The following is a 57,671-nucleotide window of genomic DNA, read 5'->3' as shown; positions in this document are numbered from 1 at the left end:
GGCTGTCCCCCGGGGATCACTCCGGTGGTCATGGTGTCCGGCCGCCCCTCCGATGCCCGCTTCTACTCGTGCCACCGCCCAGACCGGTCGGACCGGTGCGGCTGGACAGCCGCATGCAAGGTTACTTACCTTCGCCGTCCGAGCGGATGCCGGTCGCGGGTGTTTACGCCCCCAGGGTGTGCGGACGATGTGCGAAGCTGCCGAACTGTTATGGCCTGGTTCGGCCGGGGTGAAACACTGGGCAGGCTTCTGATGAAGGTCGGGCCGGGTGGCGTGTGTTCCGTGAACGGCGGGCAGCAGCCCTGGCGTGGCCGGATGTCGTCTGGCAGAGATACGCAGAAGTAGCAGAAGTAACCGGTACGCGGAAGTAACCGGTATGCCGATGAGCGGCACGCCGGGCCGAAGCGGCCGAGCACAGCAGTGACGGTCTACCCCTCCGGGAGGGACACAGTGGAGTCTGGCGCGGCGACGCGAGGCACGAAGACGCGCGCGAAGGGCGGACCGTCCCTGGGCAGGAACGGTGGTACCACCGAGGTGGACTCCGCTGCCCTGCACCGGCTGCTGGCGGCGCTCGTCTCGATGCGCGACGGCAACTTCCGCAAGCGGCTGACGGTGTCCGGTGACGGCGTGATGTCCGAGATCGCGGCGGTCTTCAACGAGGTGGCCGACCGGAATCTGTACCTGACCGGTGAGCTGTCCCGGGTGCGGCGCATGGTGGGGCGTGAGGGAAAACTCACGGAGCGGCTGGAGACGGGCGCCTGCGAGGGCTCCTGGGCGACGGCCATCGACAACTCCAACGCGCTGGTGGACGATCTCGTCTGGCCCGTCTCGGAGGTCGGCCGGGTGCTCACGGCGGTCGCCGAGGGCGATCTGTCGCCGCGGATGGAGCTGCGGACGCAGGCGCCGGACGGGGGTTCGGGGCATCCGCTGCGCGGTGAGTTCCTGAAGGTCGGCCGTACCGTCAACAATCTGGTCGACCAGCTGTCGACGTTCACGGACGAGGTCACGCGCGTGGCCAGCGAGGTCGGCACCGAGGGCAAGCTCGGTGGTCAGGCCCGGGTGCGCGGGATGTCGGGTTCGTGGAAGGACCTGACCGAGTCCGTCAACACGATGGCGTACCGGTTGACCGCACAGGTGAGGGACATCGCGCTGGTGACCACGGCGGTCGCCAAGGGTGATCTGTCACGCAAGGTGACCGTTCATGTGGCCGGCGAGATGCTGGAGCTGAAGAACACCGTCAACACGATGGTGGACCAGCTGTCGTCCTTCTCCTCCGAGGTGACGCGGGTGGCCCGGGAGGTGGGCACCGAGGGCATCCTGGGCGGCCAGGCCCAGGTGCCCGGGGTGGCCGGTGTGTGGAAGGAGCTGACCGATTCCGTCAACACGATGGCGGGCAACCTGACGGCGCAGGTGCGTGGGATCTCGCAGGTCACCACCGCCGTCGCCAATGGTGACCTGTCGCAGAAGGTGACGGTCCCGGCGCGGGGCGAGGTGGCGCAGCTCGCCGAGACGATCAACCAGATGACCGAGACGCTGCGGATCTTCGCGGACGAGGTCACGCGGGTGGCGAACGAGGTCGGCGCGGAGGGGCGGCTCGGCGGGCAGGCGAACGTGCCGGGCGCGGCCGGTACGTGGAAGGACCTGACGGACTCCGTCAACACGGTGTTCCGGAACCTGACCACGCAGGTGCGGGACATCGCGGCGGTGACGACCGCGGTGGCCAGCGGTGACCTGTCGCAGAAGGTCACCGTGGACGTGGCCGGCGAGATGCTGGAGCTGAAGAACACCGTCAACGGCATGGTGGACCAGCTGTCGGCGTTCGGTGCCGAGGTCACCCGGGTCGCGCGGGAGATCGGTGTCGAGGGTGAGCTGGGCGGTCAGGCGCAGGTGCCGGGCGCGGCCGGTACGTGGAAGGACTTGACGGACTCCGTCAACACGGCGTTCCGCAACCTCACCGGGCAGGTGCGCAACATCGCCCAGGTGACGACGGCGGTGGCGAACGGTGATCTGTCGCAGAAGGTCACCGTGGACGTGTCCGGCGAGATGCTCCAGCTGAAGAACACCGTCAACACGATGGTGGACCAGCTGTCGTCGTTCGCCGACCAGGTGACGCGGATGGCGCGTGACGTGGGTACGGAGGGCCGGCTGGGCGGTCAGGCCCGGGTGGACGGCGTCTCGGGGACGTGGAAGGAGTTGACGGACTCCGTCAACTTCATGGCCGGCAACCTGACCTCGCAGGTGCGGCAGATCGCCCAGGTGACGACGGCGGTGGCGCGCGGCGACCTGTCGCAGAAGATCGACGTTGACGCGCGGGGCGAGATTCTTGAGCTGAAGAACACGATCAACACGATGGTTGATCAGCTGTCCGCCTTCGCCGACCAGGTGACCCGGGTCGCGCGCGACGTGGGTACCGAGGGGCGCCTCGGCGGGCAGGCGCAGGTGCCCGGGGTCGCCGGTGTGTGGCGGGACCTGACCGACTCGGTGAACGGCATGGCCGGCAACCTGACGGCCCAGGTGCGCAACATCGCGCAGGTCGCCACCGCGGTGGCGCGCGGTGACCTCTCCCAGAAGATCACCGTGGACGCGCGCGGGGAGATCCTGGAGCTGAAGAACACGCTGAACACGATGGTGGACCAGCTGTCGTCGTTCGCCGACCAGGTGACGCGTGTGGCGCGCGAGGTGGGCACGGAGGGCATCCTCGGTGGTCAGGCCGAGGTGCAGGGCGTCTCCGGCACCTGGAAGGACCTCACGCAGTCCGTGAACTTCATGGCGAACAACCTGACCATCCAGGTGCGCAACATCGCCGAGGTCACGACGGCGGTCGCCAAGGGCGATCTGTCGAAGAAGATCACTGTTGACGCGAAGGGCGAGATCCTTGAGCTCGTCACGACGGTCAACACGATGGTTGATCAGCTGTCCAGCTTCGCCGAGCAGGTGACCCGGGTGGCCCGTGAGGTGGGCACCGAGGGCATCCTGGGCGGCCAGGCGCACGTACCGGGTGTCACGGGCATCTGGAAGGACCTCAGCAACAACGTCAACCTGATGGCCAACAACCTGACCATGCAGGTGCGGAACATCTCGCAGGTGTCGGCGGCCGTCGCCAACGGTGACCTGACCCGGCAGGTGACGATCGAGGCGCGCGGTGAGGTGGCGCAGCTCGCCGACACGATCAACACCATGGTGAAGACGCTGAGTTCGTTCGCCGACCAGGTCACCAAGGTGGCCCGTGAGGTGGGCACGGACGGCATCCTGGGCGGCCAGGCGCACGTACCGGGTGTGGCCGGCACGTGGAAGGACCTCACCGAGTCCGTGAACGGCATGGCGTCCAACCTGACCGGTCAGGTGCGCAACATCGCCATGGTGACCACGGCCATCGCCAAGGGTGACCTGACCAAGAAGATCGACATCGACGCCCGCGGTGAGATCCTCGAGCTGAAGACGACGATCAACACGATGGTCGACCAGCTGTCCAGCTTCGCCGAGGAGGTCACGCGTGTGGCCCGCGAGGTGGGTACGGAGGGCCAGCTGGGCGGTCAGGCACGCGTGCGTGACGTCGACGGCACCTGGCGCGACCTGACCGAGTCCGTGAACGAGATGGCCGGGAACCTGACCCGCCAGGTGCGTGCCATCGCGCGCGTGGCGACCGCGGTGACCCGTGGCGACCTGAACCTGAAGATCGACGTCGATGCGTCCGGCGAGATCCAGGAGCTGCAGGACTACATCAACAAGATGATCGCGAACCTGCGCGACACCACGATCGCCAACAAGGAGCAGGACTGGCTCAAGGGCAATCTGGCCCGTATCTCCGCGCTCATGCAGGGCCGGCGGGACCTGGAGGACGTCGCCTCGCTGATCATGAGCGAGCTGACGCCGGTGGTGTCCGCCCAGCACGGGGCGTTCTTCCTGGCGATGCCGCTGATGGAGGGCAAGGGCATCGGCAACGGGGAGGACGACTACGAGCTGCGGATGCTGGGCTCGTACGGCTACTCGATGGGCTCCATGCCGGCGTCGTTCCGGCCCGGTGAGGCGCTGATCGGCACGGCCGCCGAGGAGAAGCGCACGGTCCTGGTGGACAACGCGCCCAGCGGCTATCTGAAGATCTCCTCCGGGCTCGGCGAGGCGCCGCCCGCACAGGTGATCGTGCTGCCGGTGCTGTTCGAGGGCAAGGTGCTCGGTGTGATCGAGCTGGCTTCCTTCACGCCGTTCACGCAGATCCAGAGGGACTTCCTCAACCAGATCGCCGAGATGATCGCGACGAGCGTCAACACCATCTCGGTCAACACCAAGACCGAACAGCTGCTCAAGCAGTCGCAGGAGCTGACCGAGCAGCTGCGGGAGCGGTCGGCCGAGCTGGAGAACCGGCAGAAGGCGCTGCAGGCCTCCAACGCCGAACTGGAGGAGAAGGCCGAGCTGCTGGCCCGGCAGAACCGCGACATCGAGGTGAAGAACACCGAGATCGAGGAGGCCCGGCAGGTCCTGGAGGAGCGTGCCGAGCAGCTCGCGGTGTCGATGCGCTACAAGAGCGAGTTCCTCGCGAACATGTCGCACGAGCTGCGCACGCCGCTCAACTCGCTGCTGATCCTGGCGAAGCTGCTCGCGGACAACGCCGAGGGCAACCTGTCGCCGAAGCAGGTGGAGTTCGCCGAGACCATTCACGGGGCCGGCTCCGACCTGCTCCAGCTGATCAACGACATCCTCGACCTGTCGAAGGTCGAGGCGGGCAAGATGGACGTCTCACCGACTCGTATCGCGCTCGTCCAGCTCGTGGACTACGTGGAGGCCACCTTCCGGCCGCTGACCGCGGAGAAGGGCCTGGACCTGTCCGTGCGGGTGTCCCCGGAGCTGCCCGCGACCCTGCACACCGACGAGCAGCGGCTGCTGCAGGTGCTGCGCAACCTGCTGTCCAACGCCGTGAAGTTCACCGACTCCGGGTCGGTGGAGCTGGTGATCCGGCCGGCCGGCGCGAATGTGCCGCAGCGGATCCGGGAACAGCTGCTGGAGACCGGTTCGCTCACCGACCCGGACGGCGAGCTGATCGCGTTCTCGGTGACGGACACCGGCATCGGGATCGCGGCCAGCAAGATGCGGGTCATCTTCGAGGCGTTCAAGCAGGCGGACGGCACGACCAGCCGCAAGTACGGCGGTACCGGCCTCGGTCTGTCGATCTCGCGGGAGATCGCGCAGCTGCTGGGCGGTGAGATCCAGGCGCAGAGCGAGCCGGGCCGTGGCTCGACGTTCACGCTCTACCTGCCGCTGCACCCGAGCGAACTGCCGCCGCAGGGCTACCAGCAGTCGGTGCCCGCCCTGGAGGCCGGCGACCTGGTCGCCTCCGAGGCGGCGCTGTCCTCGGAGCTGTCCGAGGTGGAGATCGAGACGCCGGCCGAGGTGAAGTCGTACCGGGAGACGCAGAACGGTCCCGCCGCGCTCTTCCGCCGCCGGCGGCGCAGCCTGCCGGCGGAGGTGCACCGGCCCGAGCGGTGGTCGGTCGCCCCCGAGCAGGAGCAGGCGCCGCAGCAGGGCCGCGCGGTGCGGTTCGGCGGTGAGAAGGTGCTGATCGTCGACGACGACATCCGCAATGTGTTCGCACTCACCAGCGTCCTGGAGCAGCACGGGCTTTCGGTGCTGTACGCCGAGAACGGCCGCGAGGGCATCGAGGTGCTGGAGCAGCACGACGATGTGGCGGTGGTCCTGATGGACATCATGATGCCCGAGATGGACGGGTACGCGACGACCACGGCGATCCGTCGGATGCCGCAGTTCGCGGGGCTGCCGATCATCGCGCTCACCGCGAAGGCGATGAAGGGTGACCGGGAGAAGGCGATCGAGTCGGGTGCTTCCGACTATGTCACCAAGCCGGTCGATCCCGATCACCTTCTGTCGGTGATGAGCCATTGGATGACCGCGGAGTGATCGGGACCGGTGTGGTGCCGGTCGTGGCCGGGCAGGACGTGAACGCCGGGGGAACCTCCGGTGTGCGTCGGGAGTTGCTGGATGATGAAGACCGGGAACTCGTAGGAATCCCGGATTCCGGGAACCATCCGGGGTCCTGCCACGTTTCTCTTCTGTGCACAGTGACATCGCGGTGACAGGGTGTGGCGACAGGCGGGGTGCGGCTACGATGACCGGCACAAGGACGGGCGGCGAAAGGGAGTCGTCCCCTGGGGCGGCGCCCGGTGTACCGCCGGGGCGAGGAGGGCGGGCCATGGTGCAGAAGGCCAAGATCCTCCTGGTCGATGACCGGCCGGAGAATCTGCTGGCGCTGGAGGCCATCCTCTCTGCGCTCGATCAGACGCTGGTGCGGGCATCGAGCGGGGAGGAAGCGCTCAAAGCACTGCTCACGGACGATTTCGCGGTCATTCTGCTGGACGTCCAGATGCCGGGCATGGACGGGTTCGAGACCGCCGCGCACATCAAGCGGCGCGAGCGGACCCGGGACATCCCGATCATCTTCCTCACCGCGATCAACCACGGCCCCCACCACACCTTCCGGGGCTACGCGGCGGGCGCGGTGGACTACATCTCCAAGCCGTTCGACCCGTGGGTGCTGCGGGCGAAGGTCTCGGTGTTCGTCGAGCTGTACATGAAGAACTGCCAGCTGCGTGAGCAGGCGGCACTGCTGCGGCTGCAGTTGGAGGGCGGCGGCAAGGGCGGAGCCGCCGGCAAGGAGTCGGCCGGGCTGCTCGCCGAGCTGTCCGCGCGGCTCGCGGCCGTCGAGGAGCAGGCCGAGGCGCTGTCCAAGCAGCTGGACGACGACTCCGCGGACGCGGCGGCGGTGGCCACGGCGGCCCATCTGGAGCGCAAACTCACCGGATTGCGCCGTGCGCTCGACGCCCTGGAGCCGGGCGCTGGTGGCGGCGCCGCCTCGGTGCCGGCGCCGAACTGACGTAGCCGCGGGGCGCGGTTGCGGATGAGTGTGCGTCAGTTCCGGTCCTCGGCAGGCACGACACGAACGGGTGAAGCCGTGGGCACGCGTGTCCACTGTCGTCTCCCCCGGTAACCTCACACCCATGGCCTCACGTCCCTCCGCAGCCAAGAAGCAGCCCGCCAAGAAGGCGGCGGCTCCCGCGAAGGCTCCGGCGAAGAAGGCCGCCGCGAAGAAGGCCCCGGCCAAGAAGGCGCCCGCCAGAAAGGCCGCGGCGAAGAAGTCCGCGCCGCCGAAGCCGGCACCCAGCCCCACCGGGGGCGTGTACCGGCTCGTGCGCGCCCTCTGGCTCGGCCTCGCGCACGCCGTCGGCGCCGTCTTCCGCGGCATAGGGCAGGGCGCGAAGAACCTCGACCCCGCCCACCGCAAGGACGGCGTCGCGCTGCTGCTGTTCGGCATCGCGCTGATCGTCGCCGCGGGCACCTGGGCGGATCTGCGGGGGCCCGTCGGTGACCTGGTGGAGATCCTGGTCACCGGCGCCTTCGGCCGGCTCGACCTGCTGGTGCCGATACTGCTCGCGGTGATCGCCGTACGGTTCGTGCGGCACCCGGAGAAGCCGGAGGCCAACGGACGGATCGTGATCGGCCTGTCCGCGCTCGTCGTCGGCGTGCTCGGCCAGGTCCACATCGCCTGCGGCGCGCCCGCGCGCAGCGACGGCATGCAGGGCATAAGAGACGCCGGCGGTCTCATCGGCTGGGCGGCGGCCACCCCGCTGACGTACACCATGACCGCGGTCCTCGCCGTACCTCTGCTGGTACTGCTGACGATCTTCGGTCTGCTCGTGGTGACCGCCACCCCGGTCAACGCCATCCCGCAGCGGCTGCGGAAACTCGGCGTCCACCTGGGCGTGCTGCACGACCACGAGGCCGACCGGTTCGACGGCGACCCCGAGTACTACGACGAGCCGTGGCGCGAGGCCACGCCCGCCCGCCCGCGCAGGCGCTCCGGCGCCCCGCAGGCGTACGACCACGACAGCGCGGAGGAGGAGGCCCTCTCGCAGCGTCGCGGGCGCCCCAGGCGCTCCGCGGTGCCCCAGCCGGATCCGCAGCGCCAGATGGACGCCGTGGACGTCGCCGCGGCGGCCGCCGCCGCGCTCGACGGCGCCGTGATGCACGGCATGCCGCCGTCCCCGCTGGTCGCCGACCTCACGCAAGGGGTCGGGGCGGGCGAGCGGGAGGACACCACCCCGGTGCCCTCGCCGGCCCCCGAGCGCCCACCGGTCCCGGCGCCGGCGGCCCGCCCCAAGCAGGAGAGGCTCTCGTCCGGGCCCGTCCCCGACCTGACCAAGAAGGCCCCCGAGGAGCCCCGCGACCTGCCCGCGCGCGCGGAACAACTCCAGCTCTCCGGGGACATCACCTACGCCCTGCCGTCCCTGGACCTGCTCACGCGCGGCGGCCCCGGCAAGGCGCGCAGTGCCGCCAACGACGCGGTCGTCGCCTCGCTCACCCAGGTCTTCACCGAGTTCAAGGTCGACGCGGCCGTCACCGGCTTCACCCGCGGCCCGACGGTCACCCGCTACGAGGTAGAGCTCGGTCCCGCCGTGAAGGTCGAGCGGATCACCGCGCTGACCAAGAACATCGCCTACGCCGTCGCCAGCCCGGACGTGCGGATCATCAGCCCCATCCCCGGCAAGTCCGCGGTCGGCATCGAGATCCCGAACACCGACCGGGAGATGGTCAACCTCGGCGACGTGCTGCGCCTCGCGGAGTCCGCCGAGGACGACGACCCGATGCTGGTCGCCTTCGGCAAGGACGTCGAGGGCGGGTACGTCATGCACTCGCTCGCGAAGATGCCGCACATGCTGGTCGCCGGTGCGACGGGCTCCGGCAAGTCCTCCTGCATCAACTGTCTGATCACCTCGGTGATGATGCGGGCGACCCCGGAGGACGTCCGGATGATCCTCGTCGACCCCAAGCGGGTCGAGCTGACCGCCTACGAGGGCATCCCGCACCTGATCACGCCGATCATCACCAACCCCAAGCGGGCCGCCGAGGCGCTGCAGTGGGTGGTCCGCGAGATGGACCTGCGCTACGACGACCTCGCCGCGTACGGCTACCGGCACATCGACGACTTCAACCGTGCCGTGCGCGAGGGCAAGGTCAAGCCGCCGGAGGGCAGCGAGCGGGAGCTGCAGCCCTACCCCTACCTGCTGGTGATCGTCGACGAGCTCGCCGACCTGATGATGGTCGCCCCGCGGGACGTCGAGGACGCGATCGTGCGCATCACGCAGCTCGCGCGCGCGGCCGGCATCCACCTGGTGCTCGCCACCCAGCGCCCGTCGGTCGACGTGGTCACCGGTCTGATCAAGGCCAACGTGCCCTCCCGGCTGGCCTTCGCCACCTCCTCGCTGGCGGACTCCCGGGTCATCCTCGACCAGCCCGGCGCCGAGAAGCTGATCGGCAAGGGCGACGGCCTCTTTCTCCCGATGGGCGCGAACAAGCCGACCCGTATGCAGGGCGCGTTCGTGACCGAGGAGGAGGTCGCGGTCGTCGTCCAGCACTGCAAGGACCAGATGGCGCCCGTCTTCCGGGACGACGTCACCGTGGGCACCAAGCAGAAGAAGGAGATCGACGAGGACATCGGCGACGACCTCGACCTGCTGTGCCAGGCGGCCGAGCTGGTCGTCTCCACCCAGTTCGGTTCGACGTCCATGCTCCAGCGCAAGCTGCGCGTCGGCTTCGCCAAGGCCGGGCGGCTCATGGACCTCATGGAGTCCCGCAACATCGTGGGGCCGAGCGAGGGCTCCAAGGCCCGTGACGTTCTTGTGAAGGCTGATGAGCTGGACGGCGTGCTCGCGGTGATTCGTGGGGAGTCTGAGGGGTGACGCACACGGCCGTCCGGCGGAGCCGTTACGCCGGGTGGCCGCACCGTCGTGACACACCCGTTAGAGAGCGTCGGGCAACCGTTTCCCTTTGTCGTACGTCCAGTTGAGCGAAAGGACAGGTAAGGGTCCCACCCTGGGGTACCTGCTTGTCCGACCATCGGCATGTCAGGCCATACCCATGGCGTAGAAAGTCATACCGTCCGGTTGCCCCACCCTTTCGTCACCCCCCTAGACTGAGCTTCCAGCACAGGTGGCTACACGCTCGAAAGGCGCCCCCGTGTCCATCGGCAACTCCCCTGAAGACGAGCGTCCGTTCCGAGACGAGTCCCAGGAAGCCCGACCCTCCGTCGGTCGCGTCCTTCAGCAGGCGCGGATCGCGGCCGGGCTCACCGTGGACGACGTCAGCAGTGCCACTCGTGTCCGTATCGCCATCGTGCACGCCATCGAGGCGGACGACTTCGCCCCCTGCGGCGGCGACGTCTACGCCCGTGGGCACATCCGCACCCTGGCCAGGGCCGTCCACCTCGATCCCGAGCCGCTGATCACCCAGTACGACACCGAGCACGGTGGCCGTCCCGCGCCCACTCCTGCCGCACCTCTGTTCGAGGCGGAGCGGATCCGGCCCGAGCGTCGTGGCCCGAACTGGACCGCGGCGATGGTGGCCGCGATCGTCGTCGTGATCGGATTCGTCGGATTCACCGCGTTCAAGGGCGGGGACAGCTCCGGCGACTCCAAGTCGCAGGTCGCCGAGGGCACCACGCCCACCGTCGGCAAGTCCGCCTCGCCCACGCCGAAGAAGGACAAGTCGGTCGTGCCGACCGGCGAGCCCTCCGACAGCGCCATCGCCGCCGCACCCCAGGACAAGGTGACCGTCCAGGTCAGCGCGCCCAACGGACGCAGCTGGATCTCGGCCAAGGACCACAACGGCCGGATGCTCTTCGACGGGCTGCTGAAGAAGGGCCAGTCCAAAACCTTCCAGGACAGCGCGAAGATCAACCTGATCCTCGGCGACGCGGGCGCGATCGAGCTGTACGTCAACGGCAAGAAGATCGAGGACACCTTCCGGCCCGGCGCGGTGGAGCGCCTCACCTACACCAAGGGCGACCCCGTGGCCGGCTGACGGGCCACACCCGGCGGACCGGGATGTGACGGAGTCGGCCACAATCGGCCAACCCCGTCGACGTGGGCTGTCAGCGAGACAAAGTAGTCTTGAGCCCATGCCTGAACGCCGTACCGTCGCACTCGTCACTCTCGGCTGCGCTCGTAACGAGGTGGATTCCGAGGAGCTCGCAGGCCGTTTGGAGGCGGACGGCTGGCAGCTCGTCGAGGACGCCGCGGACGCCGACGTCGCCGTGGTCAACACCTGTGGCTTCGTGGAGGCCGCGAAGAAGGACTCCGTCGACGCCCTCCTGGAGGCCAACGACCTCAAGGATCATGGCAGAACCCAGGCCGTCGTGGCGGTGGGCTGCATGGCCGAGCGGTACGGCAAGGAGCTGGCGGAGGCGCTGCCCGAGGCCGACGGCGTGCTCGGCTTCGACGACTACGCGGACATCTCCGACCGCCTGCAGACCATCCTGTCCGGCGGCATCCACGCCGCCCACACCCCTCGTGACCGCCGCAAGCTGCTGCCGATCAGCCCGGCCGAGCGGCAGGAGACGGCCGCCTCGGTCGCGCTGCCCGGCCACGGCCCGGTTGACCTCCCCGAGGGCGTCGCGCCCGCCTCCGGCCCGCGCGCGCCCCTGCGCCGCCGGCTGGACGGCTCCCCGGTCGCCTCGGTCAAGCTGGCCTCGGGCTGCGACCGGCGCTGCTCCTTCTGCGCCATCCCCTCCTTCCGCGGCTCCTTCATCTCCCGCCGCCCCAGCGACGTTCTCAACGAGACCCGCTGGCTGGCCGAGCAGGGCGTGCGGGAGGTCATGCTCGTCTCCGAGAACAACACCTCCTACGGCAAGGACCTCGGCGACATCCGCCTGCTGGAGTCCCTGCTGCCGGAGCTGGCCGAGGTCGACGGCATCGAGCGGGTGCGGGTGAGCTACCTGCAGCCGGCCGAGATGCGCCCCGGCCTCATCGACGTACTGACCTCGACGCCCAAGGTCGTCCCGTACTTCGACCTGTCCTTCCAGCACTCCGCCCCCGGCGTGCTGCGCGCCATGCGCCGCTTCGGTGACACCGACCGGTTCCTGGAACTGCTCGACACCATCCGGAGCAAGGCCCCCGAGGCCGGGGTCCGCTCCAACTTCATCGTCGGCTTCCCCGGCGAGACCGAGTCCGACCTGGCCGAACTGGAGCGCTTCCTGAACGGCGCCCGGCTCGACGCCATCGGCGTCTTCGGCTACTCCGACGAGGAGGGCACGGAAGCGGCGACGTACGACGACAAGCTGGACGAGGACGTCGTCGCCGAGCGCCTGGCCCACATCTCCCGGCTGGCCGAGGAACTCGTCTCGCAGCGCGCGGAGGAGCGCATGGGCGAGACCGTGCGGGTCCTGGTGGAGTCCGTGGACGAGGAGGAAGGCGTCTGCGGCCGCGCGGCCCACCAGGCGCCGGAGACCGATGGCCAGGTGCGGCTCACGAGCGGCGAGGGCCTGAGCGTCGGACGTATGGTCGAGGCGAAGGTGGTCGGCACGGAAGGCGTCGACCTGGTGGCCGAGCCGCTGACCGGCTCGCTCGCGTGTAGTGAGGAGGCGGGCAGATGACCGGAGTCCCGGCATCCGCCGCGGGCGGCTCCTCCGGCGCGCAGGGCGCCCGGAGCTCCGCCGCCGCTTCCGACGGCGCCCGGTCCGAGGTCTCCGGTTCTGCGTCGGGCCCCGAGAGCGCCGGCAGGGCACCGCGCGGCGCCAAGATCGCGGCCGCGGCCGTCAACCAGGCAAGCGTCTGGAACGTAGCCAATCTGCTGACGATGCTCCGGCTGCTCCTGGTGCCCGGCTTCGTCGCGCTGATGCTGGCGGACGGCGGGTACGACCCGGCCTGGCGCTCGCTGGCCTGGGCGGCCTTCGCCGTCGCCATGATCACCGACCTGTTCGACGGGCATCTGGCGCGCACCTACAACCTGGTCACCGACTTCGGGAAGATCGCCGACCCCATCGCCGACAAGGCGATCATGGGGGCGGCGCTCGTCTGTCTGTCGGGCCTGGGCGATCTGCCGTGGTGGGTGACGGCCGTGATCCTCGGCCGGGAACTCGGCATCACCCTGTTGCGTTTCCTGGTCATCCGCTACGGCGTGATCCCCGCCAGCCGGGGCGGCAAGCTGAAGACGCTCACCCAGGGCGTGGCCGTCGGGATGTACGTCCTGGCACTGACGGGATGGCTGGCCACCCTGAGGTTCTGGGTGATGGCCGCGGCGGTCGTCCTCACGGTCGCGACGGGCCTCGACTACGTAAGACAAGCCATTGTGCTGCGCCGGCGGGGAATCGCCGAGCGCGCTGCGGCGTTGGAGGAGAAGGAAGCGTGAATTCCGTGGCCACCGAACTGGTGCGACTACTGACCGTGAGGGGCGAGACCCTCGCCGTCGCCGAGTCGCTCACCGGTGGCCTGGTAGCGGCGGAGATCACCGGGGTACCCGGAGCGTCCCGGGTGTTCCGGGGCTCGGTCACCGCCTACGCCACCGAGCTGAAGCACGAGCTGCTGGGTGTCGACGCCACCCTGCTGGCCCAGCGCGGAGCGGTGGATCCGCAGGTCGCGGGCCAGATGGCAGCCGGAGTCCGCAAGGCCCTGGGTGCCGACTGGGGCATCGCGACCACCGGGGTCGCCGGCCCCGATCCCCAGGACGGCCAGCCCGTCGGGACGGTCTACGTGGCCGTGGACGGCCCCCTCACCGCCCGGGCAGGTTCTGCCGGTGGCGGAAAAGTCGAGGCTCTGCGGTTGAACGGCAGCCGTGCGGAAATTCGTATGGAGAGTGTACGGAGCGTACTCGCAGTGCTCCTTCAGCAGCTTGCGGGCGAACAGACCGGGAATGAGCGGGCACAGGATACGGAACGGAACGGGGGGTTTTGATGTTTGCAGCCCTGAGTGAACACGACATCGCTCCCCGCACGGCCGCGGCGCGAGGCGGTACGGTGGGGCGAGAAGGATGCGGCTACGCGGTCCGAGGAGGGAGCCACCGATGATTCTGCTCCGTCGCCTGCTGGGTGACGTGCTGCGTCGGCAGCGCCAACGCCAGGGCCGTACTCTGCGCGAAGTCTCCTCGTCCGCCCGAGTCTCACTCGGCTATCTCTCCGAGGTGGAGCGGGGGCAGAAGGAGGCTTCCTCCGAGCTGCTCTCCGCCATCTGCGACGCGCTGGACGTACGGATGTCGGAACTCATGCGAGAGGTGAGCGACGAGCTGGCGCTCGCCGAACTGGCCCAGTCCGCCGCGGCCACCGAGCCCGTACCCACGCCGGTCCGACCGATGCTGGGTGCCGTGTCGGTGGCGGGAGTGCCTCCGGAACGGGTGACCATCAAGGCGCCCGCGGAGGCCGTGGACGTGGTCGCCGCGTGAGGTTCGCGCGAGCGGCCTGACGACCCCAGACGAATGAGGCCCCGGCCGGCTTCCCAGGGAGACCTGGAAGGCCCGGCCGGGGCTTTCGTCTTTCCGCCGCCACCTCATGTCCGCCTACCGCCCATTTGCCGGTGTGGTGCGGTGCGGTCATCGTGGGAGGGACGTGACGGCGCCGAAGTACCGGAGGAAGCGGATGTACATCGTGAAGAGCTCGTTGGCCGACGCGGATCTGAAGACGGTGGCCGAGGCGCTCCAGGGCGCCCTCGTCGACCTGGTGGACCTCTCGCTGGCCGCCAAGCAGATCCACTGGAACATAGTCGGCCCCCGCTTCCGCTCCATCCACCTCCAGCTCGACGAGGTCGTCGCCTCCGCCCGCGCCCACTCGGACACGGTGGCCGAGCGGGCCTCGGCGCTGGGCGTACCGCCCGACGGGCGCGCCGCCACGGTGGCCTCCGGCAGCGGCATCAAGCCCACTCCGGCGGGCTGGATCAAGGACACGGACGCGGTCTCGACCATGGTGGACGCGCTCGGTTCGGTGATCGTCCGGATGCGGGAGCGGGTGGACGCGACCGCGGAGCCGGACCCCGTGTCCCAGGACATCTTCATCCAGATCACCGCCGAGCTGGAGAAGCACCACTGGATGTTCCAGGCGGAGAACGCGTAGCGGGCCCGGCGGGCGGCCGAGGGTGAACCGCTGTTCCCGGGGGTGAGTGGTCCGGCGTTGCATCCGTGAGCCCGTGGTGCGCCTCCCGTGCGGGACAGGCGACGGTCTAGCGTCCGGCTGGAGGTGGTGGCGGGCATGGTGGGGCGGATAGTGCGTCGGGGGCTAGCCCTCGGTCTCGGGGCGGCGTGGTGGTGGGTCGTGCTGCGGCTCGCCGCCGGGCAGGGCCCGGGCGTACTGGAGGGGGCCGTCGCGGCCGGTGGCTGGGGGCTGAGCCTGCTGCCCGTGCACTGCGTGCCCAAGAGGAGTGCGACCGGAGCCGTTCCGGCGGGACGCTGGGGCGACGCCTGGCGGGCCGACGGCGTCACCAGGGCATCGCCACACCCCCGTTCGGGCGAAGTATCTGACCCGTCGTGAACCCCGAGGCGTCCGACGCCAGATGGAGCACCGCGTGCGCGACGTCGTCCGGTTCGCCGACCCGGCCCAGCGGTGTCATCCGGGTCATCGCGGCCTCGGTGTGCGCCTGTGCCTCGCGGTCGTGACGGTCGGTCATGGGCGTGCGGATCCAGCCCGGCGCGATCGCGTTGACCCGGATGCCCCGCGGGCCCACCTCGGTGGCGAGCGTCTTGGTCAGCTGCACCACGGCCGCCTTGGCCGCGCCGTAGCAGAGCAGCCCGGCGCCGCCTGTGTCGACCGCGCCGGAGGCCATGGTGACGATGCTGCCGCGGGTCCCCCGGGCGAGCATCAGCCGGGCCGCCTCCTGGCAGGCGTACAGCACACCCTTGAAGTTGATGTTCAGTACCCGGTCGAGATCCTCGTCCCGGGTCTCCAGCACCGGGCTGCTGTGCATGATCCCCGCGATCGCCGCCAGCACGTCCAGCCGCTCGCAGGAGCGGACCGCCTCGGCCAGCCGGGGCCGGTCGGTGACGTCGAGGACGTGCACACGGGCCGTGCCGCCGCAGTCCTTGATCAACGCGGCCGTGCCGTCCAGGCCGTCCGCGTCGCGGTCGGCGCAGTGCACCGTCGCGCCCGCCTCGGCGAGCAGTACGGCGGAGGCCCGGCCGATGCCGCCGGCGGCTCCGGTGACGAAGGCGGTGCGTCCGGTGAGGTCGTACGCGGTGAGGGCCATGCGGGGACGGTACGAGCATTTCTGACGGGTCGTCAATTGGTGGGGCGGGTTTGCGGTCGCACGGGCGGGCGGGCCGGGTCCGTGGCCGTGCCGAGGCGTCGGGTGGTTCGGAGTGCGGGGGTCCGAGGTGCCGGGTGGTCCGGGGCGTGTGTGGTCGGGGGCGCGGGAGGGCCGGGGTGTCGGTGGTCCGAGGTGCCGGGTGGTCAGCCGGTGCGGCGGGGGTAGCGGTCGCGCCAGCGCTGGGGTGAGCCGGCCGCTGGAGCGGGGCCCGTCTGGCAGGTGGGGCACCAGTAGGTGGGACGTTCCTGGGTGCCGTCGCCCTGGTCGGCCACCCGGACAGGGGTGTGGCAGCGCAGGCAGGGGCGGGATGCGCGGCCGTAGACGAACAGGTCGTGCCGGTGCAGGCCCGTGGTCTGCCGGACGGGGCGGTCGCGGTTCGCCTCCAGGAGCCGCTTGGCCAGGCCGGGCAGTTTCTCGGCGCGGTCCGCCGGGAGCGCCCCGGCCGGCAGCCAGGGCGTCACGCCGAGCAGAAAGCACATCTCGCTCTTGTAGACGTTGCCGATGCCGGCCAGATTGCGCTGGTCGAGCAGGGCCTCGCCGAGCTGGCGGGCGGGGTCCGCGAGTACGTTGGCCAGGGCGAGCTCGGGGTCCCAGTCCGGGCCGAGCAGGTCGGGGCCCAGATGGCCGACGACCTGCTCCTCCTCGGTGGTGCGCAGCAGCTCCAGGACCTGCAGCCGGTAGCCGACGGCCGTGCGGTCCACGGTGCCCAGGATCGCCCGGATCTGGTACGCCGGTCCGCCCCGCCAGCGCTCGCCCGTGCCGAACACCTTCCACGCGCCCTCCATGCGCAGATGGGTGTGCAGGGTCAGACCACCCTCGAAGCGGGTGAGCAGGTGCTTGCCGCGCGGGATCGTGCTCAGCACCCTGCGGCCGGACAGGTCGACCGTCGCGTACTTGGGCACACGGAAGTCGCTGAGCGTCAGCGCCTTACCCGTGAGGGCTTCGTGCAGCCGCCGCGCCGCCTGCCAGACGGTGTCACCTTCGGGCATGCGTCAAGAGTGCCACGGTGGACCGGTGCCGGTGCCGGTGCCGGTGCCGGTGCCGGTGTTGGTGGCCGGTCATGCTCTCAGGCGCAGGCCGCGTGGCGTCGCCACAAATCCTGCGGCCTCCAGGAGGGTGCCTGTCGGGGAGGTCAGGGCCTGGGCGCCGTTGATCCGCTCGACCGTGACCGTGCCGAGCGAGCCCGCACGGGCCGCCGCGGCCAGCGCCTCGGCGGCCGTACGCAGGCGGGCGTCGTCCGTCGCGGCGGTGTCCGCGGTGGTGGGCCAGGCCAGCAGCGTCTTGCCGCCGCGCTCCATGTACAGCGTCAGCTCGCCCTCCACCAGGACGACCAGCGAGCCCGCCTTGCGGCCCGGCTTGTGCCCCGCTCCGGTCGGCGGCTCCGGCCAGGGCAGCGCGGAGCCGTACGCGTTCGCGGGGTCGGCCGCGGCGAGGACCACGGCACGGGGGTCGGGCGAGGAGGACCCCGCCCGGCCATTGCCGTAGCCGCGGTGCGGGGCCGTGCCGTAGGCGGCCGAGCCGTAGGAAGGGCCCGAGCCGTAAGGGGTGCCGCCGCCGCGTGGACCGCCGTAGCCCGGGGCGGCGAACGGGTCGGACGGGTCGCCCTGGGGGACCTGGCCGACGCCGGCGGCGGGACGGTCCTCCGGTGGCCATGTGAAGTCGCCGTCCAGACCGGGGTGGGCGAGGCCGCCGTCGGCTCCGTCGAAGGAGTGGCCGTGGGGGGTGCCGTAAGTGCCGTCGAAGGGGTTGGGGAAGCCCTGGTCGGCGAAGCCGTTCGCCGCACCCGGGGTGCCGAAACCGTCCGGGCCGACCGGGACCGGCAGGCCCTGGGACCGCTCACGGGCGTTCGCCACCGCGCGGAGCCGGTCCACCGCGCCGTCCATCGCGAACTGGGCCGCGCCCAGCCCCTCGACCACGTAACCGCGCCGGGCCTGACCGCTCTCCTCGAACACCGACAGCACCCGGTACACCGCGGAGAAGCCGCCCTCGACCCCCTCCGCGGCGACCGCGCCCCGAGTGACCACGCCGTGCCGGTCCAGGAGCGTCCGGGCCAGCGCGTGCGCGCGCACCGTCGCGTCCGGCTCGGCGGTGGGCAGCAGGGACCAGCGGCCCGCGACGGTCGGCGGCCCGGTGCGGGAGGCGGTGCGCGCGGCAGCCGTCAGGGAGCCGTACCGCCCGCGCGGGACGGCACGCTTGGCACGGTGCGCGGTCGAGCCCGCCGTACGGCCGGAACCCAGCAGGGAACGCATCGGAGTCAGGGTGTCGTTGGTGAGCCGGCCGGACCAGGCCAGGTCCCACAGCGCGTCGGCCAGTTGGGGGTCGGTGGCGTCGGGGTGCGTGGTGGCGCGGATCTGGTCGGCGATCTGCCGGAAGAACAGACCGTAGCCGCCGGAGAGGGCGTCGAGGACGGACTGGTGGAGCGCGGTGAGCTCCAGCGGGTGCGGTGCCGGGAGCAGCAGCGGGGCCGCGTCCGCCAGATAGAGGGAGACCCAGCCGTCCTTGCCGGGCAGGGCACCCGCGCCGGCCCACACCACCTCACCCGCGGCGGTGAGTTCATCGAGCATCGAGGGCGTGTAGTTCGCCACGCGGGAGGGCAGGACCAGCTTCTCCAGTGCGGAGGCGGGTACGGACGCGCCCTGCAACTGCTCGACGGCGCGCACCAGTCCGTCGATACCGCGCAGACCGTGACCCTTGCCGATGTGCTGCCACTGCGGCAGGAACTGGGCGAGCGCGGCCGGCGGCACGGGCTCCAGCTCATGGCGCAGGGCCGCCAGGGAGCGGCGGCGCAGGCGGCGCAGTACGGCCGCGTCGCACCACTCCTGGCCGATGCCCGCCGGATGGAACTCGCCCTGGACGACCCGGCCGTTCGCCGCGAGCCGCTGCAGGGCACCTTCGGTGACCGCGACACCCAGCCCGAACCGGCCCGCTGCGGTGGCCGAGGTGAACGGGCCGTGCGTACGGGCGTACCGGGCGAGGAGGTCGCCCAGCGGGTCCTTGACCGGTTCGGTGAACGCCTCGGGGACACCGACCGGCAGCGCCGTGCCGAGCGCGTCGCGCAGCCGGCCCGCGTCCTCGACGGCCGCCCAGTGGTCGGTCCCCGCGATCCGGACCTTGATGGCCCGGCGGGCCCCGGCCAGCTCTCGCGCCCACTGCGGGTCCGCGCCGCGCGCGACCAGCTCGGCGTCCGTCAGCGGGCCCAGCAGCCGGAGCACATCGGCGACTCCCTCGACATCCTTGACCCGGCGGTCCTCGGTGAGCCACTGCAGCTCGCGCTCCAGCTCGGTCAGCACCTCCGCGTCGAGCAGTTCGCGCAGCTCCGCCTGGCCCAGCAGCTCGGCCAGCAGCCGGGAGTCCAGGGAAAGCGCGGCGGCGCGGCGCTCGGCCAGCGGGGAGTCGCCCTCGTACAGGAACTGGGCGACGTATCCGAAGAGCAGGGAGCGGGCGAACGGGGACGGCTCCGGGGTGGTGACCTCGACCAGGCGCACCTTGCGGGACTCGATGTCGCCCATCAGCTCGACCAGCCCGGGCACGTCGAAGACGTCCTGGAGACATTCGCGGACCGCTTCCAGGACGATCGGGAACGAGCCGAACTCGCTGGCCACCTGGAGCAGCTGGGCCGCCCGCTGGCGCTGCTGCCACAGCGGGGTGCGCTTGCCGGGGTTGCGGCGCGGCAGCAGCAGCGCGCGGGCCGCGCACTCCCGGAACCGGGAGGCGAACAGCGCGGAGCCGCCGACCTGGTCGGTGACGATCTGGTCGACCTCGCCCTTGTCGAAGAGGACGTCCCCGGCGCCCACGGGCGCCTGCTCGCTGTCGTACTCGGTGCCGGTCTTCACCGGCTCCTGGTCGAGCAGGTCCAGGCCCATCAGATCGGCGTCCGGAAGGCGCAGCACGATGCCGTCGTCGGCGTGCATGACCTGCGCGTCCATGCCGTACCGCTCGGACAGACGGGCGCCGAGGGCGAGGGCCCAGGGGGCGTGGACCTGGGCGCCGAAGGGGGAGTGGACGACGACCCGCCAGTCGCCCAGCTCGTCCCGGAAACGCTCCACGACGATCGTGCGGTCGTCCGGGACGTGGCCGCAGGCCTCGCGCTGCTCACCCAGGTACGACAGCACGTTGTCCGCCGCCCACGCGTCCAGGCCCGCCGTCAGCAGCCGCAGCCGGGCGTCGTCCTTGGACAGCGAGCCGACCTCGCGCAGGAAAGCGCCCACCGCGCGGCCCAGCTCCAGCGGGCGGCCCAGCTGGTCACCCTTCCAGAAGGGCAGCCGGCCCGGCACGCCCGGAGCGGGCGAGACCAGGACGCGGTCGCGCGTGATGTCCTCGATCCGCCAGGAGCTCGTGCCGAGCGTGAAGACGTCGCCCACCCGCGACTCGTAGACCATCTCCTCGTCCAGTTCGCCGACCCGGCCGCCGCCCTTCTTGGGGTCGGAACCGGCGAGGAAGACGCCGAACAGGCCGCGGTCCGGGATCGTGCCGCCGGAGGTGACGGCGAGGCGCTGGGCGCCCGGGCGGCCGGTGATCTCGCCGGTGACGCGGTCCCACACCACGCGCGGGCGCAGCTCAGCGAACGCGTCCGACGGATAGCGGCCCGCGAGCATGTCGAGCGTCGCCGTGAACGCCGACTCGGGCAGCGAGGTGAACGGGGCCGCGCGGCGGACCGCGGCCAGCAGGTCGTCGAACTGCCAGGTGTCCAGCGCCGTCATGGCGACCAGCTGCTGCGCGAGCACGTCCAGCGGGTTCGCGGGCACCCTCAGCGACTCGATCGAGCCCGAGCGCATCCGCTCCGTGACCACCGCCGCCTGGACCAGGTCGCCCCGGTACTTCGGGAAGACGACACCGGTGGAGACCGCGCCCACCTGGTGGCCGGCGCGGCCCACGCGCTGGAGGCCGGAGGCGACCGACGGCGGGGACTCGACCTGCACGACGAGGTCCACCGCGCCCATGTCGATGCCCAGTTCGAGACTGGAGGTGGCCACCACCGCGGGCAGCCGGCCGGCCTTCAGGTCCTCCTCGACCAGGGCCCGCTGCTCCTTGGAGACCGAGCCGTGGTGCGCGCGGGCGATCACCGGCGGTGCGCCCTGGGCCGCGCCCGAGCCGCCCATCAGCTGGGCGGGGGAGTGGTGCTCGTCCAGGGTCTCCCCGGTCGCGCGTTCGTAGGCGATCTCGTTGAGCCGGTTGCACAGGCGCTCCGCCAGCCGGCGCGAGTTGGCGAACACGATCGTGGACCGGTGGGCTTGGACCAGGTCGGTGATCCGCTCCTCCACATGGGGCCAGATCGACGGCCTCTCCGCGCCCTCGGCGGCGTCGGTGGCCGGGGAACCGCCCAGCTCGCCCATGTCCTCGACCGGGACGACCACGGAGAGGTCGAACTCCTTGCCGGACTCCGGCTGGACGATCTCCACCCTGCGGCGCGGGGACAGATAGCGGGCCACCTCGTCCACCGGGCGCACGGTCGCCGACAGGCCGATGCGGCGGGCGGGCTTCGGCAGCAACTCGTCCAGCCGCTCCAGGGAGAGCGCGAGGTGTGCGCCGCGCTTGGTGCCCGCGACCGCGTGCACCTCGTCCAGGATCACCGTCTCCACGCCCGTCAGCGCGTCGCGCGTGGCCGACGTCAGCATCAGGAAGAGCGACTCGGGAGTGGTGATCAGGATGTCCGGCGGGCGGGTGGACAGGGCGCGGCGCTCGGCGGCCGGGGTGTCGCCTGACCTGATGCCGACCCTGACCTCGGGCTCGGGCAGGCCCAGCCGCACGGACTCCTGGCGGATGCCGGTCAGGGGGCTGCGCAGGTTGCGCTCCACGTCGACGGCCAGGGCCTTCAGCGGCGACACGTACAGCACCCGGCAGCGCTTCTTCGGGTCGGCCGGGGGCGGGGCCGAGGCCAGCTGGTCCAGCGCGGCGAGGAACGCGGCCAGCGTCTTGCCCGAGCCGGTGGGGGCGACCACCAGCACGTCCGAGCCCGCCTTGATGGCCTGCCACGCGCCTGCCTGGGCCGCGGTGGGCGCGGAGAAAGCCCCCGTGAACCAGCCGCGGGTCGCGGGGGAGAAGCCGTCGAGGGCCCGGTGGGCGGAGCTGACCATGCATCCATCCTGCACCCGCCCACTGACAATCGCCCTGACCTGGGCATATGGGGCACGGGTGGGATTTTTGCCCGGCTGGCCGCGGCTCGTGCGCCTACGGCGGCCGGTGTGCGGGCCGAACGGGAGCGGGCATGGCCGAACGCGAGCCGGCCGGGAGGCGCTGGCGTAGCCGGACGAGAACGCGGGCCGGCATGGCCGGGACGGAGCCGGCGTGGCCGGGCGGGAAGCGAGCGTGGCTGGGCGTCGCCGGCGGAGCGGGCGTGGTGGCGCGCCCGGTGGCGGCCGGCAGGGTGAGGGGGCCGGCGGGGCGGACCCGGTTCCCGGGTGGTGGGGGTGGACCCGGTTTTCGGGTGGTGGGAGCCGGTGCGGTGTCCGGCTGGGCGGACGGACAATGGCCGTATGGCGGGTTCAGGGGAGCGGGCACGGCACTGGCGGTACACGGAACTGCCCGGGGTCGACCTGCTGCGGGCCCGGTACATCCGCAAGACCTTCATCCGCCACACCCACGAGAACTTCGTGATCGCGGCCATAGCCGACGGCGTCGAGGTCTTCCACCACCGCGGCTCCGACGTCTCCGCCGGCGCGGGAGCGCTCGCCCTGGTCAACCCGGACACCCCGCACACCGGCCGGGCCGGGGTGCCCGAGGGCTGGCGGTACGGCGCGCTCTACCCGTCACCCGACGTGGTCGCCGCCATCGCCGCCGAGACCACCACCCTCCGGGGCACCCCCGGCTTCGCCCGCCCCGTCCTCGACGATCCCTACACCGTCCGCCTGGTCCATCAGGTGCTGCGGGCCGCCGACGAGGGCAACGCGCTGGCCGCCGACACCCTCCTGCGGGTGGCCGTGACCCGGCTGCTGCGGTTGAACGGCGGCACGCTGCCCGAGCGGCGGCCCCGGACGGCCGGGGCCCGGATCGCGTCACGCGCGCGTGCGGTGCTGGAGGAGCGGATCGCCGAGCCGCCGACCCTGGAACGGCTGGCCACGGATCTCGGGACCAGCCCGTTCGCCCTGCTGCGGGCGTTCCGCGACGCCTACGGCATGCCGCCGCACACCTGGCTGACCGACACCCGCGTGCGCCGCGCCCGGCTGCTGCTGGACGCGGGGACCGCCCCCGCCGAGGCGGCCGTCGCCGTCGGCTTCACCGACCAGCCCCACCTGAACCGGCACTTCGCCCGGATCGTCGGCGTGCCTCCGGGTGCCTACCAGCGCGAGCGCGCGCGTCCCGGTGAGCGCAAGAACGTACAAGACGCGAGCTGACGGCCGCCCGTACCGTCCGTGGCGTGGCACAACACATAGCACTCATGGACCAGACGGCCGACGGCGCGGACAAGCCGGACGCGGCCGTCGTACGGGACGCCCTCGGGGTCGGTGTCGCCGTAGGCCTGTCCGGATTCGCCTTCGGGGTGACCTCGGCCGGCAGCGGACTGGGGCTGCTCCAGACCTGCGCGCTCAGCCTCCTGGTGTTCACCGGCGCCTCCCAGTTCGCCCTGGTCGGCGCGCTCGCCGCCGGGGGCAACCCGTTCACGGCCGCGGCCGGCGCGTTCTTCCTGGGTGTACGCAACGCCTTCTACGGGCTGCGGCTGTCGCAGCTGCTCGCTCTCCCGCGCGCGGTACGGCCGTTCGCCGCCCAGTGGGTGATCGACGAGACCACGGCGGTGACCCTGGCCCAGCCGAACCGGCGGGCCGCACGCATCGGCTTCACCGTCACCGGCCTCAGCCTTTACGTGCTGTGGAACCTCACCACGCTGCTCGGCGCGCTGGGGGCCAAGGCGATCGGGGACACGCGCGCGTGGGGACTGGACGCGGCCGGACCCGCCGTGTTCCTGACGCTGCTCGCGCCGATGCTGAAGACGGCCACCGAGCGAGCGGTCGCGGGCCTCGCCGTCCTGCTGGGCCTCGGTCTGCTGCCCGTGCTGCCGGCCGGTGTGCCGGTCCTGGTGGCGGCGCTGGCGGCCCCGCTCGCGCTCTTCGTCGAGGGCCGGCGCCGGGGGCGCGCCGGGCAGGACGGTCCGGACGGCGTGGAGGTGGACCGGTGAACACCTGGATCGCGATCGGAGTGACCGTCCTCGGCTGTTACGCCGTCAAGCTCGCCGGTCTGCTCGTCCCGGCACACACCGTGGAGCGGCCGTACGTGCGGCGGCTCGCCGCCCTGCTGCCGGTCGCGCTGCTCGCGGCGCTCACGGCCCAGCAGACGTTCGCCGACGGGCACACGCTGGTGCTGGACGCCCGGGCGGCGGGGCTCGGCGCCGCGGCCGTGGCACTGATGCTGCGCGCGCCGTTCCTGCTGGTCGTCGCGGCGGCCGTGGTGGTGACGGCGGGCCTACGGGCCGTCGGCGGGTGAGCGGGGCCGGCCCGGTCCGCCGACGCGCCGGGCACGGCCCGCGGACGGGGCCGGCTCAGCCCACGAAACGGCCGTGGGCCCTCAGGATGCGCAGTGCCTCGATCGTCACCCGGGGGCGGGCCTCCAGCGCGGGGGCCGGGGCCCACCGGCGCCGGCGGACGGACCAGCCGCCGTCCTCCCGCTGCCCGGCGGCCAGGTGGTCCAGCGAGCGTGTCATCTCCTCGTCCGTGAACCACGCGCGCGCGAGCGAGTCCGGGCTCTTGGCGTAGTCGTGCGGGAAGTGGTGCTCGCCCGGGGCATAGCCGGACGCGACCGGAAAGGCGTCGGGCCGGTCCGGATCGAGCACGGCGAGCCGCTGCTCCCGCACCAGGCGGCCCAGCCGGTCGGCGGCGGCCTCCGCGCGCGTGCGGTCGGGAACGGAGTCGAGGAAGGTCACGGCGGCCTCCACCTCGTAGGGGTGCGACTTCTCCAGGGTCTCCACCGCCTGCCAGCAGTAGTCGGTGGCCCGGAACAGCCAGGCGTGCCAGACCTCGTTGCGGTGGAGCAGCCCGACCACCGGCCCGGTGGCCAGCAGGTCGCTGGGAGGATCGTCGACGACCGGGACGAACGGCGCCGTCGGATACCCGCGCTGGCTGGGGTGGATCGCCGGCAGCGCCCCGTCGGGGGTGGAGACGGCGGTCAGATAGCGGCAGACGCGCTCCACCCGCTGTCCGCCGCAGCGCCCGACGGCGTCCAGCACGCGCAGTGCGTGCGCGGTGTGCAGGGGCTGGCTGACCGGTCCGCGCAGATCGGGCTCCAACGCGTGCCCGTACCCGCCGTCCTCGTTGCGGTAGGCGTCCAGTGCCGCTTCCACCGCCTCCGGGCTGCCGTTCAGGAAGTGGTACGTGAAGAGATGCTGTTCCAGCACGCGCGCGGTGAGCCACACGAACTGTTCGGCGCGGAAGAGCGGGGAGCGCGCCGGGGGCGTGGAGGGGAGTGGGGAAGCTCCTAGTTCGGCCATGCGTCAGACCGTAGGGCGGAAAGCGGTCTCGGCAGGCGCTCCCGGGCAGGGCCCACCCCCAGGGGCGGGATACTGGAGTCATGCGGTTGACGGTCTTCTGGCAGCGGATGGCGGATCACTTCGGTCCGGGGTACGCCGACACCTTCGCGCGCGATCACGTCATGTCGGAACTGGGCGGACGCACGGTGCACCAGGCGCTGGACGCGGGCTGGGACGCCCGGGACGTGTGGCGCGTGATCTGCACGGTCATGAACGTGCCGGGTGAGAGGCGCTGACCGGGCGACCGGAATGTCGGGTATGCCGACGAGTTGTTCGACAGTACGGCACCGAACTGTCACGAAGATCGCCGGCGGACGCCGGTTGTCGGCGGCGTGGGCGAGACTGGGCGCGTGGCACCCACTGACGAGGACCCCCTGGCACCTACTACCGAAGACGGCGAGCCGTCCACCCGGCGGGCGGCACCGGCCGCCGCGCCCCCGCCCGGCCGGCCCCCGCTCTCCGAGGCCGTCGCGCCGGGCGGCCGGATGCCGCGCTGGCTGCCGCGCGCCATGGTGCTCGCGCTCGCGCTGATCGCGGCGTTCCAGCTGGGCAGCTGGGCCTTCCACCAGCTGACCGGACTCCTGATCAACATATTGATCGCGTTCTTCCTGGCGCTCGCGATCGAGCCCGCGGTGAGCCGGATGGCGGCCCGGGGCATACGCAGGGGGCTCGCCACCTTCCTCGTCTTCTTCGGGCTGACCATCGTCGCAGCCGGGTTCGTCACCCTGCTCGGCTCGATGCTGGCCGGCCAGATCATCAAGATGATCGAGGGCTTCCCGGAATACCTTGACTCGCTCATCAACTGGATCAACGCGAAGTTCCACACGGACCTCAGACGGGTGGACGTCCAGGAGGGGCTGCTGCACTCCGCCTGGCTGCGCAAATACGTGCAGAACAGCGCGGCCGGCGTCCTCGACGTGTCCGCACAGGTGCTCGGCGGGCTCTTCCAGCTGCTGACGGTCGCCCTGTTCTCGTTCTACTTCGCCGCGGACGGCCCCCGGCTGCGCCGCGCCCTGTGCTCCGTCCTGCCGCCCGCGCGCCAGGCCGAGGTGCTGCGCGCCTGGGAGATCGCCGTCGACAAGACGGGCGGCTATCTGTACTCGCGCGGCCTCATGGCGCTCATCTCCGGGATCGCGCACTACATCCTGCTCGAGGCCATGGGGGTGCCGTACGCGCCCGTGCTCGGCGTCTGGGTGGGCCTGGTCTCGCAGTTCATCCCCACCATCGGGACGTATCTCGCGGGCGCGCTGCCGATGCTGATCGCGTTCACCGTCAACCCCTGGTACGCGGTGTGGGTGCTGGGCTTCGTCGTGATCTACCAGCAGTTCGAGAACTACATGCTCCAGCCCAAGCTGACCGCCAAGACCGTCGACATCCATCCGGCGGTCGCCTTCGGCTCGGTCGTCGCGGGCACCGCGCTGCTGGGAGCGGTCGGCGCGCTGATCGCCATTCCGGCGGTGGCCACGCTCCAGGCGTTCCTGGGGGCGTACGTGAAGCGGTACGCCGTCACGGACGACCCCCGTGTGCACGGGCACCGCGGCAGGAACCAGGGGGGTGCCGGGATGCTCACGCGCATGCGGCGGCTGTGGGCCGGGCGTCGCCCCGGCGGGCAGGAGCGGTCGTAGGCGGCTGACGGCCGCCGGGGCCGCCCTGTGGACGGGGCCGCCTCAGTACGTCAGCCCCGCCCACAGGGCGGCCGCGGCGACGGCCGTCGCGTAACAGCCGGCCGCCACGGCCACGATCCGCCGGCGTGCCCCCTCGCTCCAGGGCGTAAGGGACAGCGACCGGGCGAGCAGGGGCAGGACCAGGACCGCGTGCAGGCTCACGCCGTGCAGCGGCTTGAGCGGGGCCGTCGAGTGGTAGGCGGCCTCTTGGTGGCCGGTCCGCGTCAGGACGACCCCGCGCGCGATCATGGCCGCGCCCGAGGCCAGTGCCACCAGCAGCAGCGCGAAACCGGAACGGACGGCGAGCGGCATGCCGGCGGGGCCCGTCGGCCGGTGCCGGAAGGACACGACGGCGAAGACGGTGAGCAGGGCGGCCAGGACACCGCCGCCCACCGCCAGCGTCATGGACACGCTCGTGTCGAAGGGCGTCTCCATGTTCAGGTGCGAGGGCACCCGGCGCCATGCCTGGAGGGTGATGCCGCCCACCTCCACCACGCAGTCGGCGGCGAAGACGAGAAGCAGGGCCGCGCGCAGCCGATCGCCGGTCCGCAGGTACGACGTGACCCAGGTGAGCGCCATCAGTGTCACTCCGAACGAGAGCCCGAAGGTGACGGGCTTGCGCCAGGAGACGGGACCGTCCCAGGGGCCGCCGTCGACCGCGAACACCACCAGGTGGACGAGGCCGGACAGGACGAGGAGCAGGCCCGTGGTGTGACAGAGACGGTCGACGGCGGCACGCGGATTCTTCATGGGCCCAGGCTTCCGGGCCCGGCCCACGGGGTCGTCGTCCGGCCGGAGGCACTCCCGGTACGCCACCGGGAGCAGACCGGCCCGCCGTCACAGGCGACCGAAGTCGCGGGTCCGCCGGGTGCTGGCGCGGCCCTCGCCGGCGAGCCGGTCCGCCGCCGCCGTCCCGCTCCGCCCGCCCCGTGCCCTGTGCCGGCGAACCCTGGTCACGTGCCATCGAAGACTGAGCGCGCCGGACAGGGGCCTGACGCGCCCGCCGAGCCCCGAGGTGAGCGGCTCTCCCGTGGTCAGAGGGTGGTGTCGACGTTCATCTTGAGGGTCACCAGCTTGTCCGCCTGTTCGGCCGCGATCTCCTGCACAACCGGGGAGAACGTGCGGCTGGGATCACTCCATTGGGCCCAGTACTGGACGAGTACCGGCTTGTCGCTCTTGAGTACCGCGGTTTCGAAGCCGGCATCGGTCACAGCCTTCATTGCGATCCCTCCGTCGGCGCACACCCCATCAGCGAGCTGACTGCACGCGGAACTATGGGGCGAAAACTGATCTTTCTGCGCGATCATCACGCGCGTGACTCCCCGCCGCACGGCAACCCGGCGGAGGGGTGGTCAAGGTCCGATGTCACAGGACACCCCGCTCGCGGCCCGGCCGCGGGCCGCGTGGTGCGCTTGACATGAAAATCGAACATCCATTCTTATGGAGGCTCAGGCGAGGCTTTGGGTTGGGGGTTACGTCCCGATTCGCGGGGAGATGCCCGGCGGTTATCCACAGGCTGGACCTGCGTCGGGGCGCATTGTCAGTGGCAGGCGTTAGCGTCTTTGACGTGAAGCGATCGACTCAAGCAAACCGGGTGGAACCCATGGCAGGAACCGACCGCGAGAAGGCGCTCGACGCCGCGCTCGCGCAGATTGAACGGCAATTCGGCAAGGGCGCGGTCATGCGCATGGGCGAGCGGTCGAAGGAGCCCATCGAGGTCATCCCGACCGGGTCGACCGCGCTCGACGTCGCCCTCGGCGTCGGTGGCCTGCCGCGCGGCCGTGTCGTCGAGATCTACGGACCGGAGTCCTCCGGTAAGACGACCCTGACCCTGCACGCCGTGGCGAACGCGCAGAAGGCCGGCGGTCAGGTCGCCTTCGTGGACGCCGAGCACGCCCTCGACCCCGAGTACGCGCGCAAGCTCGGCGTCGACATCGACAACCTGATCCTCTCCCAGCCGGACAACGGCGAGCAGGCCCTGGAGATCGTGGACATGCTGGTCCGCTCCGGTGCCCTCGACCTCATCGTCATCGACTCCGTCGCCGCGCTCGTCCCGCGTGCGGAGATCGAGGGCGAGATGGGCGACAGCCACGTCGGTCTGCAGGCCCGTCTGATGAGCCAGGCGCTGCGGAAGATCACCAGCGCGCTCAACCAGTCCAAGACCACCGCGATCTTCATCAACCAGCTCCGCGAGAAGATCGGCGTGATGTTCGGCTCCCCGGAGACCACGACCGGTGGCCGGGCCCTGAAGTTCTACGCCTCGGTGCGCATCGACATCCGCCGCATCGAGACCCTGAAGGACGGCACGGAAGCGGTCGGCAACCGCACCCGCTGCAAGGTCGTCAAGAACAAGGTCGCGCCGCCCTTCAAGCAGGCCGAGTTCGACATCCTCTACGGCCAGGGCATCAGCCGCGAGGGCGGTCTGATCGACATGGGTGTGGAGCACGGCTTCGTGCGCAAGGCCGGTGCCTGGTACACGTACGAGGGCGACCAGCTCGGCCAGGGCAAGGAGAACGCGCGGAACTTCCTCAAGGACAACCCCGACCTCGCCAACGAGATCGAGAAGAAGATCAAGGAGAAGCTGGGCGTGGGGGTCCGTCCGGAGGAGCCCGCCGCCGAGCCGGGCGCCGACGCGGTCACCACCGCGGCGGCCGAGGACTCCGCAAAGCCGGCGTCCGCCCCGGCAGCCGCCAAGGCCACCAAGCCCAAGGCCGCCACAGCCAAGAGCTGACCCGTGACACGACGAACCGACTGGGCCGAGTACGAGCACGCCACCCCCGCTGCCCCACGGGGGAGGGGTGCCGGGGGCTACCCGGACTCCGCCCCGGACGGTGACGACGGACACCGGGACGACGGGTACGGCGAGCACGGCGAGCGCGACCGGCACCGCGGGCGTGACGAACACGGCGCACGGGGTGGCGGCCGTGGGCGCGGCCGGCGGCGGCGCGGCTTCGGGGACGCGCCCGGTGAGGACGAAGGCGCCCCTTCCTCGGCGAGGGACGAGCGGGGGGAGTCTTCAGGGGACCCGGCTGAGCGGGCCCGGGCGATCTGCCTGCGCCTGCTCACCGGGACCCCGCGCACCCGCAAGCAGCTCGCGGACGCGCTGCGCAAGCGCGAGATCCCCGAGGACGTGGCCGAGGAGGTGCTGTCACGGTTCGAGGAGGTCGGGCTCATCGACGACGGGGCCTTCGCGGACGCCTGGGTGGAGTCCCGGCACCATGGGCGGGGGCTCGCCCGCCGCGCCCTCGCCAGGGAACTGCGCACCAAGGGGGTCGACTCCGGGCTCATCGAGGACGCGGTCGGCCAGCTCGACTCCGAGCAGGAGGAGGCGACCGCCCGGGAACTCGTCGCCCGCAAACTGCGTGTCACCCGCGGCCTCGACCGCGACAAGCGGCTGCGTCGGCTCGCGGGCATGCTCGCCCGCAAGGGCTACCCCGAGGGCATGGCCCTCCGTGTCGTCCGCCAGGCCCTGGAGGAAGAGGGCGAGGACACGGGGTTCCTCGGGGACGGGGACTTCTGACGGTTCCGGAAGGGGGGCTTTCTGGCGGCTTCTCGGCCGCCGGCGTCCCTGCCGGAGCCAGTAGGTCCTGACGGGCCCGTGACCGAGGGGGCCCTTGACGAGTCGTCGGGAACGGCCGACTCCGCGCCTCCTCCGGGACGCAGGCCTGCGACGGACACGGGTGGGGCAAAGGGTGGGGTTAACCCCCGCCGCGGACGGGAGGGGTGACCCCCGTCGCAAGACGCCGGGCCACCGCAGTGCTCTCACCTGCCCGCACGGGCGAATCTGTACACGCGCCCCGGGCCCCGGCAGCAGCCGGAGACAGGCCGCGCACGACACAACCCGTGCACACAACAGAAGAGAGCCCGTCCCCATGATGCTGCGTTACGCCCTGCGGACCGTCCGCGCCCGGAAGGCCGCTTTCCTCGGCGCCTTCCTCGCCCTGATGTGCGCGGCCGCTCTGATCACCGCCTGCGGCAGCCTCCTCGACACCGGCCTGCGCGGCACCATCCGTACCGAGCGCTACGCCGCCGCTCCCGTCGTGGTCTCCGCCGACCAGTACGTGCACCGGACCACCGTCAAGCACAAGAAGGGCAAGACCAAGGTCAAGCACAAGGCGAAGCCCATCGCCGAGCGTGCCTGGCTGCCCGAGCAACTGCGCAGCACGCTCGCCCGCACCCCCGGCGTGGCCCGGGTCGTCCCCGAACTCACCTTCCTGGCCCAGCCGTCGACCCCCGCCGGCACCGGCGGCCGTACCGCCTACGGCCACGCCTGGGACTCCGCCGCGCTGACTCCGTACCGGCTGACCGCGGGCCGCGCCCCCCGGGCCGCGGACGACCTCGTCATCGACGGCGACCTCGCCGCGCGGGCCCGCCTCCGGCCCGGCGACCACCTCACCGTGCAGTCCACGCGGGCCCCGCGTGACTACCGCATCACCGGTATCGCCACCCCGGCCACTCCCGTGCGCCACCAGACGTCACTGTTCTTCTCCACCGCCGAGGCCCGCCGGCTGGCCGCGCACCCCGGGCAGGTCACCGCGTTCGGCGTGCTGCCGGCCCAGGGAGCCGACCCCGAGCGGGTGCGCGAGGCCCTGACGAAGGCGCTGCACGGCACCACGGCCCAGGTCAGCACCGGCGACGCCCGCGGGCCCGTCGAGTTCCTGGACGCGGCCGCCGCCCGCACCCGGCTGATCAGCATGGGCGGCGCCATGGGAGGCACCTCGCTGCTGGTGGCGATCCTGGTGGTCGTCGGCACCTTCGCGCTCACCGTCCAGCAACGCCACCGCGAACTCGCCGTGCTCCGGGCCATCGCCGCCACCCCCGGGCAGATCCGCAAGCTGCTCGGCCGGGAGGCGCTGATCGTCGGCGCGGCGGCGGGCACGGCCGGCGCACTGCTCGGACTGCTGCTGGGCAGCTGGCTGCACTCCAGGTTCGTCGCTCTCGGCGCCGTACCCGAAACGCTCGAACACACCGTCAGTGTCTTCCCGCCGCTCGCCGCTCTCGCCGCCACCCTGCTCGGTGCCTGGGCGGCGGCCCGGATCGCCTCCCGCAGGATCGTCCGGATCCGCCCGGCCGAGGCCCTGGCCGAAGCGAGGGCCGAGCGCACCCGGCCCGCCTGGGGCCGCATCGCCGCCGGGCTGCTGCTCCTGGCCGGCGGAGTCGTCCTGGTCGTCGTCCTCGCCTCTCTGCGCACCGAGCCCGCCTCGACTCCCGTGACCTTCCTCGCTGTCATCGTGCTGTCCACCTCCGTCGCCCTCCTCGGTCCTCTCCTGGTCAAGGCCGCCGCGCTGCTGCTCGCCGGACCGCTCCGGCTCACCGGGCACGGCGGCCGGCTCGCCATCGCCAACCTGCGCGGCAACGCCGCCCGCATGGCCTCCGTCGTCACCCCGCTCGCCCTGCTCGTCGGCATGACCTGCACCGTCCTGTTCGTCCAGGCCACCCTCGGGAACGCCGCCCGTACCCAGGCCCGTGAAGGCATCACGGCCGACTGGGTCGTCGCCGCGCAGGGGGTGGGTGTCCCCGGCGAAGCCGCCGAGCGGCTGCGCGCACGGCACGACACCGTCACCGAGGTGGTCCGCACGACCGTCCGCGTCGGCCTCGACAAGTACGTCGCACAGGGAGTCACCCCCGCGGGCCTGACCCGCACCTGGGACCCGGAGGTCACCGCCGGCTCCCTCGACCGGCTCGGTCCCGGTACCGTCGCCGTCAGCGAACTGGCCGCGGACCAGCAGCACCTGAGGCCGGGAAGCACCCTGAAGCTCACACTGGGCGACGGCACGCCCGCCACGCTCACCGTCGCCGCCGTCTACACCCGCGGTCTCGGCTTCGGCGACCTCACCTTCGCCCACGACCTCGTGGCCCACCACGTCGACAATCCGCTCGCCTCCTCCGTCCTCGTCAGCACGACCCGTACACAGACAGAACTCGCGACTACTCTCCGTGAGTTCCCGGGGCTGCGAATTCTCTCTCCGGCCGCCGCCGATGCCCTGCAGGCCGACCGGCAGCAGGCGAACGCCGAGGTGAACTACCTCGCCATGGGGCTGGTCCTGGCCTTCACCGCCATCGCCGTCGTCAACACGCTCGCCATGTCGGTCGCCGAACGTGTCCGGGAGTTCGCGCTGCTCCGCCTCGCCGGCGCGACCCGGCGGCAGGTGCTGCGCATGCTGCGCACCGAGGCGCTGTCCGTCCTGTTCCTCGCCACCTCACTCGGCAGCGGTATCGCCCTCGCCGTGCTCACCGCGTTCAGCGTCGGCATGACGGGCCGGGCCGCTCCGACGGTCACCCCGCTGCTCTACGTCGGCGTCGTCGGGATCGCGGGCGTCCTCGCGCTCGTGGCCGGCTCCGTGCCGGGGCGGGCGGCGCTCCGGGTGCGGGCGGTGACGGTCGCCACGGCGAAGGAGTAACCCGGGCGAAGACGCGGCCCACGGCGCGGGAAGTGCATCAGGGCCGAGACGGCCCACGGTGCGGGAAGCGCACCAGGGGTGAACGGCCATGACCCCCCGCAGCGTGCGGGGGGTTCACCGTTGTCGTCCGTCCTCGACGATGTGGTCAGGGCCTCGCCGGTTCCACCGGCAGCCCTTCCGCCCGCCAGGCCTGGAAGCCGCCCACCAGGTCGGTCGCCCGGCGCAGGCCCAGCTGGTGGAGTGACGCGGCGGCGAGACTGGAGGCGTAGCCCTCGTTGCAGATCACCACGACACGCAGGTCGTGCCCGGTGGCCTCGGGGAGGCGGTGACTGCCCTGGGGATCGAGGCGCCACTCCAGTTCGTTGCGCTCGACCACGACGGCACCGGGGATGAGCCCGTCCCGCTCCCGCAGGGCCGCGTACCGGATGTCGACCAGCAGCGCCCCGCCGGACCGCGCCAGCTCGTGGGCCTCCCGGGCGTCGATGCGCCGGTAGCCCGCGCGCACCCGCTCCAGCAACTCGTCGATACCGGTCGGGCGTTCGCCGGACGCGAGGACCACCGCCGGCTGTTCGCTGATGTCGCTCACTGCCAGTCCTCCGGGCGTTCGACCTGCTCCAGGCGCAGCACCTGGCCGGCGCGACTGTACCGACGGATCCGCGGCAGCGGCGGGTAGTAGGCGTGCACGGAGATCGCGTGTCGGTCGTGGGACTCGTTGAGCACCTCGTGCACATGGTGGTGGCCGAAGGCACGGCCCTGTCCCGCGGGCAGCCGGCGTACGCGGTCCACGCCCTCGGTGAGTTCCAGGGTCTTCCAGCCGTCGGTGGGCAGCCGGGCGGTGAGGGAGTTCTCGGTGAGTTCGCCCGAAGCGGTGAGGAAGGCGCCGACCGAGTCCGCGTGGTCGTGCCAGCCGGTGCCGGTACCGGGCGGCCAGCCGATCAGCCAGGCCTCGCTCCCGGCGGGGCCTCGCAGCCGTACCCAGGTGCGGCCCTCCGGGTCGAGCGGCAGGGAGGCGATCAGTTCGGCGTCGGCCGCGGTACGCCGGACGAAGTCGAGGAGATCCGCCTGGGTGGGCGCCGAGGCGGCGAGGGACACGGATGAGGACAGGGAAGGGGAGGGGACAGACACGGGCACCGTCCTGGAATGCGTTCGCGGAAACGGGCGCGCGACGGCGCCCGGTGAGGGAAGGATGCGAATTCAGCAGGACGGGCGACACACGCAGCCCGCATAGCGGACGAGGTCCATGTGGACCCTCCGCCACAGGCGCACACAGGTGTCGGTCACGGTCCGGAGTACAGCATGCCGACGCACCTCGGTCAACCGGGTGTCACCCCGTGGACGGGGGCGAAGCGTGGACGGTCGGCGCACGCCGGAGCCCGCCCCGGACACCCTCCCACCACGCCCGCCGGGGGCGTACCGGAGCGGGCCTCCCGCGCACGGCAGGGGCGCTTGGGAGTTGGCGCCCCCGCGCCCGGCAGGTGTGCTGCGGAGTCGGCGACCCCGCGCACGGCGGGAGTGCTTCGGAGTCGGCCTCCTCGCGCCGGCCGGAGCGGGCCTCCCCGCACCCGGCAGGGGCGCGCCGGAGCCGGTCTTCCCGAGCGCCTCGCCCAGCGTGGTCGAAGCCCGGCGACGGCGGTTCCCCGCGGCCCGGCAAGCACGGCCAGGGGACGTGGGAGCCGTTCCTCCTCGCACCCCCCCCGCACCATCAGGAGCCCCCGAACCGGTTCCCCCCGACCCGCGCCGTCAGCGCACGCCGGAGCCGGCTTCCTCCTTCGGTGCCGGCTCCTCGCGGGTCTCTTCCTGCCGTTCCTCCCGGGCCGTGCCGCCCAGCGTGGCCTCCGCCGCCGCGTAGAGGTCGGCGGGGCGGACTCCGCTGAGCGCGGTGACCAGGTGGCCGTCGGGGCGCACCAGCAGCACGCTGTGCGCCGGCGCGCCCGGGTAGCTCTCCGCGACCAGCAGCTCGGCCGGGTGCGGCAGCGCGGCCACGGCCGCCGCGAGCCGGGGCATGACCCCGGCGGACACCCAGTGCTTGCGGTCCCAGACACCCGTGCCCGGCGCGATCAGGACGACGAGCAGCGCCCCGCGGCCGAGCCGGTCACGCAGCTGCACAAAGGACCCGTCCTCCGCCGTGACCCGGACATCGGTCACCGGTGCGCCGGGCGGGGTGTCGACGGGAACGTCCGCCTGCAGGTGCCGCGGCGCGAGCGGCGAGTCGGCGTACGTGCCGGACGCGCCCAGCGGACCGCGCCCCAGGTGGCCGTCGGTGAACAGCGCGTCGTGGCCCCGGGCGGTGCCCGGGACGATGCCGCGCAGCCCGCCTCCGCCGCGCAGCACCGGAAGTGCCTGGTCGGCGGCGCGCAGCCGGGCGGCGACCAGCGCGCGCCGCTCGGTCTGGTAGCTGTCCAGCAGGGCCTCGTGCGGGCCGTGGTGCCAGGCAGCCGCCAGTTTCCAGGCGAGGTTGTCGGCGTCCCGCAGGCCCTCGTCGAGTCCCTGCGTGCCGAACGCGCCGAGCAGATGGGCCGCGTCCCCGGCGAGGAAGACCCGGCCGGCGCGCCACCGGCGGGCCAGACGGTGGTGCACCGTGTGGACACCCGTGTCGAGCAGTTCGTACGCCGGAGCGCTGCTGTCCGTCCACCCCGTGAGGGTCTCGCGGACACCGGCCACCAGGATCTCGGGCGTGACCAGGTCCTTGCCCGGCGGCAGCAGCCAGTCCAGGCGCCAGACGCCGTCCGGGAGGGGGCGGGCGGTCACCTCCCCGGCCGAGGGCCCGGACGACCGCCACGGCGGCATCCGATGGAGCAACGCGTGACCCTCCCACGGAAGTTCCGCGCGCAGCGCGGCGACCGCGTGCCGCTCCACCGCCGTGCGGCCCGGGAAGCGGATGTCCTGGAGCTTGCGCACGGTCGAGCGGGGGCCGTCGCAGCCGACCAGATAGCTGCCGCGCCACCATGTGCCCCTGGCCCCACGGGTGTGCGCGGAGACGCCGGAACGCTCCTGCTCGACCGCGTCCAGGCGGCTGTCGACGGCCACCTTCACCAGCGGCTCGTCGGCCAGGGCAGCGCGCAGGGCGTTCGTGAGGACGTGCTGGGCGATGTGCAGCGGGGCGGCGGGGTCCGCCTCGCCGAAAGCGACCTCGCTCATCACCTGTTTGCGGCGCAGGGACCGCCATCCGGCCCAGCGCACCCCGTGCTCATCGAGGGCCACCGAGGTCAGCCGCTCCAGCAGGGCCGCCGTGTCCTCGCGCAGGACGACCGTGCGCGCCGGGCGGGGCTCGTCCTTGCCGGGGCCCTCGTCCAGGACGACGGCGGGCACGTTCTGACGGGCCAGCAGCAGGGCGAGCGTCAGCCCGACCGGCCCCGCTCCGACAATGATCACCGGGTCCATGACGCGGCGCCCCCTGCCCGTGACGATGCCCTGACGGAGACAAGTGAACAGGAAGGCGGAGCGGGGTGCACGATCACGAAACGTATGCAACCCATTGACAGAGTTTGCGTCAAGCGACCGGGGGCAGTGGCGATCACGCCACTGCCCCCGGTCGCTTCATGTCACCTGAATGATCGTCAGTCGGCCTTGCCGGCGTCCTGCTGACCGCCACCGGTGAAGGGACCGCTGAGGTCACAGGGCCCCGGGGGTACCGCCTGCCCCGGTCGCCGCCGTGCCCCCGATCTCCGCGGCTTCCTGGACCCCGAGCACCGCGCCGGTCGACTTCTTGCCCCGCCGCAGCCGTCCCTCCAGCCAGCTCGCGAACGAGGTCAGCGAGAAGTTGAGGATCACGAAGATCAGGGCCACGATCGTGAAGGACGCGATGGTGTTGGCGCCGTAGTAGCCGCTCATGGTGTTCGCCGCGGCGAGCAGGTCGGGGAAGGTGAGGACGGCGCCGCCGAGCGCGGTGTCCTTCACGATGACCACCAGCTGGCTGACGATCGCCGGGAGCATCGCGGTGACCGCCTGCGGCAGCAGGATGAGCCGCATCACCTGGTTCTTGCGCAGACCGATGGCCATGGCCGCCTCGGACTGCCCCTTCGGCAGGGCCAGGATTCCCGCGCGGACGATCTCGGCGAGCACGGACGCGTTGTACAGCACCAGGCCGGTGACGACCGCGTAGAGCGGACGGTCGTCGGAACTCACGTCGGTGTACTGGCTGTACAGCTCGTTGCCGAAGATCATCAGGACCAGCACGGGGATCGCGCGGAAGAACTCCACGACGACCGTGGCCGGGCCCCGCACCCACACGTGGTCGGAGAGCCGGGCGATGCCGAGGACGGCGCCCAGCGGCAACGCGATGATCATCGCCAGCGCCGCGGCCTTCAGGGTGTTCTGCAGACCGGGCCAGATGTAGGCCGAGTACGCCTCGGTGTCACCGCCGAAGTAGGGCTTCCACAGCGCCCACTCCAGCTGGTTCTTCTCGTCGAGGGACGCGTACACCCACCAGACGAGCGCCGCGAGCGCGGCTATGAAGAGCACCGTGTAGAGGATGTTGCGCCGTTTGGCGCGCGGCCCCTGGGCGTCGTAGAGGACCGAATTCATCGCTTCACCGCCACCTTCTTGCTCACCCAGCCGAGGATCAGACCGGTCGGCAGGGTCAGGCAGCAGAAACCGAACGCGAAGAGCGCGGAGATCAGCAGCAACTGTGCCTCGTTCTCGACCATGTCCTTCATCAGCGCGGCCGCCTCGGCGACGCCGATCGCGGCGGCCACCGTCGTGTTCTTCGTCAACGCGATCAGGACGTTGGTCAGCGGGAGCACCGCGGCCCGGAACGCCTGCGGCAGCACCACCAGGAACAGCACCTGGGTGAAGCTCAGGCCGATGGCCCGCGCGGCCTCCGCCTGGCCCACTGGCACGGTGTTGATGCCGGCCCTGATCGCCTCGCACACGAAGGCCGACGTGTAGGCGGTCAGGCCGAGGACCGCCAGCCGGAAGCTGTACGAGTCCACGACGTCGCCGGCCCCGAGGCTGATGCCCAGCGTGTCGTGGAGGCCCAGCGAGGCGAACAGGATGATCACCGTGAGCGGGATGTTCCGCACGATGTTCACGTAGGCGGTGCCGAAACCGCGCATCAGCGGTACCGGGCCCACCCGCATGCCGGCCAGCAGGGTGCCCCAGACCAGGGAGCCCACGGCGGACAACAGGGTCAGCTGCACTGTCGTCCAGAAGGCACCGAGTACGTCGTAACCTTCAAGAAAGTCGAACACGATCTCCCGCGCTTCCGCGTGTAGGGATGCCCGGGTGCGCCGCCCTCACGGACGGCGCACCCTACGGGCGTTGCCTCAGCTCTTGATGTCGCCGATCTTCGGGGCGGGCTCGTTCTTGTAGCCGGCCGGGCCGAAGTTCTTGTCCACGGCCTGCTGCCACGACTTGTCGGCCACCATGTCCTCGAGGGCCTTGTTGATCTTGGCCTTGAGGTCGCTGCCCTTCTTGACGCCGATGCCGTAGTTCTCGTTGGTCATCTTCAGGCCGCCGAGCTTGAACTTGCCCTTGAACTGGGCCTGGCTGGCGTAGCCGGCGAGGATCGAGTCGTCGGTGGTGAGGGCGTCGATCGCCTTGCTCTGCAGGCCGGTCAGACAGGCGGAGTACGTCGGGTACTTCTGCAGCTGCGCCTTGGGGGCGAGCTTGTCCTTGACGTTCTGCGCCGAGGTCGAGCCGGTGACCGAGCAGAGCTTCGCCTTGTTGAGGTCGGCCACCGTCTTGATCGAGGCGTCGTCCGCGCGGACCAGCACGTCCTGGTGGGCCAGCAGGTACGGGCCGGCGAAGTCGACCAGCTTCTGGCGCTCGGGGGTGATCGAGTAGGAGGCGACGATGAAGTCGACGTCGCCGCGCTTCAGCATGGTCTCGCGGTCGGCGCTCTTCGACTGCTTCCACTCGATCTGGTCCGCGTTGTAACCGAGCTTCTTGGCGACGTAGGTGGCGACGTCGACGTCGAAGCCCGAGTAGCCCTGCGGGGTCTGCTGGCCGATGCCGGGCTGGTCGAACTTGATGCCGATGGTGATCTTCTTGCCACCGCCGGAACCCTTGTCGTCCTTGTCGCCGCCGCACGCGGTGGCGGTCACGGACAGGGCGAGGAGGACGGCCGAGGCGGCGGTGACCTTGCGGAGCTTCATGGTGAACATCCTTTGAGTGGTGAGGAACGAGGTCCCTGGGACGCGTGAGGCGAGCCGGGCCGTGGCGTCAGTGGTGCAGGATCTTGGACAGGAAGTCCTTGGCCCGGTCGCTGCGCGGGTTGCTGAAGAACTGGTCGGGCGCAGCCTGTTCGACGATCCGGCCGTCCGCCATGAAGACCACCCGGTTCGCAGCCGATCGTGCGAAGCCCATCTCGTGCGTGACGACGATCATCGTCATGCCCTCACGGGCGAGCTGCTGCATGACCTCGAGGACCTCGTTGATCATCTCGGGGTCGAGGGCGGAGGTCGGCTCGTCGAAGAGCATGACCTTCGGGTCCATCGCCAGGGCCCGCGCGATCGCGACGCGCTGCTGCTGGCCGCCGGACAGCTGGGCGGGGTACTTGTCGGCCTGGGTGCCCACGCCGACCCGGTCCAGCAGTGCCCGGGCCTTCTCCTCGGCCTGCTTCTTGTCCGCCTTGCGCACCTTGAGCTGGCCCAGCATCACGTTCTCGAGCACGGTCTTGTGCGCGAAGAGGTTGAACGACTGGAACACCATCCCGACGTCGGCCCGCAGCCGCGCCAGTTCCCGGCCTTCGTGCGGCAGGGCCTTGCCGTCGATCGTGATCGCGCCTGAATCGATCGTCTCCAGGCGGTTGATGGTGCGGCACAGGGTCGACTTTCCGGACCCGGAGGGCCCGATGACCACGACGACCTCGCCGCGGGCGATCGTCAGGTCGATGTCCTGGAGCACGTGCAACGCGCCGAAGTGCTTGTTGACGCTCTTCAGGACGACCAGTTCGTCGGACGTGGCCGCGTCCTCCTTGGCCACCGTTACTTTGGTCATCGCTCTCGGGCTCCGTCCTCCTCGGGTTTCCGAGGACAGTAATGAGGGGCTGTGACCTGCGTCATCACATCTGAGGGAGATCTGAGCATCACGATCCGATAGCAATCGGACACGTGTCGTAGCACTTGGCGCCTGTGCGCGTATCGGCCGGGTAACGGAAGCGACCGGCAACCCGAACCCTCTTGACGCCGTCCTTATCCATCAGCGTCACTGCCATGGTGCACGCGCGCGTGCGTGTGATCCACAAGACCGTCGCGAACCGAGACCGTACGACCGCTGAACTGGAGGGGGCCTGGATGAGACTGCTCCTCGTCGAGGACGACAACCACGTCGCCGCGGCTCTGTCGGCCGTTCTCGCGCGGCACGGGTTCCACGTCACTCACGCGCGCAGCGGCGAGGAGGCCCTCCAGGCGCTCGTTCCCGAGGGCGCCGGTTTCGGCGTGGTGCTGCTCGACCTCGGCCTGCCCGACCAGGACGGCTACGAGGTCTGCGGCAAGATCCGCAAGCGCACCGCGATCCCGGTGATCATGGTCACCGCGCGTTCCGACGTCCGCTCCCGCATCCATGGGCTCAACCTGGGCGCCGACGACTACGTCGTCAAGCCGTACGACACCGGGGAACTGCTCGCCCGGATCCACGCCGTCAGCCGGCGCACCGCCCACGAGGACGCCGCGACCGCCGGTGACAGCGCCCTGCTCCTCGGCGCCGTCCGCATCGAACTGCCCACCCGCCAGGTCAGCGTGGACGGTGCGGTGATACAGCTGACCCGCAAGGAGTTCGACCTGCTCGCCCTGCTCGCCCAGCGGCCCGGAGTGGTCTTCCGGCGGGAACAGATCATCAGCGAGGTCTGGCGCACCAGTTGGGAGGGCACCGGCCGCACCCTGGAGGTGCACGTCGCCTCCCTGCGCGCCAAACTGCGCATGCCCGCGCTGATCGAGACCGTACGCGGCGTCGGCTACCGGCTCGTCGCCCCGGCCGCCTAGCGGGGACGGGTGCGCACACGCCTCCTCCCGCTGCTCATCGTCCTGCTGGCGGCCGTCCTGCTCGCGCTCGGCGTCCCGCTCGCGGGCAGTGTGGCCGCCGCCCGGCAGCAGCAGGTCGTCGTGGACCGGATCGACGACACGGCACGGTTCGCGGCGCTCGCTCAGTTCGTCACCGACGGGCCCGGCGGATCCCGCCGCACCACGACGGACGAGCGCCTGGGGGCCTTGCGCCGCGAGCTGGAGAGCTACTACGGCGTCTACGGCATCCGCGCCGGTGTCTTCTACCGCAACGGTTCGGCGATGGCCATCGCTCCCGGCGACTTCTTCGTACCGCCGACGGGTGAGGTCCGCAGGGCCTTCGACGAGGCGCTGCTCAGCCGGCGCAGCCACGACTCGCCCCAGGCGTGGCCCTGGCGGCACAGCCGGCTCGTCGTCGCCTCACCGGTGATCCGGGACGGGGACGTCGTCGCGGTCGTGGTCACCGACTCACCCACCGGACAGCTGCGTTCCCGGATCCTGCGCGGCTGGCTGTTCATCGGGGCCGGCGAGATCGCGGCCATGCTGCTCGCCGTCGGCGCGGCGCTGCGGCTGACCGGCTGGGTGCTCAGGCCGGTCCGGGTCCTGGACGCCACCACCCACGACATCGCCACCGGGCGCCTGAAGTCCCGGGTAGCGGCCGCCGGCGGACCGCCGGAACTCAGACGGCTGGCCCGTTCGTTCAACGAGATGGCCGACAACGTCGAGGCCGTGCTGGAGCAGCAGCGCGCCTTCGTCGCCGACGCCTCGCACCAGTTGCGCAACCCGCTCGCGGCGCTGCTGCTGCGCATCGAACTGCTCGCCCTGGAACTCCCCGAGGGCAACGCGGAGATCGCCTCGGTCCGCACCGAGGGCAAGCGCCTCGCGCAGGTCCTGGACGACCTGCTCGACCTGGCGCTGGCCGAGCACGCCGAGGCCGACCTCCGGCTGGCCGACATCGGCGCGCTGGCCGAGGAGCGGGTGGCCGCCTGGGCGCCGGCCGCCCGGGCCAAGGGCGTCCGGCTCATCGGCGACTGCCCGCCCACCACCGGCTGGGCCGACCCGATCACCCTGTCCAGCGCCCTGGACGCGGTGATCGACAACGCCGTGAAGTTCACCCCCGAGGACGGCACGGTCGAGGTCACCGTCTCCGCCGACGGTGACCTCACCACGGTCGTCGTCACGGACACCGGTCCCGGCCTCACCGAGGAGGAACTCGCGCGCGTGGGGGACCGCTTCTGGCGCAGCGGCCGGCACCAGAACGTGAAGGGCTCGGGTCTGGGCCTCTCCATCACCCGCGCCCTGCTCGCGGCCGGCGGCGGCGCGATCGACTACGCCCACCACGAGCCGCGGGGACTGCGGGTGACGGTCACGGTGCCACGCCACCCGGAGACCACCGACGGCGCCACGGGCGCTGCCTGAAGCCGAGGCCGCGCCCGCTCCTGCGCCCCGTGTGCCGCCTGGCACTCAGACGGCACGCCGGGCCCTCTCTCTCCGGGCTCCTACGGCGTCACGGGCTCGAGCGGCGCCCCGGGCGCCCGTCGGCTCCCCCCGGACGCCTCGGCTCACGCGGCGTCCCGGGAGTCCTCCACGGCCTCCGCGAACCCCGGGGCGTTCCTCCGCCGCTGTACCTGCGCTGTGCCTACGGCTTCATCGACCGGTAGTAGCGCCGGGCGCCCTCCTGCAGCGGCAGCGGGTCGGTGTAGATGGCGGTGCGCAGGTCGACCAGCTGGGCGGAGTGGACGTGCCTGCCGATGCCGTCCCGGCTGTCGATCACCGTACGGGTCACCCACTCCGTCAGCCGGGGATCCACGTCGGTGCGGGTGATCAGCACGTTGGACACGGCGATCGTCGGCACCGGCGTGCCCTGCTGCACGTCCGAGTACGCCGACTCGGGGATGTTCGTGGCCCGGTAGTAGCGCGCCGCCTCGCCCTGGCCGTGCAGCCGGGTGATGAGGGCGTCGTCGATCGGCACGAACCGGAACGCGCGCTGTTTCGCCAGCGAGACCAGCCCCCTCGTGGGCAGGCCGCCCGACCAGAAGAAGGCGTCGATCTTTCCCTGCTGGAGCCGCGCGGGCCCGGTGTCGATGCCGTCCGCCTCCGCGGTGATGTCCTCGCGCGGGTCGATACCGGCGGCCCGCAGCACCCGTTCGGCTATCAGCCGGACCCCGGAGTCGGGCAGGCCGGTCGCCACCCGCTTGTGCCGCAGGTCCGCGACGCTCCTGATGTCCGAGTCGCGGGGCACGATGAGATGGACGTAGTCGTCGTAGAGCCGGGCCACCCCGCGCAGCCGGCCGGCGCCCTCGGCATGCCGCAGCTCGTACGTGGCCACCGCGTCGGCCGCCGCGATGGTGAAGTCGGCCTGCCCGGTCGCCACCCGCGCGACGTTCTCCTGGGAACCGGCGCTGTTGAGCAGCTTCACCTTCAGGCCGGGCATGTCCCTGCCCATCTCGGTGCGCAGCCGCTCGCCGTACTCCTGGTAGACCCCGCGGGGCGTACCGGTGCTGAACACGATCGTCCCGCTCGGCGGCTTCTCGCCCAGGGGCAGCAGCCACCACAGCAGCAGCCCGAGGGCCACGACACCGACGGCCGTGCCCTGCAGCGCTCGGCGCCTGCCGATCCGGGGGAACACCTTGGACATGCGGCGATCCTGCCAGGCGACGCGTGGCGCTGAACAGGGCCGGGGGCACTCCGGGGCCGAGTGCGGCCAGGGTCACCCCGGGCGGGCCGCGGGCGGCGGGCGTTGTCGGTGGCGGCCGTTAGAGTCGCCGTATGACCACTTCGCCCGCCCGTCTCGTCCGTGAGTTCCACCATGCCTTCGGCCTGGACGCCCGCAGTACGCCGGCCGAGGTGGAGCCCGGACTGGCCGCCCACCGGGGCGAACTGCTCGCCGAGGAGGCCGCGGAGGTCGCCGAGGTCGCGGTGGAGGGCCCGCTGGACCGGCTCGCGCACGAGCTGGCGGACGTGGTGTACGTGGCCTATGGCACGGCCCTGGTGCACGGCATCGATCTCGACGAGGTGATCGCCGAGATCCATCGCGCCAACATGAGCAAGATCGGCCCGGACGGGCAGGTGGCCCGCCGGGCCGACGGCAAGGTTCTCAAGGGGGAGCACTACCGCGCGCCGGACGTCTCCTCCGTACTGCGCCGCCAGGGCTGGACACCGGACGGCGCGGCCTGAGACCGGTACCGGGCACGTGACGGCCGGAGTCGCGCCAGGCACCTGAGGGCCGGCCGCCGCGCCAGGGCTACGGCCCGGCACCGCACCGGAGCACGACCGCCCGGCACCCGTGTCCGGGCCTGATGCCCTGGCACCGGTATCGGGAAGCTAGGAGGACAGCTTCCCGCTCGCCAGTTCCCACTCGCGGTGCAGGGCGCCCAGCGGGATGCTGCGCTGGATGATCGGTGTGCCGAAGATCGACAGCTGGAGGCGCAGGGTGCCGGACAGGTCCATGCCGCCGTAGACACCCCAGGTGCCGTCCGCCTTCGGCGCGCTGCCGTCGGAGGCGGCGGTGATAGCGCCGGAGGCCTCGCCGCGCAGATACGGGGCCAGGTCGGCGGTGACGCCGACGCTGCCGTAGAGGCCGACCGTGGCCTCCGCGCCCAGCGTGGTGCGCACGCTGCCCGCGGTGCTGACGGAGGCCCGCACGGGCGTGCTCGTCATGTCGGAGGAGCTGACCGGGGTCCACCCCTTGGCCGGGCCGAAGGTGCCGCCCGCTTTGAAGTCGCCCTTGAGGCTCTGTTCGACGTCGACGGTGACCCGGCCGTCGGCGCTGATCTGGAAGTAGCAGGTCAGGTCGAGGTTGACGACGACGGGGACCGGGCCGACCTGGAGGACGGGGTCGGCGTGCAGCTTGGCGAACGGGATGCGCAGCGGGGTGCCGGTGGCCGCCGCGGCCCGTCCCTTGACCGCCCAGCCGGAGGTCCAGTCACCGGACACACCGAGGTACGCCGAGCCGGGCGGGGCGTCGCTTCCGGAGCCGCCGTAGGCGAAGTCGACCCGCGGGGCCAGCTGGACGAAACCGCGCACGGAAGCGGCGGCCGACGCCGGGGCGTCCTGGGCGGTGGCCACCTCGGTGCCGACGTCGAGGCGCAGGCTGCCGAGCGGCACGGTCGCGCCCTTGGGGCCGGCGTGCACGTCACCCGTCTTCGACCAGGACACCCGGACGTCGGGCAGCAGCTTGTCGACGGAGAAGGACGAGGGGTCGACCGGCACGTCGCCCTTCGCCGTGTCGTCGCCCAGCAGGGCGTTGAGCGTGGCCGGTTCGGTCTGGACCTCGGTGCCGCCGTCCCGTTCGCCGATCACCTTGGTGACCTTGGCGAGCAGCCCGTGCGGTGCGCCCGGCGCGGGAGCGCTGGCGATCACGTCGCCCACGGCGGCCCGGCCCGGTGCGGCGGAGGAATCCGGTGCGGCGGAGGAGTCCGGTGCGGCGGAGGAGCTCGTGGAAGGGGCCGACGGCCGCGGTGAACTCCCCTTCCCCTTCGGCTTGTCGGCGATGACCGCGCGCCGGGTGTGGCTGTCGTAGGAGCCGACGCTGAGCGTCGTCCTGTGTGCTCGCCGACCGGAGCCGCCCGGGCTCGCCGTGGCGGTCGCGGTGGCGGTGGGTGCGGCGGCGACGGTGAGCGAGTGCTCCGTGCCGTCGGTGGGCCGGTCGGTGGCCTGGATCTGCCGGCCCTGGCCGGCGGCCGGCGGCTGGGCGGCCTCCGAGGCGGGCGAGGAGCAGGCCGCGCCGAGGAACAGAGTCGTCACGGCGAAGGCGGGCAGCAGGGCACGCTGGTGCCTCATGCGTCTGCGCAAGGTTGGTTCCTGAGTGGAGTGGGGGGTGGCAGAGAGGTACCGGGGCCGGATCTACTCACGGGTAGCACTGGCCGGTAACTCGTTGACGAGCCATGAGCATGCCACCCCCGGGCCACAGGTCACGCACAATCCGGCCACAACTCAACGTGACCTGTGACACCAGGAGTTGGGGCGGTGCGGGGCTCAGCTTCCCGACAGGCCGGTGCCGCCGAGGCGGGTCAGCAGACCCGCGAGGCTCGCGACGTCCGCCGCGGGCCACGCCGGGCCGGTGAAGAGCTCGGCGGCGGTCTCCTCCGCCGTGGCCAGCATCTCCGCCAGCCGCCGCCGGCCCGTCCCGGTCAGCGCTGCGTACGCCACGCGCGCGTCCCGGGCGTCCGGCTCCCGGCTCACCAGCCCGATCCGCTCCAGCGGAGCCAGTCCGCGGGTGACCCCGGAGGCGGTCAGCCCCAGCGCCTCGGCCAGGTCCACCCGGCGCATCCGGCCGCCGGGCGCCTGTCCCAGCCGGAGCAGCAGGGTGAAGTCGGCGAGGCTGACGCCGTGCAGCCCGCTCAGCCGCGCGTCGAAGCGCCGTACGAGCGCGGCCTGGGCCCGTACCAGCCGCAGTGCCGCGTCGAGGGCCTCACTCATGCCGGCCGCCTCTCGATTCCCTTGCCATCTCCTTGACTGCTCAAGTTTATGGCCGGTCTCATGAGCCGTTCGCACGGGCTGCGCGGCGCTGTCGCTTGCCGAGGGGCGCCTGGGAGAGGTCCTCGGCGGTGCTCCGCAGCCGCTTGAAGCCGTAACCACGCTCGGTCAGCCAGGACTTCGCCGCTTCCTCGGCCCACTCCGTCGCCTCCAGGATGTCCTCCTCTTCCTCGCCCGTGGCGGAGAAGCGGAAGACGAAGGCGGGCCGGGCGGCGATGTCGTAGGTGAGGTTCCCCTCGGGGGTGAAGGCGGCGCGCAGGGCGTCGTGTTCCGCGGCGTCCGCCGCCAGGGCGGCGCGCTGGGCCTCGGTGAGGCCGTCGAAGGCACCGCGGACGGTGATACGGAAAGTTCGTGTACTCATTCCGCGACCCTAGGCGCGGCCACGGCGAACACTCCACCGGGTTTCCGCGCCCGGCCCCCGCGCACCGCCTCCCCCCGGCACCGCCCGGCCCCGCGCACCGCCTGGCGTAACGGGCACCGGCGGCGACAACGGGACGGAGGCCGGCCCGCGGCGGCCCTGGCCCACCGCTTCCCGGGCGCACACGGCCATCGGTACCGATCGGTGACGGGGCGAACACCGGGCGAGGTCCGGGCCGGCCGTTACGGTGCTCGACCAGTACCACAGCCTGTATCTGGCGGAGGCCCCGCCGACGGCGCTCGCCGCGAGCGTGCTGCGCTCCCGGCCCTTCGAACTCCCCACCGGCGACCGTACGATCCCCTGTCCCGCGGTCTGGCAGCGGTCGCTGAGCTGTCTGCGCACCCGGTGCGACCTGATCCTGGTCTCCCTGGTCAGCGGGGCGCACCTGGCCGCGGTCTGTCAGGACGCCGCGTTCCTGGAGGACGAGGGCAGACCTCGGCTCCGAGGAGGGCCGCGAGCGGGCCGGTGAACTCCTCGCACCGCTGGGGGCGGGCATCGCGAAGCCCGAGCGGCCCGGCTGACGGGGCCGCACGAGGAAGAGCCGCCGGTGTGGTCACGGGGGTCGAAGGGGCGGGGCGGGGCGGCGGTCGCCGTGGGCCCGACCGGTGCCCTCCGCCGATGCCGGGCACGGTGTCGGCGGAGGGTGTCGTAAGGCCCGCGCCGGGGGACGGCGGCGGCTCTCGTCAGCCGGTGTAGCCGGCGAAGACGCGCGTGTAGTCCCAGTCGGACTGGCCGACGCCGGAGCAGCTGTCGGCGGGGCCGCCCGTGCAGGGCCGGTCCCGGTTGGCGGACCAGAAGGTCAGCCGGGCCAGGTGGTGCTGCTGGGCGTAGGCCAGGATGGTGCGGAAGTCGGCCACCGTGACGGTCTCGTTCTGGTCGGTGATGCCGTTCATGGACGAGATGCCCATGTCCCGGTACGCCTGGTCGTCGCTGTAGCGGTAGGCGTTCTTCAGCGCGTTCTTCAGCCCCTCGGCCGCCTGCACCGTCAGACTGCCCATGTTCCGGCCGGCGCCGCCGAAGTCGAACGGCATGATGGCCCAGGCGTCCACGCTCAGCCCGGAAGCGGCCGCCCGGTTGATGAGGCTGGTGTCGGGTCCGCTCTGCCCGGTGCCGATGGTGATGTACACCTTCAGCCCCGGGTTGCCGGCCTTCACGGTCTTCAGCGCGTCGACCGTGCGCTGCTGGACGGTGCCGTTGCTGTAGGCGTCGGCCTCCAGATCGATGTCGATCGCCTTCAGGCCGTAGGCGTTGATGACCTTCTGGTAGGCGGCCGCCAGCTCGCCGGCGCTGGAGCAGGAGCTCTCCAGCTTGTTGCCGCTGTAACCGCCGAAGGACGGGATGACGTCACCGCCGTTCCCCCGCACGGTGTCGACCGTCCGCTGGTCCACCCCGCCGGTCAGCGGACGGCTGCCGTCCCACTGCGGGTTGCAGTAGCCGTTGCTCAGCACGAAGGCCAGGGTGAACCACTTCACGCCGGTGGCCTGGGTGATGGTGCTCGGGCTGGGCGGGCTGCCCCAGCCGTTGTAGAGGTACGGCGCCACGGCCATCGGCGCGGAGGGTGTGCCGCCGCCGGCCGCGGGCGCGTTCCACTTCTGGTTGGCGCCGCCGCCGCAGCTCCAGATCTGTGTCCGGGTGCCGTTGGCGGAGTCGTTGCCGGTGACGTCCAGGCACTTGTTCGCCTGGGGGTTGACGATGTCGTGGGCGGCGGTGACGGTCCACTTCTGGTTGGCGCCGCCCGTGCAGGTCCACAGCTGTGCCTTGGCGCCGTCGGCGGTCGAATTGCCGGTGACGTCCAGACACTTGCCGAGGGCCCGGATGGTGCCGTCGCTGCCGACCGTCCACTGCTGGGCGTTCGTGCCGTTGCAGTCGTAGAGCTGTACGGGCGTGCCGTCGGCGGAGGCGGCCCCGGCGACGTCGAGGCACTTGCCGGCGAGACCGGTGACGGTGCCGGTCGCGGCCTGCGCGGGGGAGGCCGTGAACAGGCCGGTGGACAGGGTGAGAGCGGTGACCGCGAGCGCGGTGGACGCGGAAAGGGTCCTGGTTCTGGGCACGTTGGGGACGCCCTTTCGTGGGGGGTGGGGGTGTCGCCCGGTGAAACTAGAGGTCCAGACCACTTCCGTCAAGGTGTGAAGTAAGAAGTGAGAGAAGCGGGGGAGGGAGTCGGACCGCGCCCTGCCCGGGCTCGCGGACGCTGGCCGGAAGTCGTCACCGGCGCAACCGCGGGTTCTAAGCTCGAACGAGCTTGACGATCTCGATGGACTCGGCGAAGGAGCCTGAACAGCAGTGGAGGACAAGCGCGTTGTCGTCGTGACCGGCGGAGGCTCGGGAATCGGGCAGGCCACGGGCCGGATGCTGGCCGAGGCCGGTCACCAGGTCGTCGTCTCCGGCCGGCGGGCCGAGCCCCTGGAGCGCCTCGCACGGGAGACGGGGGCGCTGGCCCATCCGTCCGATGTCGGGGACCCCGACGCGGCCGAGGGACTGGTCCGGGCGGCCCTGGACGCGTACGGACGGCTCGACGGAGTGGTGCTGAACGCGGGCATCGGGCGGGGCGGAGCCGTGGGCGACATGTCGCTGCGGGACTGGGACGAGGTGATGCGCACCAATGTCACCGGTCCGCTTCTCCTGCTGCGCGCCGCGATCCCGCACCTGCTGGAGTCCCAAGGGGCGGTGGTCGCCGTCGCCTCGGTGTCCGCCCTGCGCAACGGCACCAGCAACGCCCCGTACGCCACGTCCAAGGCGGCCCTGCTCCAGCTGTGCCGTTCCGTCGCCGTCGACTACGGGCGCCAGGGGGTGCGGGCCAACATCGTGTGCCCCGGCTGGGTGCGGACCGAGATGGCCGACCGGCGCATGACGCGCTTCGCCGAGGAGGCCGGCCTGCCGGGCGGCGGGATGGAGGCCGCCTACGACGAGGCGACCAGGCTGCTGCCCCAGGGACGTCCCGGTGAGCCGCGCGAGGTCGCGGAGGCGATCGGCTGGCTGCTGTCTCCGGCGGCTTCCTACGTCAACGGAGCCGTGCTCACCGTGGACGGCGGGACGACGGCCCTCGACCCCGGGACGCTCGCCTTCGACTACCGCATCGCACCGCGTGACCCGGAGCCCACCGACGCTCCGGTCTGAGCGCCCCGGCGCCGGAACGCGGCACGGGCGCCCGGGCCGGACCCGCCGAGTGCGGCCCGGCGCGCGGCGCCGGCCTTTCGAGCCGGACCCGCCGATTGCGGCCCGCCGAGTGCGGGCCGGCCACGCGACACGGGCGTTGCGGCCCCGCCGAGTGCGATGCCTGTCGGCGCCCGGGACGGGCGACCTGAGACGGCACCTGGCGGGCGCACCCAGGCCGGTTCAGGACTGCTGCGCGGGAGACGTCCGGTCGCGGCAGGGGAGCGCGTCGGTCATGGCGGGCCACATCCGGGCGATCCCCAGCAGCGTCTCGTGACTGCCGTGGACCACCCCGGGCAGGGGACGCGGGTCGGACGGTGGCACGCCGCCGAGCACCGCCCGCCGGGCCTGGCCCACGGCCCCGGCGAGCGCCGCGGACGCGAGACAGTCGTCCCGCACCCCCGCCCGCCGCGCATGCCGGTGCGCCTTCTCGTAGGCGTCGGGCTGGACGTACTGCTGCAGCGTCAGCAACGCGTCGTACGTCTCGATGGTCTGCCGATGGGCCTGCAGCGCCGGCGGACAGCGCGGCCACAGCACCTCCTGGAGCCGGGTCCGCCGCGGGCTGGCCAGGGCCACATGGGGCACCGCCGTCACCAGGTCCCGCCACAGCGGCCACAGCCGCCAGGTGGTCCGCAGCGCGGTGGCCGACCGGGCCACGGCGGTCGCGGTGGGCACCAGCAGGGAGGCCGCCCGCAGGAAGCCGTGGGCACCCATGATCAGGGAGAGGTAGGGGAGCAGGCCCGGGGCGAGGCCGTACAGGTGGCAGAGATAGCCGCACCAGAAGACGAGGGCGAGCACGCTGCCCGCCGCGAACAGCCGCAGTGACCAGACCAGATCACGCTCCGCCGTACGGCGGCTGTACCGCCAGCACACCACCAGGGCGACGGCGTCCCCGACGATGTGGGCGACGACGAGGATCAGCCAGTAGGCGGCCGCGGCGGACGCGGGCCGCTGCACGGCCGCCATCCCCTCGGGCGACCGGTCGGCCCGCAGCAGATCCAGGACCAGCAACGACACCAGGGCCGCCGCCATGGCCGCCGCCACCGAACGGCGCAGGAGCGGAGTGCGGCGCGGGTCGATCACGAAGAGCAGGACCAGCCCCGCGCTGAGAACGCCGATCAGGTTGCGGACGAGAGACACCGTGTGGACGTCGGTGCCGGCCGACGTCAGCCCGGCGACGATCCCGGGCTGGAAGAGGGTGATGGCGGTGGTCGCCGCGAGGACGGTCACCCACAGCCCGCGCAGACGGGGCTGGCGCAGCGCGGGCCGCGCCCGCCAGACCAGCGCGAACCACAGCGCGAGGACGCTGGTGAGTCCGAGCCGGGCCGCCAGTTCACTCACCGGCATCGTCCGTCACTCCCAGGAACGCGCCGAGGCGTCCCAGGGGACCCGCCACCGGGCCGGTCTTCCCGGCGCTCTGTATGAGGCTGGCGATCATCTCGGCTTCTTGTTCCTCGGTGGTCGTGTAACTGGTCCGGGCCATCAGGCGCCTCACGAGACGCGGCTCCGGATCGTCCGGAAGCCGACCGGTCAGCCGGTCACCATCGCCGTCCGCGAGGCTCCGATGGTGGTCGCACAGCACATGGCCGATCTCGTGCAGGATGATGTGCTCGCGGTGCAGGGGCGCGGTACGGGGTTCGTAGAAGACGTAGTCGGCGTCGTCGGTACCCAGCCAGAGCCCGCACGCCCCCGTGGCCGCCGCCTGCTCGGGCAGCTCGCGCAGCACGAGCGGCCGCCCTCTCAGCTCCTCCACCCGCGCACGGAGCGCGTCCAGGGAAAGGGACCGCTGCACCCCGAGATCACGCAGAAGCGCGGTGCAGCGGCGCCGCAACGCGGCGTACTCGCTCGTTCTCGTCACCTGTCGTGTCACCCCCGTTCGCTGTTCTCACCGGCCGGAACGGCTGGGGCGTCTTTCCGTTCCCGTGGCATCGGACAGGGCGTTCACGACAGCGCGCTCCCTCTGGCATCCCACTCGCCCGGCCACCCCCTCTCGGTGAAGCGGTCCGGGGTGACCCCGAAACGCTCTGCCGGTACGCGGAGACGGCCGAGCACGGCGTGGCCCCACCTAAGCAGGTCGTCCGCCCTCCTGCACACGTCGGCCGAGTCTTTCGGTCGCCCTTTGGCGAAATCCTTCCGCTGTCCGTGACGGGTGGCGACGCGGCAGGCATGCGGTGGAAGAAGCGCCACCCCCTATGACTGCCGTCACAGGTGCGGATGGCGTTGCCCTGTCACCCCTGCCCGCCGCGGAGGGCGGCCTCGCGACGGAACAAGCGCCGCACCACGGGTCTCCGCGGACCGCCTACCCTTGAACGCATGACCAGCAGCAGCGACCGGAGCCCGGCAGTGGACGTTCCCGCCCCCAAGAGCTACGAGATCCGCACCTACGGGTGCCAGATGAACGTCCACGATTCCGAGCGATTGGCCGGGCTGCTCGAAGAGGCCGGATATGTACGGGCGCCCGAGGGGTCGGACGGGGACGCGGACGTCGTCGTCTTCAACACCTGCGCGGTCCGGGAGAACGCCGACAACCGGCTGTACGGCAACCTCGGCCGGCTGGCGCCGAAGAAGACCTCCCGCCCGGGGATGCAGATCGCGGTCGGCGGCTGTCTCGCGCAGAAGGACCAGGACACCATCGTGAAGAAGGCGCCCTGGGTGGACGTCGTCTTCGGCACGCACAACATCGGCAAGCTGCCGGTCCTGCTGGAGCGCGCCCGCGTCCAGGAAGAGGCGCAGGTCGAGATCGCCGAGTCCCTGGAGGCGTTCCCCTCCACGCTGCCGACCCGCCGCGAGAGCGCGTACGCGGCCTGGGTGTCGATCTCCGTCGGCTGCAACAACACCTGCACCTTCTGCATCGTCCCGGCCCTGCGCGGCAAGGAGAAGGACCGCCGCACCGGCGACATCCTCGCCGAGATCGAGGCCCTGGTCGGCGAGGGCGTCTCCGAGATCACCCTGCTCGGCCAGAACGTCAACGCCTACGGCTCCGACATCGGCGACCGCGAGGCCTTCAGCAAGCTGCTGCGCGCCTGCGGGAACATCGAGGGCCTGGAGCGCGTCCGCTTCACCTCCCCGCACCCGCGCGACTTCACGGACGACGTGATCGCGGCGATGGCGCAGACCCCGAACGTCATGCCGCAGCTGCACATGCCCCTGCAGTCCGGCTCGGACACCGTCCTGAAGGCGATGCGCCGTTCGTACCGGCAGGAGCGCTACCTGGGGATCATCGAGAAGGTGCGCGCCGCCATCCCGCACGCCGCGATCACCACCGACATCATCGTGGGCTTCCCCGGCGAGACCGAGGAGGACTTCGAGCAGACGCTGCACGTCGTTCGCGAGGCCCGCTTCGCCCAGGCGTTCACCTTCCAGTACTCCAAGCGCCCCGGCACCCCCGCCGCGACCATGGAGAACCAGATCCCCAAGGAGGTCGTCCAGGCGCGCTACGAGCGTCTCGTCGCCCTTCAGGAGGAGATTTCCTGGGAGGAGAACAAGAAGCAGGTCGGCCGCACGCTGGAGCTGATGGTCGCCGAGGGCGAGGGCCGCAAGGACGGCGCCACCCACCGCCTCTCCGGCCGCGCCCCCGACAACCGCCTCGTCCACTTCACCAAGCCGGACGAGGAGGTGCGCCCCGGTGACGTGGTGACCGTCGAGATCACCTACGCCGCCCCGCACCACCTCCTCGCCGAGGGCCCGGTCCTCGGCGTGCGCCGCACGCGCGCGGGGGACGCCTGGGAGAAGCGGAACGCCGCGGAGGCCGCCAAGCCGGCGGGCGTCATGCTCGGCCTCCCGAAGATCGGCGTACCGGCACCGCTCCCGGCCACCACGGGCAGCGGCTGCGGCTGCGACTGAAGCCCGACTCCGGCAGAGCCGCGACTGCGGCTCCGACTCCGTCTGGGCTCACGTGCCGGCTGCGGTCGGGTGCCGGCTCGGTTCCTCGGGAGCAGCTGTTGCTCACTCAGGTGAAGACACCGGTTCCGCTGGCCCGGCACCGGGGTGTGCGAGCGGCCGTGGCGGACGCGTGGGGGGGCCTGCCCTGACGGTGACCGACCCGACGGACGTGCTCGTCGGGGAGTGACGTGCGGGCCACCCGCCGGGTTACGCTGCCGATCATGCTTGTCGCCGCCGCAGTCTCCCCCTGTCCGCCGCTGCTCGTGCCCGAGGTCGCCGCGGGTGCCGCACCCGAGCTGGACGCCGCGCGCGCGGCCTGCTCGGACGCGCTCGGCGTGCTCGCCGCCGCCCGCCCCGACCTGCTGGTCGTCGTCGGCTCCGCCGAGCAGGGCGGGCACGGTGCCTTCCCGCAGGGCGCCCCGGGCACCTTCCGCGGCTTCGGGGTCGACCTGGACGTACACCTCGGGCCCGTCGCCCACCCCGTCCCGGAGCGGGAACTGCCGACCTCGCTGGCCGTCGGCGCCTGGCTGCTGGAGCGGACCGGTTGGGCCGACGCCCCGATCGAGGGGCTCGCCGTCGCGCAGACGCTGGAGCCGGAGCGGTGCGCCGAGACCGGGCGGGAACTGGCCGGCCGGGCCGGACGGGTGGCGCTGCTGGTGATGGGAGACGCCAGCGCCTGCCGCACGCTCAAGGCACCCGGTTATCTGGACGAGCGGGCGGCACCCTTCGACGCGGAGGTGGCGAGGGCACTCGGCGCGGCGGACGTGGCGGCCCTGCGGGCGCTGGACCCCGGCCTGGCCCACGAACTGAAGGCCGCCGGCCGCGCCCCCTGGCAGATCCTGGCCGGGGCGGCCGAGGACACGGACCTCACCGGCACCCTGCTCTACGAGGACGCACCGTACGGCGTGGGCTACCTGGTAGCGACCTGGTCCTGACCGTCCTGCCACCACTTCACCGCGCGCGCCCGGCCGCTTCCACGGTTGCGCGCAACCACGTCCCCTCCGCGGGCTGCAGTTTCTCCGTCCGCCCGTTCGCTTGCCCCCTCGCGCACCCGTCCGCTGGGCCGCTGCCTCGCCGCGCAGCCGCCCGTCCGCCCGCCTCGCCGCGCTGCCGTCTGGCCGTCCCGCGTTGCCGCCGCTCCGCCTGCTGAGTCGTTCCTCGCCAGGCCACGCCTCACTGAGCCCCCCGCCGACTTCAGCGGAAACGACGGCTTCTCCGCCGTGCGGAAACCGACGGGTCTCCCACCGTGCGGAAACCGGCGGGTCTCCCACCGTTCGGGAACGGCGGACGGCCGGGAGCCGTATCGCTCCTCGGCCGTCCACCGCCGTGCCGCTGAGGATCGTCCCGGCACCGCCGTCGGGGCTCCTCCCGGGCACCGGCGCAGGGACACTCCCAGGACACCGCCGTAGAGACTCTCCTCGGACACCACCGGCGCAAGCACCCGTCGGACACCGCCACCCGGGGCTTCCCCCGGGCCCCGTCGCCGACGGCACCCCGCGGGCGGCGCCGGCTCACGAAGCCGGGGGCGGTCCCTCCGGGCGGGTCGGGGTCATCGGGTCGGGCGGCGCCGCGTCCGGGCCGCTCTTGTGCGCCAGGCGGTCCATCGCCTCCTTGGCCTTGCCCGTGCCCGCGTGGATCTTGTCGCTGTACTTGTGCTTGGTCCGCTCGTCGACGGCCTTCGCGGCCTTGTCGATCCCGTGCTGGACCTTGTCCCCGTGCTGCCGTGCGAGGTCCGACACCTTGTCCTTGGCCGGGCCCAGCTTGGCCTTCATGTTGTCCATCAGACCCATGGTCCACCTTCCCTCGCGGGGCAGTTACCTGCGGGCGCCCTCGCCGGCCTCGCTGTCGGCGGCCTCCCCGGCGGCCTGCTGCCGGGGGATCCCGGTGCTCTCGGACGCGTCGTCCGTACCGGCGTCCGACCGCACGGCCACGTCCTCGCGCCCGTCCCCGGCCGCCTCCGTGACCTCTTCCGACCCGGCTCCCCCCGCCTCCGTCGACTCCGTCCGATCCGCCTGCTCCGCCTCGGCCACCGCCGGCTCCGTGCCGGCGTCCGCCGCCGCGTCCGACGCCTCCGGAGTCGCCTTCGACCTGCCGAGAAGCCGTGCAAACACGCCCATATCCACTCCATACGGTACTCGTGCGGGCGAATTCCCGCGTCGCCCGGTGCGTACGGTTGCGCCGCCCGGGTCACCGCCTCCCGCGTCCCGGCGGGCGGCACCTCGCCACGGGCAACGACGCGGGAACCGCCCCGTCACGTAACTCGTTCGAGACCTCGCCTGGAGGTTTGCGAGACTGGTGCGGTGAGCAGCGCACCCCTCGCCCCCCGCGTCATCGCCGTCGTCGGACCCACCGCGGCCGGAAAGTCCGATCTTGGCGTCTTCCTCGCCCAGCAGCTCGACGGCGAGGTCGTCAACGCCGACTCCATGCAGCTGTACCGGGGGATGGACATCGGCACCGCCAAGCTGACGCCCGAGGAGCGTGGCGGCATCCCGCACCACCTGCTCGACATCTGGGACGTAACGGTCACCGCGTCGGTCGCCGAGTACCAGAAACTGGCCCGCGAGCGGATCGACGCGCTGCTTGCCGAGGGCCGCTGGCCGATCCTGGTCGGCGGCTCCGGACTGTACGTCCGCGGTGCCGTCGACAACCTGGAGTTCCCCGGCACCGACCCCGAGGTCCGGGCCCGCCTGGAGGAGGAGCTGGCGCTGCGCGGGCCGGGCGCGCTGCATGCCCGGCTGGCCGCCGCCGACCCCGGGGCCGCCCGCGCGATCCTGCCCAGCAACGGCCGCCGTATCGTCCGGGCGCTGGAAGTGATCGAGATCACCGGACAGCCCTTCACGGCCAATCTGCCCGGCCACGACTCCGTCTACGACACCGTCCAGATCGGCGTCGACGTGGCCCGTCCGGAACTGGACGACCGCATCGCGCGGCGCGTCGACCGCATGTGGGAGGCCGGCCTCGTGGACGAGGTGCGCGCACTGGAGGCGCAGGGCCTGCGCGAGGGGCGCACGGCGTCGCGCGCGCTCGGCTACCAGCAGGTCCTCGCCGCGCTCGCCGGGGAGTGCACCGAAGCGGAAGCCCGGGCCGAGACCGTGCGTGCCACCAAGCGCTTCGCGCGCCGCCAGGATTCGTGGTTCAGGCGCGATCCCCGGGTGCACTGGTTGAGTGGGGCCGTCGTGGACCGCGGGGAACTTCCGCAGCTGGCCCTGGCGTT

Annotated in this window: 48 protein-coding genes and 1 pseudogene (2 of these 49 cut by a window edge); 25 read left to right on the top strand and 24 right to left on the bottom strand. The window is 72.0% G+C overall.

The genetic code is table 11. The annotated features are described in order from the left end of the window. Positions 1-32: the beginning of a SpoIIE family protein phosphatase gene (locus tag FHS34_RS27335; RefSeq protein ID WP_184970108.1), read on the bottom strand. It extends 2,728 nt beyond the left edge of the window; only the first 32 of its 2,760 coding nucleotides appear in the window; its start codon is at positions 30-32; the stop codon falls past the left edge of the window. 418 nt (positions 33-450) lie between these two features. Here FHS34_RS27335 and FHS34_RS27330 point away from each other — a divergent pair, with 418 nt between their 5' ends. The 9 genes from FHS34_RS27330 to FHS34_RS27290 all read left to right on the top strand — a co-directional run bounded on the left by FHS34_RS27330 (position 451) and on the right by FHS34_RS27290 (position 14,881). Next, on the top strand, positions 451-5,910 hold the full coding sequence (locus tag FHS34_RS27330) for a HAMP domain-containing protein (protein WP_184970107.1): 5,460 nt from the start codon (positions 451-453) through the stop codon (positions 5,908-5,910). Positions 5,911-6,202: 292 nt separating this feature from the next. Then, complete coding sequence (locus FHS34_RS27325; protein ID WP_184970105.1) at positions 6,203-6,883, top strand: response regulator; 681 nt, start codon at positions 6,203-6,205, stop codon at positions 6,881-6,883. A gap of 124 nt (positions 6,884-7,007) precedes the next feature. Then, complete coding sequence (locus FHS34_RS27320; protein WP_184970103.1) at positions 7,008-9,746, top strand: DNA translocase FtsK; 2,739 nt, start codon at positions 7,008-7,010, stop codon at positions 9,744-9,746. A gap of 277 nt (positions 9,747-10,023) precedes the next feature. Next, complete coding sequence (locus tag FHS34_RS27315) at positions 10,024-10,866, top strand: helix-turn-helix domain-containing protein (RefSeq protein ID WP_184970101.1); 843 nt, start codon at positions 10,024-10,026, stop codon at positions 10,864-10,866. Positions 10,867-10,963: 97 nt separating this feature from the next. Beyond that, positions 10,964-12,436, top strand: coding sequence for a 30S ribosomal protein S12 methylthiotransferase RimO (gene rimO / locus FHS34_RS27310; protein ID WP_184970098.1), 1,473 nt, complete (start codon positions 10,964-10,966; stop codon positions 12,434-12,436). Further along, the gene (pgsA, locus tag FHS34_RS27305) at positions 12,433-13,191 is read left to right on the top strand and encodes a CDP-diacylglycerol--glycerol-3-phosphate 3-phosphatidyltransferase (protein ID WP_184970096.1); all 759 of its coding nucleotides are present in this window, start codon (positions 12,433-12,435) and stop codon (positions 13,189-13,191) included. Before rimO ends, pgsA begins: the two co-directional genes overlap by 4 nt. Next, on the top strand, positions 13,188-13,733 hold the full coding sequence (locus FHS34_RS27300) for a CinA family protein (RefSeq protein ID WP_184970094.1): 546 nt from the start codon (positions 13,188-13,190) through the stop codon (positions 13,731-13,733). Before pgsA ends, FHS34_RS27300 begins: the two co-directional genes overlap by 4 nt. Positions 13,734-13,842: 109 nt before the next feature. Beyond that, a complete protein-coding gene (locus FHS34_RS27295; protein WP_184970092.1) occupies positions 13,843-14,217 on the top strand; it encodes a helix-turn-helix domain-containing protein in 375 nt (124 codons plus the stop codon). A gap of 193 nt (positions 14,218-14,410) precedes the next feature. Continuing rightward, entirely contained in the window at positions 14,411-14,881 is a 471-nt protein-coding gene (locus FHS34_RS27290) for a Dps family protein (protein WP_184970091.1), read from the top strand. A 361-nt stretch (positions 14,882-15,242) separates the two neighbouring features. Here FHS34_RS27290 and FHS34_RS27285 read toward each other — a convergent pair whose 3' ends face one another. The 3 genes from FHS34_RS27285 to FHS34_RS27275 all read right to left on the bottom strand — a co-directional run bounded on the left by FHS34_RS27285 (position 15,243) and on the right by FHS34_RS27275 (position 22,141). Beyond that, positions 15,243-16,007, bottom strand: a complete 765-nt coding sequence (locus FHS34_RS27285) for an SDR family NAD(P)-dependent oxidoreductase (RefSeq protein WP_184970089.1) — start codon at positions 16,005-16,007, stop codon at positions 15,243-15,245. A 203-nt stretch (positions 16,008-16,210) separates the two neighbouring features. Further along, complete coding sequence (locus tag FHS34_RS27280) at positions 16,211-17,056, bottom strand: Fpg/Nei family DNA glycosylase (RefSeq protein ID WP_184970087.1); 846 nt, start codon at positions 17,054-17,056, stop codon at positions 16,211-16,213. Between the two features lie 69 nt (positions 17,057-17,125). Further along, entirely contained in the window at positions 17,126-22,141 is a 5,016-nt protein-coding gene (locus FHS34_RS27275; protein WP_184970085.1) for an ATP-dependent helicase, read from the bottom strand. 399 nt (positions 22,142-22,540) lie between these two features. Here FHS34_RS27275 and FHS34_RS27270 point away from each other — a divergent pair. The 3 genes and pseudogenes from FHS34_RS27270 to FHS34_RS27260 all read left to right on the top strand — a co-directional run. Beyond that, a pseudogene (locus FHS34_RS27270) lies at positions 22,541-23,392 on the top strand (AraC family transcriptional regulator); the annotation flags it as partial. Positions 23,393-23,442: 50 nt separating this feature from the next. Then, on the top strand, positions 23,443-24,177 hold the full coding sequence (locus FHS34_RS27265; RefSeq protein WP_184970151.1) for an AzlC family ABC transporter permease: 735 nt from the start codon (positions 23,443-23,445) through the stop codon (positions 24,175-24,177). After that, positions 24,174-24,482: an AzlD domain-containing protein gene (locus tag FHS34_RS27260; protein WP_184970080.1), complete on the top strand. Its 309-nt coding sequence runs from the start codon at positions 24,174-24,176 to the stop codon at positions 24,480-24,482. The genes FHS34_RS27265 and FHS34_RS27260 overlap by 4 nt, the downstream gene beginning before the upstream one ends. 55 nt (positions 24,483-24,537) lie before the next feature. On the opposite strand, the gene FHS34_RS27255 is transcribed toward FHS34_RS27260, so the two are convergent. Next, positions 24,538-25,482: a hypothetical protein gene (locus FHS34_RS27255; protein ID WP_184970078.1), complete on the bottom strand. Its 945-nt coding sequence runs from the start codon at positions 25,480-25,482 to the stop codon at positions 24,538-24,540. Positions 25,483-25,562: 80 nt separating this feature from the next. Here FHS34_RS27255 and FHS34_RS27250 point away from each other — a divergent pair, with 80 nt between their 5' ends. Together FHS34_RS27250 and FHS34_RS27245 are read left to right on the top strand one after the other, a co-directional pair. Then, positions 25,563-25,757 carry a DUF3046 domain-containing protein gene (locus FHS34_RS27250; RefSeq protein WP_184970076.1) on the top strand — a complete coding sequence of 65 codons (195 nt, stop codon included), beginning with the start codon at positions 25,563-25,565 and terminating at the stop codon, positions 25,755-25,757. Positions 25,758-25,895: 138 nt separating this feature from the next. Then, positions 25,896-27,146, top strand: coding sequence for an AI-2E family transporter (locus tag FHS34_RS27245; protein WP_184970149.1), 1,251 nt, complete (start codon positions 25,896-25,898; stop codon positions 27,144-27,146). A 42-nt stretch (positions 27,147-27,188) separates the two neighbouring features. Here the strand turns inward: FHS34_RS27245 and FHS34_RS27240 are convergent, their stop codons facing one another. Beyond that, complete coding sequence (locus FHS34_RS27240) at positions 27,189-27,935, bottom strand: hypothetical protein (RefSeq protein ID WP_184970074.1); 747 nt, start codon at positions 27,933-27,935, stop codon at positions 27,189-27,191. A gap of 284 nt (positions 27,936-28,219) precedes the next feature. After that, complete coding sequence (locus FHS34_RS27235) at positions 28,220-28,492, bottom strand: thioredoxin family protein (RefSeq protein ID WP_225817632.1); 273 nt, start codon at positions 28,490-28,492, stop codon at positions 28,220-28,222. A gap of 296 nt (positions 28,493-28,788) precedes the next feature. Here FHS34_RS27235 and recA point away from each other — a divergent pair, with 296 nt between their 5' ends. From recA to FHS34_RS27220, 3 genes are all read left to right on the top strand, one after another. Then, positions 28,789-29,916, top strand: coding sequence for a recombinase RecA (recA, locus tag FHS34_RS27230; RefSeq protein WP_184970072.1), 1,128 nt, complete (start codon positions 28,789-28,791; stop codon positions 29,914-29,916). A 3-nt stretch (positions 29,917-29,919) separates the two neighbouring features. Beyond that, complete coding sequence (gene recX, locus FHS34_RS27225) at positions 29,920-30,705, top strand: recombination regulator RecX (protein ID WP_184970070.1); 786 nt, start codon at positions 29,920-29,922, stop codon at positions 30,703-30,705. 352 nt (positions 30,706-31,057) lie between these two features. Further along, positions 31,058-33,586, top strand: a complete 2,529-nt coding sequence (locus FHS34_RS27220; RefSeq protein ID WP_184970068.1) for an ABC transporter permease — start codon at positions 31,058-31,060, stop codon at positions 33,584-33,586. A 145-nt stretch (positions 33,587-33,731) separates the two neighbouring features. Here FHS34_RS27220 and FHS34_RS27215 read toward each other — a convergent pair whose 3' ends face one another. The 8 genes from FHS34_RS27215 to FHS34_RS27185 form a co-directional block, all read right to left on the bottom strand. Further along, complete coding sequence (locus FHS34_RS27215) at positions 33,732-34,172, bottom strand: rhodanese-like domain-containing protein (protein ID WP_225817611.1); 441 nt, start codon at positions 34,170-34,172, stop codon at positions 33,732-33,734. Further along, positions 34,169-34,717 carry a cupin domain-containing protein gene (locus tag FHS34_RS27210; protein ID WP_184970066.1) on the bottom strand — a complete coding sequence of 183 codons (549 nt, stop codon included), beginning with the start codon at positions 34,715-34,717 and terminating at the stop codon, positions 34,169-34,171. Before FHS34_RS27210 ends, FHS34_RS27215 begins: the two co-directional genes overlap by 4 nt. A gap of 63 nt (positions 34,718-34,780) precedes the next feature. Beyond that, complete coding sequence (locus tag FHS34_RS43845; protein WP_309544753.1) at positions 34,781-34,852, bottom strand: putative leader peptide; 72 nt, start codon at positions 34,850-34,852, stop codon at positions 34,781-34,783. Between the two features lie 474 nt (positions 34,853-35,326). Further along, on the bottom strand, positions 35,327-36,967 hold the full coding sequence (locus FHS34_RS27205; RefSeq protein WP_184970064.1) for an FAD-dependent monooxygenase: 1,641 nt from the start codon (positions 36,965-36,967) through the stop codon (positions 35,327-35,329). A gap of 231 nt (positions 36,968-37,198) precedes the next feature. Beyond that, positions 37,199-38,110: an amino acid ABC transporter permease gene (locus FHS34_RS27200; protein WP_184970062.1), complete on the bottom strand. Its 912-nt coding sequence runs from the start codon at positions 38,108-38,110 to the stop codon at positions 37,199-37,201. Next, a complete protein-coding gene (locus tag FHS34_RS27195) occupies positions 38,107-38,775 on the bottom strand; it encodes an amino acid ABC transporter permease (RefSeq protein WP_184970060.1) in 669 nt (222 codons plus the stop codon). The genes FHS34_RS27200 and FHS34_RS27195 overlap by 4 nt, the downstream gene beginning before the upstream one ends. A gap of 75 nt (positions 38,776-38,850) precedes the next feature. Further along, the gene (locus FHS34_RS27190; protein WP_184970057.1) at positions 38,851-39,681 is read right to left on the bottom strand and encodes a glutamate ABC transporter substrate-binding protein; all 831 of its coding nucleotides are present in this window, start codon (positions 39,679-39,681) and stop codon (positions 38,851-38,853) included. Between the two features lie 67 nt (positions 39,682-39,748). Next, positions 39,749-40,525: an amino acid ABC transporter ATP-binding protein gene (locus FHS34_RS27185; protein WP_184970055.1), complete on the bottom strand. Its 777-nt coding sequence runs from the start codon at positions 40,523-40,525 to the stop codon at positions 39,749-39,751. A 296-nt stretch (positions 40,526-40,821) separates the two neighbouring features. Here FHS34_RS27185 and FHS34_RS27180 point away from each other — a divergent pair, with 296 nt between their 5' ends. Both FHS34_RS27180 and FHS34_RS27175 read left to right on the top strand, forming a co-directional pair. Then, a complete protein-coding gene (locus FHS34_RS27180) occupies positions 40,822-41,508 on the top strand; it encodes a response regulator transcription factor (RefSeq protein WP_184970143.1) in 687 nt (228 codons plus the stop codon). Between the two features lie 9 nt (positions 41,509-41,517). Continuing rightward, the gene (locus FHS34_RS27175; protein WP_184970053.1) at positions 41,518-42,945 is read left to right on the top strand and encodes a sensor histidine kinase; all 1,428 of its coding nucleotides are present in this window, start codon (positions 41,518-41,520) and stop codon (positions 42,943-42,945) included. A gap of 220 nt (positions 42,946-43,165) precedes the next feature. Here FHS34_RS27175 and FHS34_RS27170 read toward each other — a convergent pair whose 3' ends face one another. Further along, entirely contained in the window at positions 43,166-44,164 is a 999-nt protein-coding gene (locus FHS34_RS27170; RefSeq protein WP_184970051.1) for a TAXI family TRAP transporter solute-binding subunit, read from the bottom strand. Between the two features lie 131 nt (positions 44,165-44,295). Here FHS34_RS27170 and FHS34_RS27165 point away from each other — a divergent pair, with 131 nt between their 5' ends. Then, a complete protein-coding gene (locus tag FHS34_RS27165) occupies positions 44,296-44,703 on the top strand; it encodes a pyrophosphohydrolase domain-containing protein (RefSeq protein ID WP_184970049.1) in 408 nt (135 codons plus the stop codon). Positions 44,704-44,850: 147 nt separating this feature from the next. On the opposite strand, the gene FHS34_RS27160 is transcribed toward FHS34_RS27165, so the two are convergent. The 3 genes from FHS34_RS27160 to FHS34_RS27150 form a co-directional block, all read right to left on the bottom strand. Beyond that, positions 44,851-46,308, bottom strand: a complete 1,458-nt coding sequence (locus tag FHS34_RS27160; RefSeq protein WP_225817612.1) for a hypothetical protein — start codon at positions 46,306-46,308, stop codon at positions 44,851-44,853. Between the two features lie 195 nt (positions 46,309-46,503). Next, on the bottom strand, positions 46,504-46,947 hold the full coding sequence (locus FHS34_RS27155) for a MarR family winged helix-turn-helix transcriptional regulator (RefSeq protein ID WP_184970047.1): 444 nt from the start codon (positions 46,945-46,947) through the stop codon (positions 46,504-46,506). Positions 46,948-47,005: 58 nt separating this feature from the next. Continuing rightward, positions 47,006-47,365, bottom strand: coding sequence for a DUF6204 family protein (locus tag FHS34_RS27150; protein ID WP_184970045.1), 360 nt, complete (start codon positions 47,363-47,365; stop codon positions 47,006-47,008). Between the two features lie 244 nt (positions 47,366-47,609). Here FHS34_RS27150 and FHS34_RS27145 point away from each other — a divergent pair, with 244 nt between their 5' ends. Further along, complete coding sequence (locus FHS34_RS27145; RefSeq protein WP_225817613.1) at positions 47,610-47,891, top strand: hypothetical protein; 282 nt, start codon at positions 47,610-47,612, stop codon at positions 47,889-47,891. A 214-nt stretch (positions 47,892-48,105) separates the two neighbouring features. Here FHS34_RS27145 and FHS34_RS27140 read toward each other — a convergent pair whose 3' ends face one another. After that, complete coding sequence (locus tag FHS34_RS27140) at positions 48,106-49,473, bottom strand: lectin (RefSeq protein ID WP_184970043.1); 1,368 nt, start codon at positions 49,471-49,473, stop codon at positions 48,106-48,108. 232 nt (positions 49,474-49,705) lie between these two features. On the opposite strand from FHS34_RS27140, the gene FHS34_RS27135 reads away from it, so the two are divergent. Then, complete coding sequence (locus tag FHS34_RS27135; protein WP_184970042.1) at positions 49,706-50,539, top strand: SDR family NAD(P)-dependent oxidoreductase; 834 nt, start codon at positions 49,706-49,708, stop codon at positions 50,537-50,539. Between the two features lie 219 nt (positions 50,540-50,758). On the opposite strand, the gene FHS34_RS27130 is transcribed toward FHS34_RS27135, so the two are convergent. Beyond that, on the bottom strand, positions 50,759-51,922 hold the full coding sequence (locus FHS34_RS27130; RefSeq protein ID WP_221509489.1) for an MAB_1171c family putative transporter: 1,164 nt from the start codon (positions 51,920-51,922) through the stop codon (positions 50,759-50,761). After that, positions 51,909-52,433, bottom strand: a complete 525-nt coding sequence (locus FHS34_RS27125; protein WP_184970040.1) for a regulator component — start codon at positions 52,431-52,433, stop codon at positions 51,909-51,911. Before FHS34_RS27125 ends, FHS34_RS27130 begins: the two co-directional genes overlap by 14 nt. A 455-nt stretch (positions 52,434-52,888) precedes the next feature. On the opposite strand from FHS34_RS27125, the gene miaB reads away from it, so the two are divergent. Together miaB and FHS34_RS27115 are read left to right on the top strand one after the other, a co-directional pair. Beyond that, positions 52,889-54,418, top strand: a complete 1,530-nt coding sequence (gene miaB, locus FHS34_RS27120; protein WP_184970038.1) for a tRNA (N6-isopentenyl adenosine(37)-C2)-methylthiotransferase MiaB — start codon at positions 52,889-52,891, stop codon at positions 54,416-54,418. 260 nt (positions 54,419-54,678) lie between these two features. Further along, positions 54,679-55,392, top strand: coding sequence for a class III extradiol dioxygenase subunit B-like domain-containing protein (locus tag FHS34_RS27115; RefSeq protein WP_184970036.1), 714 nt, complete (start codon positions 54,679-54,681; stop codon positions 55,390-55,392). A 576-nt stretch (positions 55,393-55,968) separates the two neighbouring features. Here the strand turns inward: FHS34_RS27115 and FHS34_RS27110 are convergent. Both FHS34_RS27110 and FHS34_RS27105 read right to left on the bottom strand, forming a co-directional pair. Next, entirely contained in the window at positions 55,969-56,247 is a 279-nt protein-coding gene (locus FHS34_RS27110; protein ID WP_184970034.1) for an antitoxin, read from the bottom strand. Positions 56,248-56,271: 24 nt separating this feature from the next. Beyond that, complete coding sequence (locus tag FHS34_RS27105; RefSeq protein WP_184970032.1) at positions 56,272-56,574, bottom strand: hypothetical protein; 303 nt, start codon at positions 56,572-56,574, stop codon at positions 56,272-56,274. Between the two features lie 183 nt (positions 56,575-56,757). Here FHS34_RS27105 and miaA point away from each other — a divergent pair, with 183 nt between their 5' ends. Beyond that, on the top strand, positions 56,758-57,671 hold the 5' portion of the coding sequence (miaA, locus tag FHS34_RS27100; RefSeq protein ID WP_184970030.1) for a tRNA (adenosine(37)-N6)-dimethylallyltransferase MiaA. 25 nt of this gene lie beyond the right edge of the window; only the first 914 of its 939 coding nucleotides appear in the window; the start codon lies at positions 56,758-56,760; its stop codon lies off the right edge, out of view.

It is taken from the genome of Streptomyces echinatus, from assembly GCF_014203595.1.
GTDB classification, from domain to species: domain Bacteria; phylum Actinomycetota; class Actinomycetes; order Streptomycetales; family Streptomycetaceae; genus Streptomyces; species Streptomyces echinatus.
This window is presented reverse-complemented; position numbering and strand designations above follow the sequence as displayed.

What these genes read in the sequence shown, in the direction of transcription:
- FHS34_RS27325 (WP_184970105.1), top strand. Translation starts at nt 6,203, where the DNA reads ATGGTGCAGAAGGCCAAGATCCTCCTGGTCGATGACCGGCCGGAGAAT.
- FHS34_RS27320 (WP_184970103.1), top strand. Translation starts at nt 7,008, where the DNA reads ATGGCCTCACGTCCCTCCGCAGCCAAGAAGCAGCCCGCCAAGAAGGCG.
- rimO (WP_184970098.1), top strand. Translation starts at nt 10,964, where the DNA reads ATGCCTGAACGCCGTACCGTCGCACTCGTCACTCTCGGCTGCGCTCGT.
- pgsA (WP_184970096.1), top strand. Translation starts at nt 12,433, where the DNA reads ATGACCGGAGTCCCGGCATCCGCCGCGGGCGGCTCCTCCGGCGCGCAG.
- FHS34_RS27295 (WP_184970092.1), top strand. Translation starts at nt 13,843, where the DNA reads ATGATTCTGCTCCGTCGCCTGCTGGGTGACGTGCTGCGTCGGCAGCGC.
- FHS34_RS27290 (WP_184970091.1), top strand. Translation starts at nt 14,411, where the DNA reads ATGTACATCGTGAAGAGCTCGTTGGCCGACGCGGATCTGAAGACGGTG.
- FHS34_RS27285 (WP_184970089.1), bottom strand. Translation starts at nt 16,007, where the DNA reads ATGGCCCTCACCGCGTACGACCTCACCGGACGCACCGCCTTCGTCACC.
- FHS34_RS27280 (WP_184970087.1), bottom strand. Translation starts at nt 17,056, where the DNA reads ATGCCCGAAGGTGACACCGTCTGGCAGGCGGCGCGGCGGCTGCACGAA.
- FHS34_RS27275 (WP_184970085.1), bottom strand. Translation starts at nt 22,141, where the DNA reads ATGGTCAGCTCCGCCCACCGGGCCCTCGACGGCTTCTCCCCCGCGACC.
- FHS34_RS27265 (WP_184970151.1), top strand. Translation starts at nt 23,443, where the DNA reads ATGGACCAGACGGCCGACGGCGCGGACAAGCCGGACGCGGCCGTCGTA.
- FHS34_RS27255 (WP_184970078.1), bottom strand. Translation starts at nt 25,482, where the DNA reads ATGGCCGAACTAGGAGCTTCCCCACTCCCCTCCACGCCCCCGGCGCGC.
- FHS34_RS27250 (WP_184970076.1), top strand. Translation starts at nt 25,563, where the DNA reads ATGCGGTTGACGGTCTTCTGGCAGCGGATGGCGGATCACTTCGGTCCG.
- FHS34_RS27240 (WP_184970074.1), bottom strand. Translation starts at nt 27,935, where the DNA reads ATGAAGAATCCGCGTGCCGCCGTCGACCGTCTCTGTCACACCACGGGC.
- FHS34_RS27235 (WP_225817632.1), bottom strand. Translation starts at nt 28,492, where the DNA reads ATGATCGCGCAGAAAGATCAGTTTTCGCCCCATAGTTCCGCGTGCAGT.
- recA (WP_184970072.1), top strand. Translation starts at nt 28,789, where the DNA reads ATGGCAGGAACCGACCGCGAGAAGGCGCTCGACGCCGCGCTCGCGCAG.
- FHS34_RS27220 (WP_184970068.1), top strand. Translation starts at nt 31,058, where the DNA reads ATGATGCTGCGTTACGCCCTGCGGACCGTCCGCGCCCGGAAGGCCGCT.
- FHS34_RS27205 (WP_184970064.1), bottom strand. Translation starts at nt 36,967, where the DNA reads ATGGACCCGGTGATCATTGTCGGAGCGGGGCCGGTCGGGCTGACGCTC.
- FHS34_RS27200 (WP_184970062.1), bottom strand. Translation starts at nt 38,110, where the DNA reads ATGAATTCGGTCCTCTACGACGCCCAGGGGCCGCGCGCCAAACGGCGC.
- FHS34_RS27190 (WP_184970057.1), bottom strand. Translation starts at nt 39,681, where the DNA reads ATGAAGCTCCGCAAGGTCACCGCCGCCTCGGCCGTCCTCCTCGCCCTG.
- FHS34_RS27185 (WP_184970055.1), bottom strand. Translation starts at nt 40,525, where the DNA reads ATGACCAAAGTAACGGTGGCCAAGGAGGACGCGGCCACGTCCGACGAA.
- FHS34_RS27180 (WP_184970143.1), top strand. Translation starts at nt 40,822, where the DNA reads ATGAGACTGCTCCTCGTCGAGGACGACAACCACGTCGCCGCGGCTCTG.
- FHS34_RS27170 (WP_184970051.1), bottom strand. Translation starts at nt 44,164, where the DNA reads ATGTCCAAGGTGTTCCCCCGGATCGGCAGGCGCCGAGCGCTGCAGGGC.
- FHS34_RS27165 (WP_184970049.1), top strand. Translation starts at nt 44,296, where the DNA reads ATGACCACTTCGCCCGCCCGTCTCGTCCGTGAGTTCCACCATGCCTTC.
- FHS34_RS27160 (WP_225817612.1), bottom strand. Translation starts at nt 46,308, where the DNA reads ATGAGGCACCAGCGTGCCCTGCTGCCCGCCTTCGCCGTGACGACTCTG.
- FHS34_RS27155 (WP_184970047.1), bottom strand. Translation starts at nt 46,947, where the DNA reads ATGAGTGAGGCCCTCGACGCGGCACTGCGGCTGGTACGGGCCCAGGCC.
- FHS34_RS27150 (WP_184970045.1), bottom strand. Translation starts at nt 47,365, where the DNA reads ATGAGTACACGAACTTTCCGTATCACCGTCCGCGGTGCCTTCGACGGC.
- FHS34_RS27130 (WP_221509489.1), bottom strand. Translation starts at nt 51,922, where the DNA reads ATGCCGGTGAGTGAACTGGCGGCCCGGCTCGGACTCACCAGCGTCCTC.
- miaB (WP_184970038.1), top strand. Translation starts at nt 52,889, where the DNA reads ATGACCAGCAGCAGCGACCGGAGCCCGGCAGTGGACGTTCCCGCCCCC.
- FHS34_RS27115 (WP_184970036.1), top strand. Translation starts at nt 54,679, where the DNA reads ATGCTTGTCGCCGCCGCAGTCTCCCCCTGTCCGCCGCTGCTCGTGCCC.
- FHS34_RS27110 (WP_184970034.1), bottom strand. Translation starts at nt 56,247, where the DNA reads ATGGGTCTGATGGACAACATGAAGGCCAAGCTGGGCCCGGCCAAGGAC.
- FHS34_RS27105 (WP_184970032.1), bottom strand. Translation starts at nt 56,574, where the DNA reads ATGGGCGTGTTTGCACGGCTTCTCGGCAGGTCGAAGGCGACTCCGGAG.